General features: G+C 48.2%; 57 protein-coding genes, 1 pseudogene and 1 riboswitch (1 of these 59 cut by a window edge). Of the genes and pseudogenes, 41 read left to right on the top strand and 17 right to left on the bottom strand.

The annotated features are described in order from the left end of the window. From AC5YBZ_RS00245 to AC5YBZ_RS00300, 12 genes are all read left to right on the top strand, one after another. Positions 1-564, top strand: partial view of a 4Fe-4S binding protein gene (locus AC5YBZ_RS00245; RefSeq protein ID WP_494543695.1) — the 3' portion only. Its footprint begins 1107 nt before the window's first position; 564 of the gene's 1671 nt are visible here — the last part of the coding sequence; its start codon lies off the left edge, out of view; it ends in the stop codon at positions 562-564. A 10-nt stretch (positions 565-574) separates the two neighbouring features. Further along, positions 575-1243, top strand: a complete 669-nt coding sequence (locus tag AC5YBZ_RS00250; protein WP_475515445.1) for a TorD/DmsD family molecular chaperone — start codon at positions 575-577, stop codon at positions 1241-1243. Between the two features lie 142 nt (positions 1244-1385). Beyond that, a complete protein-coding gene (locus AC5YBZ_RS00255; protein WP_475515446.1) occupies positions 1386-1586 on the top strand; it encodes a twin-arginine translocation signal domain-containing protein in 201 nt (66 codons plus the stop codon). 67 nt (positions 1587-1653) lie between these two features. Then, entirely contained in the window at positions 1654-4503 is a 2850-nt protein-coding gene (locus AC5YBZ_RS00260; RefSeq protein ID WP_475516890.1) for a formate dehydrogenase subunit alpha, read from the top strand. Positions 4504-4529: 26 nt separating this feature from the next. Next, positions 4530-5126: a formate dehydrogenase FDH3 subunit beta gene (gene fdh3B, locus AC5YBZ_RS00265; RefSeq protein ID WP_494543292.1), complete on the top strand. Its 597-nt coding sequence runs from the start codon at positions 4530-4532 to the stop codon at positions 5124-5126. Between the two features lie 50 nt (positions 5127-5176). Next, a complete protein-coding gene (locus tag AC5YBZ_RS00270) occupies positions 5177-6205 on the top strand; it encodes a formate dehydrogenase subunit gamma (protein WP_494543293.1) in 1029 nt (342 codons plus the stop codon). A 567-nt stretch (positions 6206-6772) separates the two neighbouring features. After that, complete coding sequence (locus tag AC5YBZ_RS00275; protein WP_110458741.1) at positions 6773-6970, top strand: twin-arginine translocation signal domain-containing protein; 198 nt, start codon at positions 6773-6775, stop codon at positions 6968-6970. 17 nt (positions 6971-6987) lie between these two features. Next, positions 6988-9843, top strand: coding sequence for a molybdopterin-dependent oxidoreductase (locus AC5YBZ_RS00280; RefSeq protein WP_494520395.1), 2856 nt, complete (start codon positions 6988-6990; stop codon positions 9841-9843). A gap of 20 nt (positions 9844-9863) precedes the next feature. Beyond that, on the top strand, positions 9864-10433 hold the full coding sequence (fdh3B, locus tag AC5YBZ_RS00285; protein ID WP_475515450.1) for a formate dehydrogenase FDH3 subunit beta: 570 nt from the start codon (positions 9864-9866) through the stop codon (positions 10431-10433). 71 nt (positions 10434-10504) lie between these two features. Beyond that, positions 10505-11494, top strand: coding sequence for a formate dehydrogenase subunit gamma (locus AC5YBZ_RS00290; RefSeq protein WP_494543294.1), 990 nt, complete (start codon positions 10505-10507; stop codon positions 11492-11494). A gap of 299 nt (positions 11495-11793) precedes the next feature. Further along, complete coding sequence (locus AC5YBZ_RS00295; RefSeq protein WP_494524207.1) at positions 11794-13176, top strand: class II fumarate hydratase; 1383 nt, start codon at positions 11794-11796, stop codon at positions 13174-13176. 327 nt (positions 13177-13503) lie between these two features. Continuing rightward, positions 13504-15087 (top strand): methyl-accepting chemotaxis protein, encoded by a 1584-nt coding sequence (locus tag AC5YBZ_RS00300; protein ID WP_475515453.1) that lies wholly within the window; start codon positions 13504-13506, stop codon positions 15085-15087. A gap of 90 nt (positions 15088-15177) precedes the next feature. Here the strand turns inward: AC5YBZ_RS00300 and AC5YBZ_RS00305 are convergent, their stop codons facing one another. Beyond that, positions 15178-16341: an iron-containing alcohol dehydrogenase gene (locus AC5YBZ_RS00305; RefSeq protein WP_494543295.1), complete on the bottom strand. Its 1164-nt coding sequence runs from the start codon at positions 16339-16341 to the stop codon at positions 15178-15180. 191 nt (positions 16342-16532) lie between these two features. On the opposite strand from AC5YBZ_RS00305, the gene AC5YBZ_RS00310 reads away from it, so the two are divergent. The 6 genes from AC5YBZ_RS00310 (at position 16533) to AC5YBZ_RS00335 (ending at position 22345) form a co-directional block, all read left to right on the top strand. Continuing rightward, the gene (locus AC5YBZ_RS00310) at positions 16533-17411 is read left to right on the top strand and encodes an AraC family transcriptional regulator (protein WP_475515455.1); all 879 of its coding nucleotides are present in this window, start codon (positions 16533-16535) and stop codon (positions 17409-17411) included. 268 nt (positions 17412-17679) lie between these two features. Then, a complete protein-coding gene (locus tag AC5YBZ_RS00315; RefSeq protein WP_494520392.1) occupies positions 17680-19017 on the top strand; it encodes a coproporphyrinogen III oxidase family protein in 1338 nt (445 codons plus the stop codon). A gap of 108 nt (positions 19018-19125) precedes the next feature. Further along, a complete protein-coding gene (locus AC5YBZ_RS00320) occupies positions 19126-19716 on the top strand; it encodes an HD domain-containing protein (RefSeq protein ID WP_475516891.1) in 591 nt (196 codons plus the stop codon). A gap of 209 nt (positions 19717-19925) precedes the next feature. Then, on the top strand, positions 19926-20783 hold the full coding sequence (locus tag AC5YBZ_RS00325; protein ID WP_475516892.1) for a PfkB family carbohydrate kinase: 858 nt from the start codon (positions 19926-19928) through the stop codon (positions 20781-20783). Positions 20784-21231: 448 nt separating this feature from the next. Then, positions 21232-21942, top strand: coding sequence for an MOSC domain-containing protein (locus AC5YBZ_RS00330; protein WP_475515457.1), 711 nt, complete (start codon positions 21232-21234; stop codon positions 21940-21942). An 82-nt stretch (positions 21943-22024) separates the two neighbouring features. Beyond that, a complete protein-coding gene (locus AC5YBZ_RS00335) occupies positions 22025-22345 on the top strand; it encodes a DUF4870 domain-containing protein (RefSeq protein WP_475516893.1) in 321 nt (106 codons plus the stop codon). Positions 22346-22440: 95 nt separating this feature from the next. Here the strand turns inward: AC5YBZ_RS00335 and AC5YBZ_RS00340 are convergent, their stop codons facing one another. Next, positions 22441-24357, bottom strand: a complete 1917-nt coding sequence (locus AC5YBZ_RS00340) for a methyl-accepting chemotaxis protein (RefSeq protein WP_475515458.1) — start codon at positions 24355-24357, stop codon at positions 22441-22443. A gap of 237 nt (positions 24358-24594) precedes the next feature. Then, on the bottom strand, positions 24595-26244 hold the full coding sequence (locus AC5YBZ_RS00345) for an electron transfer flavoprotein-ubiquinone oxidoreductase (protein WP_494520390.1): 1650 nt from the start codon (positions 26242-26244) through the stop codon (positions 24595-24597). Between the two features lie 229 nt (positions 26245-26473). Beyond that, positions 26474-26607: riboswitch (molybdenum cofactor riboswitch) on the top strand. Here AC5YBZ_RS00345 and moaA point away from each other — a divergent pair. The 17 genes from moaA to gltS all read left to right on the top strand — a co-directional run bounded on the left by moaA (position 26595) and on the right by gltS (position 37860). Beyond that, on the top strand, positions 26595-27575 hold the full coding sequence (gene moaA, locus AC5YBZ_RS00350) for a GTP 3',8-cyclase MoaA (protein WP_494520389.1): 981 nt from the start codon (positions 26595-26597) through the stop codon (positions 27573-27575). Its footprint overlaps the riboswitch before it by 13 nt. Before the next feature lie 110 nt (positions 27576-27685). Continuing rightward, a complete protein-coding gene (moaB, locus tag AC5YBZ_RS00355) occupies positions 27686-28216 on the top strand; it encodes a molybdenum cofactor biosynthesis protein B (protein WP_494520388.1) in 531 nt (176 codons plus the stop codon). Next, positions 28209-28685 carry a cyclic pyranopterin monophosphate synthase MoaC gene (gene moaC / locus AC5YBZ_RS00360; protein WP_110458727.1) on the top strand — a complete coding sequence of 159 codons (477 nt, stop codon included), beginning with the start codon at positions 28209-28211 and terminating at the stop codon, positions 28683-28685. The genes moaB and moaC overlap by 8 nt, the downstream gene beginning before the upstream one ends. A gap of 28 nt (positions 28686-28713) precedes the next feature. After that, positions 28714-28965 (top strand): molybdopterin synthase sulfur carrier subunit, encoded by a 252-nt coding sequence (gene moaD, locus AC5YBZ_RS00365; protein ID WP_494520387.1) that lies wholly within the window; start codon positions 28714-28716, stop codon positions 28963-28965. A gap of 1 nt (position 28966) precedes the next feature. Then, positions 28967-29434, top strand: a complete 468-nt coding sequence (gene moaE, locus AC5YBZ_RS00370; RefSeq protein ID WP_162599231.1) for a molybdopterin synthase catalytic subunit MoaE — start codon at positions 28967-28969, stop codon at positions 29432-29434. A gap of 90 nt (positions 29435-29524) precedes the next feature. Beyond that, entirely contained in the window at positions 29525-30277 is a 753-nt protein-coding gene (gene modA, locus AC5YBZ_RS00375; protein WP_494521555.1) for a molybdate ABC transporter substrate-binding protein, read from the top strand. Positions 30278-30280: 3 nt separating this feature from the next. After that, positions 30281-30961, top strand: a complete 681-nt coding sequence (modB, locus tag AC5YBZ_RS00380; protein WP_475515463.1) for a molybdate ABC transporter permease subunit — start codon at positions 30281-30283, stop codon at positions 30959-30961. Beyond that, entirely contained in the window at positions 30942-32060 is a 1119-nt protein-coding gene (locus tag AC5YBZ_RS00385) for an ABC transporter ATP-binding protein (protein WP_494520386.1), read from the top strand. The genes modB and AC5YBZ_RS00385 overlap by 20 nt, the downstream gene beginning before the upstream one ends. A 108-nt stretch (positions 32061-32168) precedes the next feature. Continuing rightward, a complete protein-coding gene (locus AC5YBZ_RS00390) occupies positions 32169-32378 on the top strand; it encodes a hypothetical protein (protein ID WP_494520385.1) in 210 nt (69 codons plus the stop codon). Positions 32379-32386: 8 nt separating this feature from the next. Continuing rightward, on the top strand, positions 32387-32515 hold the full coding sequence (locus AC5YBZ_RS00395) for a hypothetical protein (RefSeq protein WP_494524781.1): 129 nt from the start codon (positions 32387-32389) through the stop codon (positions 32513-32515). Between the two features lie 62 nt (positions 32516-32577). Continuing rightward, on the top strand, positions 32578-33114 hold the full coding sequence (locus tag AC5YBZ_RS00400; protein ID WP_494520384.1) for a PepSY domain-containing protein: 537 nt from the start codon (positions 32578-32580) through the stop codon (positions 33112-33114). Positions 33115-33118: 4 nt separating this feature from the next. Beyond that, positions 33119-33796 (top strand): response regulator transcription factor, encoded by a 678-nt coding sequence (locus tag AC5YBZ_RS00405; RefSeq protein ID WP_475515467.1) that lies wholly within the window; start codon positions 33119-33121, stop codon positions 33794-33796. A gap of 49 nt (positions 33797-33845) precedes the next feature. Next, a complete protein-coding gene (locus AC5YBZ_RS00410) occupies positions 33846-35105 on the top strand; it encodes a sensor histidine kinase (RefSeq protein WP_494520383.1) in 1260 nt (419 codons plus the stop codon). A gap of 15 nt (positions 35106-35120) precedes the next feature. After that, entirely contained in the window at positions 35121-35795 is a 675-nt protein-coding gene (locus AC5YBZ_RS00415; protein ID WP_494520382.1) for a TIGR01621 family pseudouridine synthase, read from the top strand. A gap of 21 nt (positions 35796-35816) precedes the next feature. Next, the gene (locus AC5YBZ_RS00420; RefSeq protein ID WP_494520381.1) at positions 35817-35981 is read left to right on the top strand and encodes a YqaE/Pmp3 family membrane protein; all 165 of its coding nucleotides are present in this window, start codon (positions 35817-35819) and stop codon (positions 35979-35981) included. A 226-nt stretch (positions 35982-36207) separates the two neighbouring features. Next, positions 36208-36363, top strand: coding sequence for a DUF2986 domain-containing protein (locus AC5YBZ_RS00425; RefSeq protein ID WP_110458832.1), 156 nt, complete (start codon positions 36208-36210; stop codon positions 36361-36363). A gap of 273 nt (positions 36364-36636) precedes the next feature. Then, entirely contained in the window at positions 36637-37860 is a 1224-nt protein-coding gene (gltS, locus tag AC5YBZ_RS00430; protein WP_494520380.1) for a sodium/glutamate symporter, read from the top strand. 122 nt (positions 37861-37982) lie between these two features. Here gltS and AC5YBZ_RS00435 read toward each other — a convergent pair whose 3' ends face one another. Further along, a complete protein-coding gene (locus AC5YBZ_RS00435; RefSeq protein WP_494543296.1) occupies positions 37983-40523 on the bottom strand; it encodes a M14 family zinc carboxypeptidase in 2541 nt (846 codons plus the stop codon). A 204-nt stretch (positions 40524-40727) separates the two neighbouring features. On the opposite strand from AC5YBZ_RS00435, the gene nfuA reads away from it, so the two are divergent. Then, the gene (nfuA, locus tag AC5YBZ_RS00440; RefSeq protein ID WP_475515473.1) at positions 40728-41306 is read left to right on the top strand and encodes a Fe-S biogenesis protein NfuA; all 579 of its coding nucleotides are present in this window, start codon (positions 40728-40730) and stop codon (positions 41304-41306) included. Between the two features lie 108 nt (positions 41307-41414). On the opposite strand, the gene AC5YBZ_RS00445 is transcribed toward nfuA, so the two are convergent. Further along, on the bottom strand, positions 41415-42758 hold the full coding sequence (locus AC5YBZ_RS00445; protein ID WP_494520378.1) for an MATE family efflux transporter: 1344 nt from the start codon (positions 42756-42758) through the stop codon (positions 41415-41417). Positions 42759-42780: 22 nt separating this feature from the next. On the opposite strand from AC5YBZ_RS00445, the gene AC5YBZ_RS00450 reads away from it, so the two are divergent. Continuing rightward, positions 42781-43827, top strand: a complete 1047-nt coding sequence (locus tag AC5YBZ_RS00450) for a polysaccharide deacetylase family protein (protein WP_494520377.1) — start codon at positions 42781-42783, stop codon at positions 43825-43827. 37 nt (positions 43828-43864) lie between these two features. Here AC5YBZ_RS00450 and AC5YBZ_RS00455 read toward each other — a convergent pair whose 3' ends face one another. The 5 genes from AC5YBZ_RS00455 to AC5YBZ_RS00475 all read right to left on the bottom strand — a co-directional run bounded on the left by AC5YBZ_RS00455 (position 43865) and on the right by AC5YBZ_RS00475 (position 47881). After that, positions 43865-44521 carry an SCO family protein gene (locus tag AC5YBZ_RS00455; protein WP_494543297.1) on the bottom strand — a complete coding sequence of 219 codons (657 nt, stop codon included), beginning with the start codon at positions 44519-44521 and terminating at the stop codon, positions 43865-43867. Continuing rightward, the gene (gene cyoE, locus AC5YBZ_RS00460) at positions 44512-45414 is read right to left on the bottom strand and encodes a heme o synthase (protein ID WP_494543298.1); all 903 of its coding nucleotides are present in this window, start codon (positions 45412-45414) and stop codon (positions 44512-44514) included. Before cyoE ends, AC5YBZ_RS00455 begins: the two co-directional genes overlap by 10 nt. An 11-nt stretch (positions 45415-45425) precedes the next feature. Then, positions 45426-46409, bottom strand: coding sequence for a COX15/CtaA family protein (locus AC5YBZ_RS00465; protein ID WP_494520374.1), 984 nt, complete (start codon positions 46407-46409; stop codon positions 45426-45428). Beyond that, complete coding sequence (locus tag AC5YBZ_RS00470; protein WP_494520373.1) at positions 46409-46954, bottom strand: redox-active disulfide-containing membrane protein; 546 nt, start codon at positions 46952-46954, stop codon at positions 46409-46411. The genes AC5YBZ_RS00465 and AC5YBZ_RS00470 overlap by 1 nt, the downstream gene beginning before the upstream one ends. A 180-nt stretch (positions 46955-47134) precedes the next feature. After that, positions 47135-47881, bottom strand: a complete 747-nt coding sequence (locus tag AC5YBZ_RS00475) for an SURF1 family protein (RefSeq protein WP_494520372.1) — start codon at positions 47879-47881, stop codon at positions 47135-47137. Here AC5YBZ_RS00475 and AC5YBZ_RS00480 point away from each other — a divergent pair. Continuing rightward, positions 47880-48098, top strand: a complete 219-nt coding sequence (locus tag AC5YBZ_RS00480) for a DUF2909 family protein (RefSeq protein WP_494520371.1) — start codon at positions 47880-47882, stop codon at positions 48096-48098. The two genes, AC5YBZ_RS00475 and AC5YBZ_RS00480, sit on opposite strands and share 2 nt — an antisense overlap. Here the strand turns inward: AC5YBZ_RS00480 and AC5YBZ_RS00485 are convergent, their stop codons facing one another. From AC5YBZ_RS00485 to yrfG, 7 genes and pseudogenes are all read right to left on the bottom strand, one after another. Continuing rightward, positions 48099-48974 carry a cytochrome c oxidase subunit 3 gene (locus AC5YBZ_RS00485; RefSeq protein ID WP_494524213.1) on the bottom strand — a complete coding sequence of 292 codons (876 nt, stop codon included), beginning with the start codon at positions 48972-48974 and terminating at the stop codon, positions 48099-48101. Then, positions 48971-49540 (bottom strand): cytochrome c oxidase assembly protein, encoded by a 570-nt coding sequence (locus tag AC5YBZ_RS00490; RefSeq protein ID WP_494524214.1) that lies wholly within the window; start codon positions 49538-49540, stop codon positions 48971-48973. Before AC5YBZ_RS00490 ends, AC5YBZ_RS00485 begins: the two co-directional genes overlap by 4 nt. A gap of 1 nt (position 49541) precedes the next feature. After that, positions 49542-51152: a cytochrome c oxidase subunit I gene (gene ctaD / locus AC5YBZ_RS00495; RefSeq protein WP_119978694.1), complete on the bottom strand. Its 1611-nt coding sequence runs from the start codon at positions 51150-51152 to the stop codon at positions 49542-49544. An 18-nt stretch (positions 51153-51170) separates the two neighbouring features. Further along, positions 51171-52283: pseudogene (coxB, locus tag AC5YBZ_RS00500) on the bottom strand (cytochrome c oxidase subunit II); the annotation flags it as partial. Between the two features lie 397 nt (positions 52284-52680). Beyond that, complete coding sequence (locus AC5YBZ_RS00505; protein ID WP_494520370.1) at positions 52681-53190, bottom strand: cell division inhibitor SulA; 510 nt, start codon at positions 53188-53190, stop codon at positions 52681-52683. Further along, entirely contained in the window at positions 53187-53804 is a 618-nt protein-coding gene (gene lexA / locus AC5YBZ_RS00510; protein ID WP_475515484.1) for a transcriptional repressor LexA, read from the bottom strand. The genes AC5YBZ_RS00505 and lexA overlap by 4 nt, the downstream gene beginning before the upstream one ends. A gap of 349 nt (positions 53805-54153) precedes the next feature. Continuing rightward, the gene (yrfG, locus tag AC5YBZ_RS00515; RefSeq protein WP_494524215.1) at positions 54154-54825 is read right to left on the bottom strand and encodes a GMP/IMP nucleotidase; all 672 of its coding nucleotides are present in this window, start codon (positions 54823-54825) and stop codon (positions 54154-54156) included. Positions 54826-54921: 96 nt separating this feature from the next. Between yrfG and nudE the strand changes: the two genes are divergently transcribed. Genes nudE through AC5YBZ_RS00530 form a run of 3 tightly spaced genes read left to right on the top strand, consistent with a single transcriptional unit; the run spans position 54922 to position 56778 of the window. Beyond that, positions 54922-55467, top strand: a complete 546-nt coding sequence (nudE, locus tag AC5YBZ_RS00520) for an ADP compounds hydrolase NudE (protein WP_494543299.1) — start codon at positions 54922-54924, stop codon at positions 55465-55467. Between the two features lie 50 nt (positions 55468-55517). Beyond that, on the top strand, positions 55518-56330 hold the full coding sequence (gene cysQ / locus AC5YBZ_RS00525; RefSeq protein WP_475515487.1) for a 3'(2'),5'-bisphosphate nucleotidase CysQ: 813 nt from the start codon (positions 55518-55520) through the stop codon (positions 56328-56330). Continuing rightward, on the top strand, positions 56323-56778 hold the full coding sequence (locus tag AC5YBZ_RS00530; RefSeq protein WP_494524216.1) for a GNAT family N-acetyltransferase: 456 nt from the start codon (positions 56323-56325) through the stop codon (positions 56776-56778). The genes cysQ and AC5YBZ_RS00530 overlap by 8 nt, the downstream gene beginning before the upstream one ends. Positions 56779-56883: the final 105 nt, after the last annotated feature.

Genomic DNA, 56883 nt, shown 5'->3' on the forward strand with positions numbered 1-56883 from the left:
GTGAGTGCAAGTTGGCCTGTGATTGTGCCTGGTGAATTTAGTCCAACCACTAAGCGCGCCACCCTGTATGCGGCAATCGATCATCTCAATAGCCAAGCGGCCTCAATCGAAAGCACCTTGAGTAAGGGCAATATCCCGTTCGGCAAAGTCAGTGTTAACACCGACAGCTGCACCTTGTGTCTATCGTGCGTGTCGACCTGTCCGACCCAAGCGTTAACCGATGGTGGCGATATGCCAGCATTGCATTTTGTTGAGCAAGACTGTGTGCAGTGTGGTTTATGTGAGTCGGCCTGTCCTGAGAATGCGATTAGCCTGACAGCACAGATGAATTTTGATGCGGCTGCACGTCAGCAGCGCCAAACCTTGAAAGAGGAAGCCCCGTTTGATTGCATTCGTTGCGGCACCCCTTTCGCGACCCAATCCATGGTGCAACGGATGATGGATGTAGTCGGAGGCCATAGCGCCTTCAGTGCCAACACAGAACGCTTGAAGATGTGTAGCGACTGCCGGGTAAAAGATATGTTTGAAGATATTCTTCAAGATCCTGAAAAGCAACTGCGATAAGAGTGTAGCTATGACCGAATTAGTAAGAGAAGTATCAGAAAACGATCAATTAAGAGCCGATATCTATCAGCTGTTAGCCGCACTATTACGTTGTCAGCCAAGCGCTGAATTGCTGCAGTTTCTTGCCAGCCTTGAGATAGATGCCAACGAAGATGATAGCGACATGACTAAGGCCTGGTTGGCATTAAAACTTGCCGCAGGTCAGTTTACTACCGACCAACTTGAAGAGGAGTATTTTAATATCTTCTTGGGTGTAGGCAGTGGTGAAATCTTGCCTTATGGCAGTTGGTTTATGACCGGCTCTTTGATGGATAAGCCGTTGGCCTTGCTGCGTCAAGACTTGGCTCAACTCGGGTTTGAGCGTACCGATGAGGTGAAAGAGCCTGAAGATCATGTGGCTGCTCTGTGTGAAGTGATGGGTACCCTAATTTTAGAGGCACCAGGCTATCGTCAATTAGCGTTTTACCAACGTCATATCGGTAGCTGGATCGACCGCTTCTGTGATCACTTGGCTCGCACCCCTAGTGCGGCGTTTTATGCCACAGTGGCTCAGTTGGCTAAATCTTTCTTTGCTATTGAAGCCAATGAATTTGAACAATTGAGTTTAAACATTCCGGTGAACTGCCCTGGCAGCGAAGCGGAAAAGATCCAACCCACCAGCAATGAACTCGTTTCATAGGGTGGCAACTTGTTATGCCTGTGTCATCTGCTGCAGGCATAGTGAAATCTGAGGGCTCGCCCTCAATTACCATCGGGTCGCTGCGCCAGTGAGTTTCACATATCGGCAACGCGACTCACTTTGAGTTAATAAAGGAGACACTATGAAGAAGCAAGCTTCCGATATGGGTCGTCGTCAACTGTTAAAAGCCTTAGCCATAGGGAGTGCTGCCGGTGCTGTTGCTACCGTCAGTGGTCAGGCTGCGGCAGCTACACCAGCACAGGCTAAAGAGTCTGCTCGTGGTGATGGCTATCAGGAGACGGATCATATTCGTAGTTATTACGCGTCGTTACGTACTAAGTAAATCACTACTTAGGTAGTGAATCAAAGCGTAATTACGCAGTAATTCAATAACATTAGGAGAGTGTGTGATGCGATTAACACGCAAAACAGACCAAGCTGACGCTACTAAAAAGCCAGCCCTAGGTCTAAATCGTCGCCAATTCCTCCAGACAGCAGGTCTTGCTACTGGTGGTATTGCAGCGGCTTCAATGCTTGGCGCAGGTATGATGCGTAAAGCTGAAGCAAAAGAAGTGCCTCATGATGCCCCAACGGAAGTCAAACGGACTATCTGTTCTCACTGTTCAGTGGGTTGTGGTATTTACGCCGAAGTACAAAATGGGGTGTGGACTGGGCAAGAGCCTGCATTCGATCATCCATTCAATGCTGGTGGTCACTGTGCTAAAGGTGCAGCGCTGCGTGAACATGGTCATGGTGAGAAACGCTTAAAATACCCAATGAAGCTTGAAGGCGGTAAGTGGAAGCGTATCTCATGGGATCAAGCCATTGAAGAAGTCGGCCAAAAGGCGCTGGATATCCGTAAAGAATCGGGTCCAGATTCAGTATTCTTCATGGGTAGTGCTAAGTTCTCTAACGAGCAAGCGTATTTATACCGTAAATTCGCCGCGATGTGGGGCACTAACAACGTCGACCATTCAGCACGTATTTGTCACTCTACCACTGTAGCCGGTGTTGCTAACACTTGGGGCTATGGTGCGCAAACCAACTCTTTCAACGATATTCGTAATGCAAAAGCGATGATGTTCATCGGGTCTAACCCATCAGAAGCACATCCTGTTTCAATGCAGCATATCCTGGAAGGTAAAGAGCGCGGCGCGAAAATTATCGTTGTCGACCCACGTTTCACCCGAACGGCAGCAAAAGCTGACGAGTTCGTGCATATCCGCCCTGGTACCGATATTCCCTATATCTATGGTCTGTTGTGGCATATTTTTGAAAACAAGTGGGAAGATCAAACCTTTATCGACCAGCGCGTTTACGGTATGGAGCGTATTCGCGAAGCGGCCGCTAAGTGGACCCCTGCAGAAGTGGAAAACGTTGTCGGCGTACCCGAAGCACAGATGTATCGCGTTGCTAAGTTGTTGGCAACCACTAAGCCTGGCACTATCGTTTGGTGTATGGGTGGTACTCAGCACCATATCGGTAATGCCAATACCCGTGCCTACTGTATCCTGCAGCTAGCCCTAGGTAACATGGGTGTGTCTGGTGGTGGTACTAACATCTTCCGTGGTCACGATAACGTACAGGGTGCAACGGACTTTGGTCTACTGTTTGATACCTTGCCAGGCTACTACGGCTTGAAGACTGGGTCATGGAAACACTGGTGTAACGTATGGGATTTGGATTATGAATGGGTGAAAGCTCGCTTCGACCAAAACCAGTACTTGGGTCAAGACCCAATGACATCAACCGGTATCCCATGTTCGCGTTGGCATGATGGTGTACTTGAAGATAAATCTAAGATTGCGCAGAAAGATAACATTCGTATGTCATTCTTCTGGGGTCAGTCTGTTAACACCGAAACCCGTGGTCGTGAAGTGCGTGAAGCATTGAACAAGATGGATACCGTGGTTGTTGTGGATCCATTCCCAACCATGGCTGGTGTTATGCACACGCGTAAAGATGGTGTGTATCTGCTGCCTGCATCGACTCAGTTTGAAACCTACGGCTCTGTATCAGCGTCTAACCGTTCACTCCAGTGGCGTACTCAGGTCATTGAACCACTATTTGAGTCTAAGCCTGATCATGTGATCATGTACAAGCTGGCGAAGAAGTGGGGCATAGAGCAAGAGTTGTGTAAGCATATCCAAGTCAATGGCGATGAGCCGCTGATCGAAGATATCGTCCGCGAATATAACAAAGGTATGTGGACCATCGGTTACACAGGTCAAAGCCCTGAGCGTTTGAAGATGCACCAAGAAAACTGGGGCACCTTCGATATTAAATCGCTTGAAGCGCCAGGTGGCCCTGCTAAGGGTGAAACCTATGGTCTACCTTGGCCATGTTGGGGGACGCCAGAGATGAAACACCCTGGTACGCAAATTCTGTATCGTACCGGCCGTGAAGTAAAAGACGGTGGCGGTAACTTCCGTGCCCGTTACGGGGTTGAACACGAAGGTAACAACATCTTGGCTGAAGGCTCTTTCTCTAAAGGCTCTGAAATCAAAGATGGTTACCCTGAATTTACCGACAAGATGCTTAAGCAACTTGGCTGGTGGGATGATCTCACCGCTGAAGAGAAAGCCGCTGCCGAAGGTAAAAACTGGAAGACTGATATTTCTGGTGGTATTCAGCGTGTGGCGATTAAGCATGGTTGTATCCCTTACGGTAACGCTAAAGCGCGTTGTATCGTGTGGAACTTCCCTGACGATATCCCAGTACATCGTGAGCCGCTTTACACCCCTCGTCGTGACTTGGTTGCTAAGTATCCTACTTATGATGACCGTATGGTTGCGCGACTACCTACTCTATATAAAACTATTCAGGATCAAGATTTTGCCAAAGATTTCCCATTGGCATTAACCTCGGGCCGCTTGGTTGAGTATGAAGGTGGTGGTGAAGAGACCCGTTCAAACCCATGGCTAGCTGAACTGCAACAAGAGATGTTCATCGAAATCAGCCCGGGTGATGCGGCAGATCGTGGCCTTCGTGATGGTGACGAAGTATGGGTTCACAGTCCAGAAGGCGCCAAAATTAAAGTTCAGGCTATGGTGACACCTCGGGTGATTAATGGTGAATGTTTTATGCCATATCACTTCGCAGGTATCTTTGAGGGCGAAAGTCTCGAGAAGAATTACCCAGAGGGCACAATCCCTTACATTATTGGCGAATCAGCCAATACGGTATTGACCTACGGCTATGACGTTGTGACCCAGATGCAAGAGACTAAGTCTAGCTTGTGTCAGATCACTAAAGCCTAACTGAACTTGATGAGGAGATAGCCATTATGGCAGTCATGAAATTTTTATGTGACACCAAACGCTGCATCGAGTGTAACGGTTGCGTCACAGCATGTAAGAACGAAAACGATTCCGCACTCGAGTGGGGAATTCAACGTCGCCGCGTCGTGACGATTAACGATGGTCAGCCAGGCGAAGCATCGATCTCAGTGGCATGTATGCACTGTACCGACGCCCCTTGTATGGCAGTTTGCCCAGCTGATTGTTTCTATCGTACCGAAGACGGCATTGTATTGCATAACAAAGATACCTGTATTGGTTGTGGTTACTGTTTCTATGCCTGTCCTTTCGGCGCGCCACAGTTCCCTAAGAAGGGGGCTTTTGGTAGCCGCGGTAAAATGGATAAGTGTACTTTCTGTGCCGGTGACCCAGAAGAGACCTTCTCTGAAGCCGAGCGTCAGAAGTACGGTGCTAACCGTATCGCTGAAGGTAAGTTGCCGATGTGTGCAGAGCTTTGTTCAACTAAAGCACTGCTCGCTGGTGATGCTGAAGTGGTATCGAACATTTACCGTGAGCGCATGGCTGCGCGAGGTAATCCTAATGTGATTTGGGGTTACAACCCTCAAACGGCTGAGTTCAACTAAGCAGAGCAAGGGTTAGTGCGTCAGTACTAACCCTTAAGAAAGGAGTGACAATGTTAAACAAACTGTTAAACAAATCACTGCGTAGTCTGTTTGCTCTGTTAGTGCTCATCACGGGATTGGGTATGGGGGCGACGATGCTCTCTATACCTGCTCACGCGAGTGATCAGCAATCGAGCCAGCAACAGGCTAACGCAAAGACCAGTGATGCTGACCTATGGCGAGCGGTAAAAGCCGGTGATTCGGGTTATACCACAGCTAAAGGTGTTGAAACTGGGGTGCTGATTAACGTTGCCGGTAATGAAGGTAAAGAGGTCCGAAATAAATACCTCACGCCAGTTATGGCCATAGCGGTCGTCGGTGTTTTTGGTGCGTTTTTACTGTTTTACTTGGTAAATGGTGCATCTAAATTAAGCCATGGTTTTTCCGGCAAAATGCTATTGCGCTGGACAAAAGCCGACTTGTGGCTGCACTGGGCGATGGCGATATCTTGCTTAGCACTGATCTTTACTGGTTTAAATATCATGCTAGGTAAGTATGCCTTGCAACCTTATGTCGGAGCCGATATTTGGGCTGCATTAATCTATGGTAGTAAGACTATCCATGATTATGCCGGTCCTTTGTTCATTATCGCTTGGGCGTTATGTGTCATTAAATGGATGCCAATGCAGACATTTAAGATGTATGACCTTAAATGGTTCCTCGTGGTGGGTGGTTACATCAACTTCGGTCCATTTAAAGGTAAGCACCCTGACAGTGGTTTTGCTAACGCGGGTGAAAAAATGTGGTTCTGGACACTGGCCTTCTTTGGTCTATTTATCAGTGTGTCCGGTATCATGTTGGTTCTACCTGGCTTAGATCTGCCACGTGAAGCGTCAATGGCAGCCCTACTTATTCACGGTATCAGCGCTATTATCTTGATTGCCTTTACCATAGTACATATATGGATGGCGACGGTATTGAGTGAAGGCGGTATGGAGTCGATGAAGTCGGGTTACTGTGATGAAAACTGGGCGATTCAACACCATAATCTTTGGTTCGATGAGATCAAAGAAAACGGCACCTTGCAGTATAAAAAGTAAGTTTATTACCTAAACTTCACTTATAAAAAGCACCTCGTTGGTAATCCAATGAGGTGCTTTTTTTTGGCTCGCTTTCAAGTCAAATTGGCCAAAGGTGTTGCCGAATATTGTCTGCGGATGAGTTCGTTATTGCTATCAAAACGTGGCAACCATGTCGGCCCCCATTTTCTAAAAGACCAGCCATTTATCGGTTAACGGTGAAGTGTGGCGTTGATGGCGTATACCAATATCTATTACGCTCAATTCGGTATGCAACATCTAATTTACATCTGTGTTTGGGTGTATCACGCCTTTATGACGAACCGCTGATCTGGATATTTGAATATACATGATTGGCTTAACACTTTGGCTATTTACTCTATTTTTGCGTAGTTCTTACCCCGTTTAGATCAATATTTTATGCATCAAATCCACCTATATTGCAGGGGCAATTAATCGGATGTTTTTAATAAATATAAAATTTACCAAATCAGCACCTAGGCGCAACATTTGTTTAACGTGTGTTTTATCGCTTGATTTGAATGAAGCATCCCAACTATTTGAATCGTCCTAATACTAGGAGCAAAAATGAAAAAGCAACAGCCCGATCTCAATCGTAGATCATTGCTGAAAGCACTCTCCATTGGTGGTACGGCCGGTGTGGCCATTGCCGCAAGCGGTGTCAGTGTTGCCCATGCAGCGGAAACTAAGCCAAGTGTAAAACACACCGACAGCTACCATGAAACTGCGCATATCCGCAGCTACTACAACAGCTTGCGTAGCTAATTAGGAGAACAAAAGCGATGAAGTTAACTCGCAAATCAAATGAGGCGCCTACCGTTGCTAAGTCAACACTAGGGATCAGTCGTCGTCAATTTATGAAGCACGCAGGTATCACCACCGGTGGTATCGCAGCAGCATCTCTTCTTGGTACTGGCATGATGCGTCGCGCCGAAGCCAAAGATATTCCTCATGATGCACCTATCGAAATCAAACGCACCGTATGTAGTGCCTGTGCGGTTGGTTGTGGTCTTTATGCTGAAGTACAAAATGGCGTTTGGACAGGACAAGAGCCTGCATTCGACCATCCATTTAACTCTGGCGGCCATTGTGCTAAAGGTGCTGCACTGCGTGAACATGGTCACGGTGAGAAGCGTCTTAAGTACCCAATGAAATTGGTTGATGGTAAGTGGAAAAAATTGTCGTGGGAGCAGGCTTTTAACGAAGTGGGCGACAAGATGCTGGACATCCGCAAAGAGTCGGGTCCAGATTCACTTTACTTTATGGGTAGCGCTAAGTTTTCTAACGAAGGCTGCTACATGTACCGTAAATTCGCGGCAATGTGGGGCACCAACAACGTCGACCACTCGGCGCGTATTTGTCACTCTACCACGGTAGCCGGTGTTGCAAACACTTGGGGCTATGGTGCGCAAACTAACTCGTTCAACGATATCCAGAACGCCAATGCGATCTTCTTTATTGGGTCTAACCCAGCTGAAGCACATCCGGTCGCGATGCAGCATATCCTTATCGCTAAAGAGAAGAATAACGCGAAAGTGATTGTTGTCGATCCACGTTTCTCTCGCACTGCAGCGCATTCAGATCTGCATTGTGCACTGCGACCAGGTACCGATATTCCATTCATCTACGGTATGCTTTGGCATATCTTCGAAAACGGTTGGGAAGATAAAACCTTTATCGAGCAGCGTGTGTTCGAAATGGAGACTATCCGTGAAGAGGTGAAGAAATTCCCACCTAAAGAAGTGACTAATATCACGGGTGTGAGTGAAGAAGATGTATACCAAGCGGCTAAATTAATGGCCGATAACCGTCCTGGTACCGTAGTTTGGTGTATGGGTGGTACTCAGCATCACGTGGGTAACGCGAACACGCGTGCTTACTGTATCTTGCAGCTCGCCTTAGGCAACATGGGCGTGTCTGGTGGTGGGACTAACATTTTCCGTGGCCACGATAACGTACAGGGTGCGACTGACTTAGGTCTACTGTTCGATACGCTACCTGGTTACTACGGTCTTAAGACTGGTTCTTGGAAGCATTGGTCAAATGTATGGGAACTGGATTACGAGTGGGTTAAAGGTCGTTTCGACCAAAATGAATACCTTGGTCGTATCCCAATGAATACGCCTGGTATTCCATGTTCTCGTTGGCACGATGGTGTATTAGAAACGCCTGAGAAGCTAGCACAGAAAGATCGTGTGCGTATGGCGTTCTTCTGGGGTCAATCGGTTAACACCGAAACTCGTCAAAGCGAAGTGCGTGACGCCCTAGATAAGATGGACACTGTAGTAGTAGTCGACCCATTCCCAACTATGGCGGGTGTGATGCACCGTCGTAAGAATGGTGTTTATCTATTACCAGCAGCGACTCAGTTTGAAACTGAAGGTTCAGTGTCTAACTCCGGTCGTAGCCAGCAGTGGCGCGAAAAGGTCATCGAGCCGTTATTCGAGTCTAAGACTGACCTTGAGATCATGTATCGTCTATCACAAAAGCTTGGTTTCGCAGATGAGTACACTAAGCGCATCGCCAAAGATGCTAATGACGTACTGGTGATTGAAGATGTTACTCGCGAAATTAACCGCGGTATGTGGACTATCGGTATGTCTGGTCAAAGCCCTGAGCGTTTGAAGCTACACACCCAAAACTGGGGTACGTTTAGCAATAAAACTCTTGAAGCGGTAGGTGGCCCAGCAAAAGGCGAAACTTACGGTCTACCTTGGCCATGTTGGGGTACGCCAGAGCAGAAACACCCAGGTACGCAAATCCTATACAACACACACAAACATGTGCTTGAGGGCGGCGGTAACTTCCGTGCGCGCTACGGTGTTGAATACAAAGGTAAGAACCTATTGGCCGAAGGCAGCTTCTCTAAGGGTGCTGAGATCCAAGACGGTTATCCAGAGTTCAGCGCAGATATGCTCAAGCAACTTGGCTGGTGGGACGACCTTACAGCAGAAGAGAAAGTCTCTGCCGAAGGTAAAAACTGGAAGACTGACCTTTCAGGTGGTATCCAGCGCGTGGCTATGAAGCATGGTTGTATTCCATTTGGTAACGCTAAAGCGCGTTGTATCGTATGGACCTTCCCTGATCAAGTACCTGTGCACCGTGAGCCTCTGTACACGCCACGTCGTGATCTTGTGTCTAAGTACCCAACTTATGACGATATGCAAGTGCATCGTCTACCTACGCTGTACAAGTCAATCCAAGAGAAAGACAGTTCAGTCAAGTACCCATTAGGATTGACCTCAGGTCGTCTGGTTGAGTACGAAGGTGGTGGTGAAGAGTCACGCTCTAACCCATGGCTAGCAGAGCTTCAACAAGAGATGTTTGTTGAAATTAACCCTGCCGATGCCGCTGACCGTGGTATCCGTAACGGTGACACTGTATGGCTAGAGGGTGCTGAAGGTGGCCGCATTAAGATTCAGGCGATGGTAACCCCACGGGTTAAACCTGGTGTGACTTGGATGCCTTACCACTTTGCGGGTGTGATGCATGGCGAAAGCCTCGAGAACAACTATCCAGAAGGTACAGTGCCTTATGTGATTGGTGAGTCAGCGAACACGGCATTAACTTACGGTTATGACCCTGTGACGCAGATGCAAGAGACTAAAGCTTCGCTTTGTCAGATCACTAAAGCCTAAGTACCGGGAGAATTGCCAATATGGCTACAATGAAATTTTTATGTGATACCAAGCGCTGCATCGAATGTAACGGCTGTGTCACTGCATGTAAAAACGAAAACGACTCTGCTCTAGAGTGGGGTATTCAGCGTCGTCGCGTTGTCACCATCAATGACGGTGTTCGAGGCGAAGCGTCTATCTCTGTGGCGTGTATGCATTGTACAGATGCACCTTGCCAAGCGGTTTGCCCTGCAAACTGTTTCTACAAGACAGAAGATGGCCTAACGCTACACAACAAAGATACCTGTATCGGTTGTGGCTATTGCCTATTTGCTTGCCCATTTGGCGCGCCTCAGTTCCCTAAACAGGGGGCATTTGGTAGCCGCGGTAAAATGGACAAATGTACTTTCTGTGCCGGTGGTCCTGAAGAGAATCATTCAGATGCAGAACGTCAGAAGTACGGTGCAAACCGTATTGCAGAAGGCAAGCTGCCTATGTGTGCTGAACTGTGTGCGACTAAGTCGCTACTGGCAGGTGATGCTGAGGTTATCTCAAACATCTTCCGCGAGCGTGTTGCATACCGTGGTTCAAAAAATGCAATTTGGGGTTAATCCTCAGCTTGCATAACGCCACTATAATCCACACCGTGCCCTAGGGCCGGTGTGGACGATAAGGATGTAATATGAACAATTGGTTCAAACAAATTAGCCTAGTGTTAGCCCTTGTTGTGGGGACAATGTTTAGTGCATTGTCGTTTGCCCATGATGATGCCGCGGCGCACGCTCAGGCAACAGAAGGGCAGATCTGGTCGCAGCTACAAGCAGGCGTCACCGGTGAAACCACTTCAGATGGTCAATTCCATAATCAACCCATTAACACCTATGATTTACGCGTACTCGAGCTACGCAGTGACTGGCTAGCACCAGCGCTAATGGCTGCGCTGTTTGGCATGATTGTCATCTTTATACTGTTTATTAAAGTGAATGGTATCTCTAAGTTGCATCATGGCTTCTCGGGTAAAATGGTGTATCGCTGGTCGAAGTTTGATGTATCGATCCACTGGCTTGGCGCCATTCCTTGCTTACTGTTGATCCTCACCGGATTAACCCTGTTGGCCGGACGTTTCTTCTTCCAACCTTATTTGGGTGAAGGCTTCTGGGCGGCACTGGTGTATGGTGCAAAGCAAGTGCACGACGTGATGGTCATCCCCTTTATGTTGGGCTGGGCGCTCATGGTCAGCTTATGGGCTAAAAACCAGCTACCTAAGATGTATGACGTTAAATGGTTCATGGTGGTGGGTGGTTACATCAACTTCGGTCCATTCAAAGGCAAACACCCTGATGCGGGCTTTGCTAACGCCGGTGAGAAGATGTGGTTCTGGGCGTTCGCGCTATTTGGCCTAATCATCTCAGCGTCTGGCATGTTGTTGCTGTTCCCGAACTTGTTCGAGCCTAGCCGTACCCTGAGCTTAATTGCTTTGGTATTGCACTCAGTTAGCGCCATCATCATCACCGCGTTCTCAATCGTGCATATCTTCATGGCAACCGTGATGTCTGAAGGTGGCATGGAGTGTATGGTGTCGGGTTACTGTGATGAAAACTGGGCGACTCAGCACCACAACTTGTGGTTCGATGAGATCAAAGCCGACGGTACGCTTAAGTATAAAAAATAGGCTGTAGTCTTAGGTGATAGTGCTTAGGCGCTAGCCACTACAACCGCTTTGATAAACACCTCGTTGGGTAACCAGTGAGGTGTTTTTTTATGCCTGAGTTAAGGGGGCTTATCATACATGGTGTGATGGCGATAAATGTGCTCAACGCTCTGCGCCAACCAAGACTGAGCTTGAATATAACTGGATACCGCAGATATTGTTAAATAATCAATATTCTCAATGAATTGATTGGCTAGTGGGCAGTGAAGTCGTCGGTTTTGATCTAAGCTCAACAGAGGTGGATTGAGAAGGGGGTGGCGATGAAATACAAAACGGTGCGAGACAGTATGGGGGAGATTAAAGTGCCATTTGATGCCTTGTACGGCGCGCAAACGGCGCGCGCCTTGGATAACTTCCCTATTAGTGGCGACCCCATGCCTGAGGCCTTTATACGCGCCTTATTACTGGCCAAGCGCGCGGCAGCAGAGGCCAATGGCCAGCTCGCATTACTTGATAGCGTGACGGTCAATGCCATTGTCAATGCGGTGCAACAACTGCAGAACGATCCACTGCTGATGCAACATTTCCCTATCGATAGGTTTCAAACCGGGTCGGGAACCAGCAGCAATATGAACGCTAACGAGGTTATCGCCTGCTTGGCCAGCCAGCGCCTAGGCCGTGAGGTGAGTGCCAACGATGAGATCAATTTAGGCCAAAGCAGTAACGATATTATTCCTAGCAGTATTCATATCAGTGCCATGTTGGCGCTTGAGCAGCAATTATTGCCCGCACTAAGCCATCTGCAACAGATTATCAGTCAAAAAGCTCTGACCTTAACCGAGCGGGTTAAAACTGGCCGTACCCATTTGATGGACGCTATGCCAGTGCGCTTTAGCCAAGAGCTTGATGGCTGGGCCAGTCAAATTGAGCAATGCCAGCTGATGCTCATCGCGCTGCAGCCGTCATTGTCGGCGCTTGCCCAAGGCGGTACGGCAGTCGGCACTGGGGTCAATACCCACCCCGACTTTGCAAGTTGTTTTTGCGATAAGCTCAGTAGTATCACTGGAGTTAGATTTCGTCCAGCCGATAATCTGTTTAGCCGTATGGGCAGCCATGACACTGCAGTGGCGCTATCGGGGCAACTGAAGACCTGCGCGGTGGCGATGATGAAGATAGCTAACGATTTGCGCTGGATGAACTCGGGGCCACTGGCCGGACTCGGCGAAATAGCGTTACAGCCCTTGCAGCCCGGCTCATCCATTATGCCGGGCAAAGTCAATCCGGTGATCCCCGAAGCGGCCTGTATGGTGGCTGCACAGGTGATAGGTAATGATGCGGCCATCACCCTTGGTGGCCAGTCGGGTAACTTTGAACTCAATGTGATGCAACCGCTAATAGCGGTTAACCTGTTGCATAGCATCGAATTACTCAGCAGCACGAGCCGTTTGCTGGCCGATAAGGCAATTATCAGTTTTAGCGTGAATCAGGCCAATATAGAGGAGCCGCTACGGCGTAACCCCATTCTGGTGACAGCGTTAACACCTGTGGTTGGTTACCTTAAAGCGGCTGAGATTGCGAAACAAGCTTACGAGCAGCAACGTGAAATCGTCGAGGTGGCTGCCGAGCAGACCGACTTAAGCCGTGAAGAGCTGCGGCGCTTACTCGACCCCAAACGGTTAACCTATGGCGGATTGGGTAAATAAAATTAGGTCTTTTTTAATCTTTACATCTTATTTTTTAAGCGTTTATACGATGAGGCTTTCTGGTCAGATGTCTGTAGCCCTTATGTTTGCTGACATGTTGTCGATATCTAATGGTGTAAGCCTAGTACGGATGGTCATGCTGTGTAATAACTAAATCTAATGGATTAAGAGTCTGTCATCGACAGTAAAAACAGCTCCTATACTTACTTCTTGGGTAGTGAATGAGGCAGTAATGAGAGAATGTCGCTCACAGACAGAGTCTACTAAGCGACGGTTTTCTTATTGGTTATCGCCTTCACTGCTCACCTATCACGTTAGAGGTTTATTATGATCCAGCACACCAAAACCAGTATTCTGACTGCGTTACCAACTGTACTCACAAGTATTCTGCTTGTTGTTATCGGCTTTCTTTCTTATAGCACTTTCGTTGGACTGGAAGAGGCTAATCAGCGTTTAGTGCATAATACTCAACTCGCAGAGGGCGTTACTGATGTGCGTGAAGCCTTTTTTCTATTACGTATCGCCACTGCTACGCATAATGCCAGCGAGGTCGTTAACAGCCAAAACAGCGCACGCCAGTTAATTGCTAAGTTGAAGAATTACGATGTGACCTTTTTAGACCAAGCCAGCAGCAAGATTGAAAGGCTCCAGCCTGCGGTCGAGCGGTATGTACGCTTATATAATGAAGAGCTCGCGCTGGCGGAGCGCACAGGTTCTGAGCCGGTTTTTACCAGTGAGCGCAGCGCATTAGGTCCTGAGATCAGTGATATTATTCGCAGTTTGGTATCGGCTATTACCGCGCGTAATCATGATTTGGCTGGGGTGGCGGCTGATGACATTAGGCAGGCAGAAATCACCATTATTAGCCTCATTATATTGACCATTGCCATAGCGTTAATCTTGGCCTTGGTGATGAGTCATAAATTGGTTGCCATTATCAATCAAATTAAATCTGTGGTTGAGCGACTAGCCCAAGGTGACTTAACCCATAAAACCAATATCAATGGTAATAATGAGCTGTGCTCTCTGGCTGGGGATCTCGACAGTGTGATTGATAACCTGCGCCTAATGCTCGCCGATATCTCTCAAGCATCAGATCATATGTCGCAGCAAATTGGGCAACTCAATGAGCAATCGACCAGCAATAGCCAAGCGCTGCAGACTCACACGATTGAAACCGATCAGGTCGTGACGGCGATGACAGAGATGAGCGCCACCGCACAAAATGTGGCAGGTGATGCCGCCTCGGCGGCGCAATTTACTCAGCAAGCCAATGCCCAAGCCGATAAATCGAAACAGGCTGTCGAGGAGGCCACAGGTAGAGTGATTGCCTTGGTCGGTGAGGTAGATAAAGCCGCGACGACCATTGGCGAAATGCATGAAAATACCCGTCAAATCGCCACTGTGCTCAATGTGATTGGAGAAATTGCCGAGCAGACAAACTTGTTGGCATTGAATGCTGCCATCGAGGCGGCGCGCGCTGGTGAGCAGGGGCGCGGTTTTGCTGTGGTGGCTGATGAAGTGCGGGCACTCGCGGCGCGCACTCAGGCCAGCACCTCTGAGATCAATACCATGTTAGATCGTTTGCGCAGTGGGGCAGAGCAGGCGGTGGCGGCGATGGATCAAACTAAACGTAGCTGCCAAGATGCCGCCGATAACACAGGGCTAGTAACCGATAATCTTGATGGGCTGGTGGCTCATGTATTTGATATTAATGGCCTTAGCAATCAGATTGCCACAGCCGCTGAGGAGCAAAGTGCGGTATCGGAAGAGATTAACCGTAACTTAACCACCATTCGTGAAATGGTCGATGAGCTTAATTTGAGCGCCAGTGCCACTCTGTCTAGTGCCACATCGCTGGCAGCGACGAGAGAGCAGTTAAGTGGTGTCGTGGCCAATTTTAAGTTGTAACTGCTAGCCGAGGTCCTTTAGGCTAATGGATAAGTAAAAAAAACCGCCTTTCAAGGCGGTTTTTTATTATCTCACGCGTTGGCAGAAAGATTACCAAGCCATCTGTAAAATTTCACGGCTGATATCTAAATCAAGATCGCCAGATTCTGATAGCGCCGTCATACCATGTGCCTTGAGAGCATCAATGACTAACTCAATTTGATCTTGGCTAATATCATGATCGCGTAAGCGCGTTTTCAGGCCGACCTGTTGGAAGAAGGCTTCTGTCTTAGCGATAGCCTGCTCGATACGGCTATCTTCATCACCTTCGGTGATGTCCCATACGCGCTCTGCGTATTGCAGTAACTTGGCGTGCTTTTGGGTTTTACGCACGCGCCACACTGATGGCAATACCGCGGCCAGTGTTTGCGCATGATCGATATTAAACAGCGCCGTTAATTCATGGCCAATCATGTGTGTGGTCCAGTCAAACGGCACACCGACCCCTATCATGCCATTAAGGGCTGAGGTGGCGCTCCACATCAGGTTGGCGCGTGCCTGATAGTTTTCTGGCTCAGCAACTGTGATTGGGCCAATTTCAATTAGGGTACGCATAATGCCTTCGGCCATGCGATCTTGCACGCGGGCATCTACTGGGTAGGTTGCATATTGCTCAATTACGTGCACAAAGGCATCAACCACACCATTAGCCACTTGAATTTTTGGTAGGCTAAAGGTCAGTGTTGGGTCCAGCATAGAGAAAGTTGGGTAGATGCTCGGGTGGTTAACCGGAAATTTACCACCTTGATAGCTTATCACGCCAAAAGCATTCATCTCTGAGCCTGTTGCTGGCAAGGTAGCGATGGTTGCCAGTGGCAATACATCTTTAGCATCGACAGGAACAGGGCTAAAGCCGTGGAATAGCAAGCTGCTGCTGTCACCTTCAAACTTGGTCGCGAGAGCGATAAACTTAGTGCCATCCATTACCGAGCCGCCACCGACAGCGAGCAGAAAATCGATAGATTCTTTACGCGCCAGCTCAGCGGCTTTAGCCAAGGTTTCATATTTTGGATTGGCTTCAATACCGCCAAATTCAAACACGGTGCGCGACCCTAGAGCGGCGATGACCTTGTCTAAGGTGCCGAAACGTTTCACGCTGCCACCACCGTAAGTGACTAATACACGGGCATCGGCTGGGATCAATTTATCCAGTTCGGCGATTCTATCTTTACCAAACACAATGTGGGTTGGGTTGTGATAATCAAAATTGAGCATGTTAAGTACCTTGTAGTCGAGCTGAAATGATAGCGTTAATGTTAGGCTTATTGGCGTAAACATAAATACCCATTGCTGGTCAATTTGTGCCTATTCCTATCACATCTGGTGGATATTGATCTTAATTGGCACAATTTGATGCTTTTTCCTGTCTTGGTGATAAAGTCGCTGTAAAATGATGATAGAGACTAATGATGACAAATATTGCAAGTTTGATGCTGGCGTTAGCGCCGCAGGAGGGTTTTAACGACACCGCCATTGCGGGGGTTAAGGTATTTCGCAGCTCCGCTTATGGCTCGCGTGGCCCCATGTGTTATTCCCAGGGCATCTTAATTGTAGGCCAAGGTAAGAAGCGGGTGTATTTGGACAATCAGGTCTTCGACTATGATCCACAAAACTCCTTGGTGATGACGGTGCCAGTGCCGTTAGAGTGTGAAACCTTTGCATCGGTTGCTGAGCCGGTATTGGTGTTAATTGTCGATATCGACTTGCCTTTATTGACCCAGTTAGTTCGCTTGATGGACGAGCATAATCAGGTGCCTAGCGATCTCAATGAGACGCGCCAACCCGGTTACTTTGTTGCCGCGAATAGCGACGATATGGCCTGTTGTATCGAGCGACTATTACAGGTGTTGCAGTCACCCTTAGAGGCGCAAGTATTAGGGCGACCTATGGTGCAAGAGCTGCTTTATCGGCTACTGGCGCTCGACAATGCGGCGCCTCTGTATGCCTTGGCGCTGAGCCACACTCGTTTGTCGCGTATCGATAAGGCGCTCACTTTTTTACATCGTCATTACGGTGATAGCGTCGAGGTGGAACAATTAGCCAATTTAGTGAATATGAGCCCTTCGGCGTTTCACCGCTGCTTTAAGGAGGTTACGGCTTCATCACCTATCCAGTATTTAAAAAAAATCCGCCTCAACAAAGCCCGTGAGTTATTGCAACTGCGTCAACTCAAGGTGAAAGAGGTCGCACTGGCCGTCGGGTATGAAAGTCCGGCGCAATTTAGCCGTGAATTTAAGCGTTATTTCAATCAAAGCCCAGGTGAGAGTGCTAAGGCGGCATTATAGACGTGCGGGGTGAGTAGCGGTTACGGATTGTGGAGCGTGTTGGATTACTGATGGTCAGCCACCTAATAAATCATTTGTTGCTAAAGTATGACATGCTTAACAATTATGCAGTTTATCTCGTGCTAGGTGTTGTAACTGGCGGCGAGTTCACGTTTTATATACAGCGAAGCTGATACTTTTATGGTCCACAAAAGGTTAGGTATCTTTTTTAAGTCATTATTTATTCAACGGCTTTGCTATTCAAGGTCTGTTTCAGTTAGGAATGTTTATGTCTTCAATTGTTCAAGCGGTGTCTGGTGATATGATTCAGCCGTATCAAGCGAATATTACTGTGCCCAACTGGATGCTCAGCTCAATGGAACGAGTGATGCAGTATTATGTTGATAAAAATTTGCGACTCGATACCCAATCAGCGTCTATGATGCCTGCGCCCGTCGAAGGCAAAAAATACATGCTGTATGCCCACATTCCTTTTTGCCATACCTTGTGCTCTTTCTGCACCTTCCACCGATTTATATTTAAAGAGGATAAGGCGCGCGCCTATTTTATTTCGCTGCGTAAAGAGATGGATATGGTGAAGTCGCTTGGTTATGACTTTGAATCTATGTATATCGGGGGGGGCACTACCACGGTATTAGAAGATGAGCTCGCGCGCACCATTGAACATGCTAAGACGCTATTTCCTAGCATTAAAGAGGTGTCGTGTGAGTCTGATCCACAGCATTTAGACAGCCCCGGCTTTAAACAGTTAAAAGGCCTAGTCGACCGCATGTCGATTGGGGTGCAAAGCTTTAATGATGATATTTTGGCGATGACAGATCGCTTAGAAAAGTTCGGTTCGGGCCAAGAAACCTTTGACAAGATCATGGCGGCCAAAGAACTCTTCCCTATTATCAACGTCGATTTAATCTTTGGTTTTCGTGGTCAAACCGATGAAGTGATCCAGCATGATTTAGATATGGCCGCGCGTCTCGATCCACGCCAAATTACCACGTATCCTTTGATGATCACCCATCAAACGCGTAAGAGTGTTAAGGGCAAGCTGGCGGCGCCGCATGGCGATATGGCTCGTCAATATCGTCAAATTCTCAATAGTCTCAATGGTCAATACAATCAGCTATCGGCATGGGCATTTGGTAAGGCCAATAATGAAGGGTTTGATGAGTATGTCATCGATTATGATGAGTATTTAGGAGTTGGCTCAGGATCATTTAGCTTTCTCAATGACACCTTATATGTGAACAATTTCTCTTTGCGTAAGTATCAAGAAAATATCGCCGCAGGCCGTATGGGTGTCGAGCAGCAGAAGAACTACAGTAAAAAAGATGTGATGCAGTATCGCTTCTTGCTGGGCATGTTCTCCGGTCGGTTATCGCGTAAGTATTTCCGCGAGACATTTGGGGTCAATTTGGATTGGGCGCTGTTTAAAGAGATGACCTCAATGAAGGCCATTGGTGCCATTAAGGATGATCCGACCGATCCTGACAACTTGATCGTCACCGATAATGGCAAGATGATGGGCTTGTTAATGATGAAAGAGTTCTATTCTGGCATGGATAACGTCCGTGCTCAGCTGCGTAAGCCGCTTAAGGCCTGCGACATGTAATGGGTTAACCCTCTTGAAATGATAACTAAAAAAGGTTGAACTAGGTTCAACCTTTTTTGTATTGAGGAGCCAGCGTTGCGCGAGTTTGAACAGCAATTTTCACAGTTTATGCAATTACAGCGCCCCAGTGATGCGGCGCACGACTTGCAACATGTGTTACGGGTAGTTAAATCGGCTAAGCAACTGTGCCGTGAAGAAGCCGCTTGCGCCGATGTGGTGGTGCCGGCAGCTTGGTTACATGATTGCGTATCGCTGGCGAAAGATGATCCTCTGCGCGCCCAATCCTCACGTTTGGCAGCCGACCAAGCTATCGAGTTTTTAGGCCAGATAAGCTATCCCTCAAGGCATTTTAGTGCGATCCACCATGCCATTGTCGCCCACAGTTTTAGTGCCAAAGTGACGCCACAAACCCGAGAGGCACAAATCGTACAAGATGCCGACAGGCTAGATGCACTAGGTGCGATAGGTATTACGCGATGTATTCAGGTTGGCAGCAGTTTGCAACGCAGCTTATACAGCCTTGACGATCCATTTTGTCAGCAGCGTCTCCCTGATGATACGCAATTTACCCTAGATCATTTCTATCAAAAGCTACTGGACTTAAGCGACACCATGTGCACCACTGCGGGTCGTATTGAAGCGCTAAAACGTAGTGAGTTCATGCGGGCTTTTTTACAGCAGCTTGCCAGCGAAATATAACCGCAGTTGTAGCACTTTTTCATCGTCACACGCTATCTATTACCAAGCCAGACTATGAAAAGTTGAGCTATTATAGCCGGCTTGGTATAAAGAGAGGTTGCCACACGGCGCATGGCTGATTGATTGAGTTTAGTGCGTCACCTGACACTCATTTTATGGCTAATAATAACCACATTATCAGCTCAATTGCCCATTATGCCGGAGTCCCCATGGCTAATATCTTGCTGGTTGCCAACTTAAATTGTGACCGTATCTTAAAGCTCAATAAGCCACTTAAAATGGGGGGACGATTCCACTATCAAGATGGTGGTGAGCGCCTCGGCGGTGGCGGAGCCAACACAGGTATTGGCCTCGTCTGGGCGGGTCATAATGTGGCGCTGGTGAGTCAAGTGGGCCGCGATAAAGTGGGCGATTGGCTATTAGCGCAGGTAAGTACCTTAGGGATCGACTGCCGTTTGATGCAGCGTCATGACGGTAATACCCCTGAAATGCTCCTAGTGATGACACCCGATGGTGAGCGCACCATTATTCGCCCGCAGCGGCCGTTGTTCGAGTTAGCCGCTCCACCTAAGTGGTCTAACTGGGATGCGCTTTATATTAATTCGTCGGCCGAAGGTGCGGTGAGTTGGGCTAAGACCGCATTAAATCATTGCTGGGTGATAGCGCAACTGGCTAAGGATAATCGTCCTCGGCCTTGTCATGTGTTAATTGCCTCTAAGGCCGACATGCAAGGACGAAGTGAGTTATCGCCTTGGCAATACGGTTTAACCATAGCAGGTGCCAGCTTACAAGCCTTTGTGGTGACCGATGGTGAGTCGGGGGCAATGGTATACCAAGCCGATGGTGAGCAGCACGTGGCGGCGCAGCCTGCCGAGGTGGTGGATACGACAGGGGCGGGCGATGCTTATGCTGCTGGATTAATCCATGGCTTAGTGCAGGGGGATCCTGTTGTGGTGGCTATGGAGGAAGCCGCGCGCTGGGCGGCATTTGCGGTGTCGACTCACAGCTCTATTCCGGGCCCGCAGCTACAGCACTACTTAGAGGCATCGATGGGTGATAAGCTTTGAGGTTGGCACACGGTGTTAGCTTGTAGGCCGTCCCTTTTGACTTTGAATCAATCCGCCGATATTTATTTAACACTGTCATCTTAGTGTCATCATTGCCGCTTATAGTGGCTTCATGGTCACAGCGTAGCGCTGACCAAAAGTCTGACTTCTATTGAGTAGCGTGTTTCTGTTCTCTTGCCCTTATCCTGGGGCATTTTTTTTGCCTGTTATTTATCCCTATTGACGAACTTTTTTGTGGCAATAGCATGATTTAAAAGTTGTAACATTTTGATCTTATTACGATGTTAATCAGTTTGTGACGCAAAAAATCTCTGTGGTCGCTGCTAGCAATCAAGCCATTTTGTGTTAACTTATCTTGAGTTTAGGGGGATATTGATAACATAAAACCCATATATGAATCGTACTATGATTGCAGAGCTGGGTGATTCACTTCTTGTGGTGGTAACTGATGATTGAAAAAATATCTGGCTTATATGCTGGCGATCAGGTGTGCCTAGTCGCAGCGGTTAATAGCATGATCGATGCAAAGCAGCCTTGCCAGCAGTTGGTTGTGGGCACCTTGGGAGTCGAGGGTGATAGCCAGGCTGACCCTAAGCATCATGGCGGTTTAGATCGCGTGCTACATCATTTTCCGCGCGAACATTATGGCCAATACCGGCGCTGGGATATGATGACTGGTTTTAAAGATGCGCCGGCGATGGGCGAAAATATCAGTACGGTCGGTCTCGATGAAACTCAGGTCAATATTGGTGATATTTTTGCTATTGGTGAGATACGAGTGCAGGTGACGCAGGGACGTTCACCTTGTTTTAAACTTAATCATCAATTTGGTCATCCTGAATTTGCCTTAGCGATGCAAACCAGCGGTTTGTGCGGTTGGTTTTATCGCATTTTAACCCCAGGAACTTTGTATTTAAGTGATGGGATCCGCTTGATTGAACGTTGCAGCGATATCAGTGTACGCGAGTCTATGGCGATCTATTTTGCGAATCAATTTGATGCCGCAGCTTACGAACGTCTTGCCCATTGCACCGGCTTAGCACTGGCATGGGTGGTCAGTTTGCAACACCGTTTAGCCAGCCAAAAGATTGAGCCTTGGCAGATGCGTCTGCTCGGTCCTGAGGCGATACATTCTGGTTTACGTGCTGAATATAAATAAGATGAATACCCATAATAAATGATGTATTACCAAGGAGAGAGTCGTGACTGAATACGAGGCATTGTCCAGAGATGATAAAAATATGGCGGTAGCAGTACATCTTGCCAGCTTCTCCGGTTATCTCATCCCGCTGGGGTCGATATTAGGCCCCTTGATTGTATGGCTGATGAAGCGCGACGAGATTGCGTTTGTCGACCACTGTGGCCGTAACTGTTTAAATTTTAAGATCAGTATGATTATCTATGCGGTGATCTGCTTTATTCTGATGTTTATCGGCATTGGTTTTATTTTGTTTGGCGTACTGGCGATTTTCGATATTGTGGTCACCATTATTGCGGCGATGAAGGCCAGTGAGGGGATCTGTTATCGTTATCCCTTAGCGATCCCTTTTTTTAAGCCATAGGCGCCTTGTTAGCGGTTAAGCCCTTGTAGACCTCTAAATATAAGTTGCAATAAAAAGCCCGCGAATGCGGGCTTGTTATTTTTTTACTCAGGGTTTTACACTTTAAAGCCCGCGACTAAAGTGTCTAAGCGTAAGGCCAGTTGATTAAGCGATTGGCTGGCTTGCGCGACGGCATTGGACGTTTCCGTCGTGCGCTGGGTGATCTCACTGATCTCGGTGACATTGCGATTAATGTCTTCCACCACGGTCGATTGCTCTTCAGTTGCAGCAGCCACTTGGATATTCATGTCGCTGATGGCACCAATCTGTTGGCTTATCTCGACTAATGAATGGCGCGCCTTATCAACGGCCTGCACCCCTTGTTCGCTGCGACTTTTGCTTTGCTGCATCGCAGCGACAGCTCGGGCTGCTTCGGCTTGCAAGTTATCAATCATTTTTTGTACTTCATCGGTTGATACCGCGGTGCGAGAGGCGAGATTACGTACCTCTTCGGCGACCACGGCAAAGCCTCGGCCAGCTTCACCGGCACGCGCCGCTTCGATAGCAGCGTTTAATGCCAGTAAATTGGTTTGGTCAGACACGGCGCGGATCACATCTAAAATACTGCCGATAGAAGTGGTGTGGTTGGCGAGAGATTCAATAACATTGCCCACTTGTTCAACATCCTGCGACAGGGCGTTGATGGTATCGCGTGCATCACCTGCAACATCTTGGCCCGATTTAGACTCTCGATCGGCCTCTTTTGCACTGTCGGCTGCTTGCGCTGCGTTGCCAGCAATTTCGTGAACCGTAGCGCCCATTTGATTAATCGCGGTCACCACCATCATGGTTTGATCTTTCTGTAGCAGGCTGTCATCTAAAGTTTGCTGGGCTTGTTCGGCCACCTCTTTAGCCGCGTGGCTTAACTGTACACTGGTGTCGGTAACTTCGATAATAGATCGTTGAATTTTTTCGATAAAACTATTAAACCCTTGCGCCAGTTGGGCCAGTTCATCATTGCCATCAACGGGCAGACGTTGGCGTAAATCGCCTTCGCCTTGGCCAATATCTTGGAGCATGTTAGCGACTTTGGCGATAGGTTGGCTGACAGAGCTTGCGACGATCACGGCCAAACCAATAAAGGCGGCGGCGATCAGTACGGTCCACATTAAAATTTGGTAGGCGGACTCTTCTAATAAGGCAAACACTTCACTTTCGGGCACTTGAGCGATTACATACCAATCCATCGAGGTTAAATAACTGCTGGCAACTAATACTGACTCGCCGTCTATTTCGGTTCTGATCAGCTTAAATTCGCTTTTAGATAATAGAGATTGAGTATCACTTTGCGGATAGAGAGAGGCGACATTGGCCTTGCCAATTTGGCTGGTATCTTGGTGCAGCTGTACCTGACCTTTAGCGTCAACAAGGTAGACAAATCCGCTCTGTTCTATGGTGAATGAGCCGAGTAGGCGCACCATATCGTCTAGGGATTTCCCCAGCCCCACTAAACCTCTGTCATTGGGTTGCTGGTAGTTGATAAACAGTTTGACCTCGCCATTGGCCTCGGTAAATACGTTGAGCATGCGCTCTTGACGACTGTCTCTATAGTCGAAGAACCAGCCATCTTGCTCTGGGCTTAGGACGCGTAAAAAACCGTCTTGGGTATAATAGGCGCCGGTTTCGCGGTCAGCATAAGAGGTCTGAGCCAGGTGGTACTGCTGCTGCATACTCTTGAGCTGCTCGATGACAATCGCTTCGCTTTCAGCAGGACGTCCGGCGACCAGCCACTGTTTCAACATTTTGCTACTGGCGAGTTGCTCGGCGGCCTCCAGCAGAATAGCGATATCCATTTCAATTTTATTGCGGATCGCAAACAGGGTGTTGGGCAGTTCAGAGGTCAGCATGCGTTGCTCGACCACATCTTTGGCACTGCGTTGACTGAGCACACCGACGAGGGCGGTTGATAACAACACGGCCAAGGCGACGGTGAGTAAGATTTTTTGTTTAATGGTTAGCATATTAAGCGTCATAGCGGTCACTCACATCTACAATTGTTAAATAGCGGTAGCTAATTTGATGAGTCAATCTAAGGCCGAGCAAGAATGATCAAACATGCTCAAACATTCGATAGTGTATTGGTAGGATGATGTTAAATGTGCGCTTTAGGTAACGCTTGTAGGTATGGTGAGCGATTATGGTTACTTATTATCACAAGCGCAAGCAAAAACACGCTCATGTGAGCGTGTTTTTATTTACAACTAAGTTGGTTACATATTAGGGTAATTGGGGCCTCCGCCGCCTTCTGGCGTTACCCAGGTGATGTTTTGGCTGGGGTCTTTAATGTCGCAGGTTTTACAATGGATGCAGTTTTGAGCATTGATCATAAATTTCTTTTCGCCCGCTTCTTCAACGATTTCATATACCCCGGCGGGGCAGTAACGCTGGGCGGGTTCATCAAATTTTACTAGGTTAACCTGCAGTGGAATACTCTCGTCTGTTAAACGCAGGTGACAGCGTTGATCTTCTTCATGATAGGTGTTTGACAAGTACACCGAAGAGAGCTTGTCGAAGCTGAGCTTACCGTCAGGCTTAGGGTAATCAATTTTATTGTAGGCACCCACTTCGGCCATTTGAGCGTGATCAGGATGCTCGTCGCGCAGCGTGATAGGGAACTTGCCGCCAAACCAGTTTTGGTCAATATAGTTAAATGCGCCACCAAGGTAAGCGCCAAATTTGTGCATTGCAGGGCCAAAGTTACGTGAGGTATAGAGCTCCTCTTGCAGCCAGCTTTGTTCAAATTTTTCTTGGTAACAGTCGAGATCTTTGCCACCGTCTACCCCGGCATGTAATGCATGACAGATGGTCTCAGCAGCAATCATGCCACTCTTCATGGCAGTGTGGGTGCCTTTGATCTTGGCAAAGTTAAGGGTGCCGGCATCACAGCCGATGATCAGTCCGCCAGGAAAGCTCATTTTGGGCAGTGAATTTAGTCCGCCCTTGGTAATGGCGCGTGCGCCATAGCTGATACGTTCACCATTTTGCAAATATTGACTGATCACTGGATGGGTCTTATAACGCTGGAACTCATCAAAAGGACTGAGATGCGGATTTTGATAGTTAAGGTCGATAATTAACCCCACCGCCACTTGATTATCTTCTAAGTGGTATAGGAAACCGCCACCCGATGCACCATCATTGAGCGGCCAACCGCCAGTATGGACCACTTTACCTTGCTGGTGCTGCTCGGCAGGGACTTTCCAGATCTCTTTAAACCCTAGGCCATAGTGCTGTGGCGTCTTGCCATTGTCTAGGTGGTATTTTTCGATCAGTTGTTTACCTAAATGGCCACGGCAACCTTCACTAAAGACGGTGTATTTGGCATGCAGTTCCATACCCGGTTCATAGCTGTCTTTAGGTTGGCCATCAGCGCCAATGCCCATGTCGCCAATGATGATGCCTTTGACGCTGTTGTCGTCATTAAACAGCAGTTCGCTGGCGGGGAAGCCGGGAAAAATCTCAACGCCAAGTGCTTCGGCGCGCTCAGCCAACCACCGGGCAAGGTTGCCGACGCTGATGATGTAGTTCCCCTCATTGTGCATTGTCTTGGGGATTAAGGCATTAGGCATGGCACGCGAAGCGGACTCAGATCCCAACATAAAGAGTTCATCGTGAGTGACTGCAGTATGAAGAGGCGCACCTGTAGTTTTCCAATCACTAAAGAGCTCACCCAGTACCTTAGGTTCAAACACGGCGCCAGATAAAATATGGGCACCGACTTCAGAGCCTTTTTCTACCACGCAGACAGATAACTCTTGGCCACTGTCTTGGGATATCTGCATTAGTCGACACGCTGTGGCTAGACCTGCAGGCCCAGCCCCAACGATAACAACGTCAAACTCCATCGATTCGCGTTCCATCACTTCACCTCTTTTATTACTTATCCCCCGATTGAAACGGGTGTTTTATTCTTTGCCAACACCTTACCTTAAATTTGCTAGATGGCACAGAGTTTAAGCAGTCAAGATAGACTAATTGATAGCAATTATCTGCGTGAGCGCTGTCACAGAATGTTAACGGTGACAGGGGGGCGGAGTAAAAATGTGGCGTGAAAGGTGTTAACTAGGCAGCAAATCGGCCTATAATTAGCAAACGACGGTTCTCCGAGCTTTCTGTCCTACGTCTATGATATGGACAGTAAGCCGTGGCAATAGTGCCACCGGGGTGAGAAGAGAAATTGACTCACCTCCCCTTACTTGGAAAGGTGATCATGTCTCAACTACAAGACAATTTCGGTCGAAGATTTCACTATTTACGGATGTCAGTCACTGATGTTTGTAATTTCAAATGCACTTACTGCCTCCCCGATGGCTACCGTCCCGATGGTAAGCCTAAGTTTTTAGATCTTAATGAGATTGAAAATCTAGTCGGCGCCTTTGGCGAAGTGGGTACACAAAAAATTCGTATTACGGGTGGCGAGCCCAGCCTGCGTAAAGACTTTAGCGACATTATTCGTATTGTGGCCGATAACGACAATATCTCCACTATTGCCACGACCACCAACGGTTACCGCTTAGAAAAGCACGCAAAGGAATGGTTTGATGCGGGCTTAAGACGCATCAATGTCTCTGTTGATAGCTTAGATCCGCGCATGTTTTATCAGATCACCGGCGAAAACAAGTTCGATGAGGTGATGCGTGGCGTCGATGCGGCATTATCGGCCGGCTTCGAGCGGGTGAAAATTAATGCTGTGCTGCTGAAAGGCCTGAACGACAAAGACTTACCGCGCTTTTTGCACTGGATTAAAAATACGCCTATCGATCTGCGTTTTATCGAATTGATGGAAACTGGCTTAGGGCGTGACTATTTTCAGGCGCATCACCTTGCTGGTGCGGACATTAAAGCTCAGCTAATACAAGACGGCTGGCATTTAGACCGTTCGGCAATTGATGATGGGCCAGCGCAAAACTTCAGCCATAACGACTTTAAAGGCCGTATTGGTTTGATCATGCCTTATGAGAAAAACTTCTGTGCTAACTGTAATCGTCTGCGGGTATCGGCTAAAGGTAAATTGCACTTATGTCTCTTTACCGAACACGGCGTCGATCTTCGAGACTTGCTACAGCAACGTGAGCAGCGCAGCGAGCTTATCGAGCGGTTGCATGGTCAACTGCAGACCAAAAAGCAAACCCATTTTCTTCATGACGGCATCACTGGCGTTACCCAGCATTTAGCATCTATTGGCGGTTAATCGGCTTCTATGACCTAACGCAATACCACGGCGTTAGTGCATAGGTATACTCGGCTGCCAGCCAGATGCTATGGCTGGTTATCGAATCCATTATTGAGTGAAGAGGCGTTATGGGTCATTGTACTACTTCGAAATTTATACCATTAAATATTGCGATCTTAACCCTATCAGATACTCGCGATCTGAGCCGCGATACATCGGGCCAGTTTTTAGCCGATGCGGTTGTCGATGCTGGTCATCGCTTGTTGGATCGTCAGTTGTGTAAAGACGATAAATACCAGATCCGCGCGCAGCTGTCACAATGGATCGCGGCCGGTGACATACAAGTTATCATCACCACAGGTGGGACAGGCTTTACCGAACGTGACAATACTCCTGAAGCCGTGCGCCCACTGTTTGACCGTGATATTGATGGCTTTGGTGAGTTATTTCGCCACATCACTTATAACGAGCTTGGCACCTCGACGGTGCAATCTCGTGCATTAGGCGGTTTTGCCAATAAGACGGCGATTTTTTGTTTGCCAGGCTCAACTGGAGCCTGCCGTACTGGCTGGAACCAGATTATTAAACAACAACTTGACGCCACACATAGGCCTTGTAACTTTGTAATGCATCTCAAAAAGGTAGCGACAGATGAGTAACCAATTCACCCATATTAATGCCGACGGTAATGCCCATATGGTCGATGTGACCGAAAAAGCGGTTACCGAGCGCGAAGCTCGCGCCGAAGCCTTTATCGAAATGGCGCCTGCGACCCTTGAGATGATCATGAGCGGCAGCCACCATAAAGGTGACGTATTTGCTACGGCGCGTATTGCCGGTATTCAAGCGGCGAAGAAAACCTCCGATTTAATTCCACTGTGCCACCCATTGATGCTGACTAAGGTTGAGGTTGAGCTTGAGGCGCAGCCCGAGTTTAATCGAGTGCGTATTACCAGCTTATGTAAGTTATCGGGTAAGACAGGGGTTGAGATGGAAGCCCTTACTGCGGCCTCCGTGGCGGCGTTGACGATTTACGATATGTGTAAAGCGGTGCAAAAAGATATGCTGATTTCGCAGACACGTCTCCTAGAGAAGCGTGGCGGCAAATCGGGTCACTTCAAGGTATAACGGCTACAAGCGTTTAAGGTGTCGATAAATGATAAATGTACTTTTTTTTGCTCAAGTTCGTGAGCTATTGGGTGAAGGTTCGATAAAGGTAGAGGCATCCGATGTGACGCGTACCGCTGAAGGATTGCGGGCGCAGCTGGCGGCCAAAGATGACAAGTGGGCTAAAGTGCTGGCCTCAGATAAGTTGCTGGTAGCCGTTAATCAAACCATTAGCAGCTGGGATTCCCCAGTGGAAGATGGCGATGAAGTGGCCTTCTTTCCTCCAGTGACGGGAGGCTAATATGACAGCGATGTTCGATCGGGTATTGGTGCAGACTGACGATTTTAGCGTGCCACAAGAGTATGCCCGTATTGCCGATGATAATAGCGACGGCGCTGTGGTGACGTTTGTGGGTAAAGTGCGTGATTTTAATGATGGCAGTGCTGTTACCGATCTCACCTTAGAGCATTACCCCGGTATGACAGAGGCCGTGCTGCAACAAATCACTGCACAGGCGCGTGAGCGCTGGCCGCTCAACAAGGTGACCATCATTCACCGCGTGGGGACCATGGCGCTTGGCGAGCAGATAGTGTTTATTGGCGTCACCAGTGCGCACCGTAAGGCCGCGTTCGCCGCCTGTGAGTTTTTAATTGATTTCCTTAAAACTAAGGCGCCATTTTGGAAGCTAGAGGCGGGCGATCAGGGTAAAAATTGGGTCGAAGCCAAAGATGCCGATGAACAAGCGGCGCAGATGTGGCAACAAAAATAGCCGCGATTTAGGCGTATTCTAAGATGGCGTTTTGCTAGCATTGGGGAGAGTAGTGTGAAGAGCTTTATTCGCGCTGTGGCGATATTCATTATGTGTGTCGGCGCATCGCCAAGCTGGGCAAGTGACGTCCCCGCCATCGCTGCGGCGGCCAACATTAAGTTTGCGCTCGATAAAATTGCCGCTAATTTTACCCAAGATACGGGACAGCGAGTGCGTATCTCCTATGGCTCTTCGGGTAATTTAGTGGCGCAGATCCGCCATGGCGCGCCGTTTGAACTGTTTTTATCAGCCGATGATAAATATATTTATCAGTTGCATAAGCTTGGTGTCACCACTAGCGATGGCGTGTTGTATGCCATTGGGCGTCTAGCCTTAGCGGCTCCAAAAACCTCTGCATTAGCGTTAGATCCCCAGCTAGAGGGGTTAAAAAGCATGCTGCAACAAGGCCTGCTACAACGGTTTGCCATCGCCAATCCCGATCATGCGCCCTATGGTGAGCGAGCTCGCGAATACTTTGAGCATCTTGGTATGTGGCAGCAAGTACAATCCCACCTTATATTTGGCGAAAATGTCTCCCAAGCCGCCCAATTTGCCTTGAGTGGCTCCACCGATGGCGGCATTGTGGCGTTATCTTTGGCGATGGCACCCCAATTTCAAGCCGTTGGCCACTATGTGGCGTTGCCCAGTGAATGGCATACGCCGCTCAATCAACGCATGGTATTGACCGAGAAAGCGGGCGATACCGCCAAACTCTTTTATGGTTACTTGCAGCAGGCAAGGTCGCGCTCGGTGTTTACCGACTTTGGTTTTAGTTTGCCTGAACTCACAGCACCGGGAGAGTAACAGATGGATTGGCAGGCGTTAGGCTTATCGATCAAATTGAGCACTGTAACCGTGCTCATACTGATCCCTTTCGCTATCTGGGTAGGGCGCTTGTTGGCCTATCATCAATTTCGCGGCAAATCTTGGGTCGAAGCCTTGATCATGGTGCCTTTGGTGTTACCGCCTACCGTTATCGGCTATTACTTGCTGGTGGGACTTGGCAGTCAGTCTTGGTTAGGCCAGTTGCTACAAAATGTGCTTGGCCAGCAGTTAGTATTCCACTTTTCTGGGTTGGTGGTCGCCTCGGTGTTAGTCAATATTCCGTTTGCTATTCAGCCCATTCAACGTGCCTTTGAGGCAGTACCCGAAGAGGTGCGTGACGCTGCAGCGTGTTGTGGTATGAGTCCGTTTAAAGCGTTAACCAAAATTGAGCTGCCCCTCGTATGGCCTGGTGTGCTGACCGCCTTAGTACTCTGTTTTTCGCATGTATTGGGTGAATTTGGGGTGGTATTGATGATGGGCGGCAACATTGCCGGTGAAACTAAGACCATCGCCATCTCGATTTATGACAGCGTACAAGCCTTCGATTTTGCCAGTGCAGGGCAGATGTCGTTGGTATTACTGCTGTTTGCGGTTACGGCACTAGCGCTGACCACCAGTCTGTCACGCCGCTTAGGAGGCTTAAGTGTCTCAAGACGTCGCTGATCTGTATTGCAGGGTTAATCAAACCCAAGAGATAGTGCTCGATGCCGAGTTTACCTGCCGTGCTGGAGAAGTGTTGGCGGTAGTGGGGCCATCGGGAGGCGGTAAGTCGACGCTACTGCGGATGATCGCCGGATTAGCCAAGCCTCAAGCGGGTGAGATCCGCTACGGTGAGCGTCAGTGGTTTAATAGCCAGCAGGGCGATTACCTTACTCCGCAGCAGCGTCATTTAGGCTATGTGCCGCAACACTTTGGTTTGTTTCCCAATATGACGGCGCTCGAAAATGTGGTGGCGGCGCTCGATCATATCCCCAAGGACGAGCGCGTTACTCGAGCCAAAGATTGGTTAGAGCGAGTCAATTTACATGGCCTGCCTGACCGACTCCCCGCTAATTTGTCGGGTGGCCAGCGTCAACGGGTCGCTTTAGCACGCGCCTTAGCGCGTCAGCCTTCGGTATTGCTGCTTGATGAGCCTTTTTCTGCGGTCGATCGCGAAACCCGCGAGCGCCTGTATCTTGAGTTAGCGAGGCTTAAAGAGCAGTTAGCGATTCCGGTGATTATGGTCACTCATGATCTCAATGAAGCCCTGTTGCTCGCCGATAGCATGATTTTAATCAGCCAAGGCGTGTTGTTACAACAAGGCGCTCCCAGAGACGTACTCACCCGGCCACGTAATGAAGCGGTGGCAAAGCAGATGGGACTGCGCAATGTGTTTGATGCCGAGGTGGTGGCGCAAGAAGAAGCGCGGCAGATCACTTGGTTGAAGTTTGGTGATCACCTCATCGCCAGCAGTTATTTTGACAGCCTAGATATTGGCTCCACGGTGCGTTGGGTGATCCCCAATCAAGGTATTCGGTTTAACTCCATCACCAAAGGACGCCTGTGTCGCAGCTTTAATAAGTTGATTATCACTGTGGAGTCGACCTTGGCGATGGGCGAAACCATGCGCATTGTTGCCAGTATCAAGGGCGTAAAGCATAGCCTTAACGCAGAGGTGCCGTTACATTTGGCGCAAAAGCTTGCCCTAGCCCCTGGGGTTGAGACTGAGGTGGCACTGAAATCAGAGCTTATCCATATCCTAGAAATCTGTGCTGCAGGCTAACTCGCCCTAGTCGATTGTATGATCAATCATTAATCTTTGTTCCATCTCTTTTCCATCATAGGGGCTCTACAATTCGCTTATTGAGATAAGTGCGGTATAGGAGCAAATATGACTAGAAAATTAACGGGTTCATTAATATTAGCTTGTGTATTGACCTTGCCTAGCGTGGTGGCCTATAGCTATGCCAGCCCATCTGCGGTGCAGACGGCAGCAGAAGCGGCTAAGGCTAGACCTGATACTCCCGTTGCGCTCACAGGACACCTGATAAAGAGCCTAGGGGAGGAAAATACCTGTTTAAAGACCAGAGTGGTGAGGTAGAAGTCGAAATCGACAATGCCTTATGGCGTGATATTGAGGTGTTAACCAACACCACTGTTACCCTAAAAGGTGAGGTGGATGATGAATGGCAAGGGGTTGAGATTGCAATTGATGAAATCGATCTCCTAGCAGATTAACGCTAGCCCGCAGCTTGTTGCTGGGGTTAAGATACCGATATTAAACATTTTATGGAGGAGTTATGGCTCGTTGGTTAATCAGCTTAGTGCTGTTATCTAGTGTCAGTGTTGCTGGGTTTGCCAGCGCGAACTCGACAGTTCTGGAGTTACTATCAGATAGCCAGAGTCTGACCCCGCAGCAGATCATTGCGCAAGCGGAGAAAAGCTACCGTGGGATTATCTCAGAATTTGATATCGATGTGGTTAATGGTGAGCTGATCTATGAAGTGAGTATGATCAACACCCAAGCCGATACCGTGACAGAATTTGAATTTTGGGCTAAAGATGGCAAGCTTATTAGGCAGAAAGTGGCAACCTTAGAGGCCGACGATCGTGACGAACTGAAAGCTGTGCGCCTGATGCAGGATATGGATCTGGAGTTTTCACAGTTGCTTAAAACAGCCATGGGCGATAGCACGGCACATATTGTCGAAGCACAACTCGATCATGACTTAGGGATCAGTTACTTAGAGCTTAAATTAATTGATCAATATGGCAAACGTCGCTTGGCGTTTGATATTGAAAATCAGCGGCCTTTGCCCCTACTTAAGTGGGATTAACTTAATGAAAATATTGCTCGTAGAAGATGACGCTACCACCATCGATTATGTGGTGAAAGGCTTTACCGAACAAGGGCACAATATTGAAACCGCAAGCGATGGCCATCAAGGTCTGCTGCTTGCGACGAGTATGCAATACGATCTGATTATTTTAGACCGCATGCTACCCCAGCTTGACGGACTCAAGGTATTAGCCGCGCTACGAGCAACGGGTAATCAAACCCCTGTGCTGATCTTATCGGCCCTTAGCCACGTGGATGAGCGAGTTAAGGGCCTTAGAGCTGGTGGCGACGATTACATGACCAAGCCGTTTGCTTTTTCGGAGCTATTAGTGCGTGCAGAAAAACTGATGCAACGAGGCAACTCGGCGCCTGCGCACACCGAATTAGCCGTCGGCAATTTGGTGATGGAGCTGCTAACGCGTAAAGTGACCTTGGCAGGCCATGAGATCCCGCTGCAACCCAAAGAGTTTCAATTGCTTAAGTACTTGATGGAACATCCTAATCAGGTGATCAGTCGTACCTTGCTGTTTGAAGCGGTATGGGACTATCACTTTGATCCGCGCACTAATGTGATTGATGTGCATATAGCTAAGCTGCGTCGCAAGTTTGAAGAGCTTGGCTTTGGTGAACTAATCGAAACCGTTCGAGGGGCTGGTTATCGCCTACGTCAAGGGCATTAAGCCCTACCAGAGTAGTGCCTGGCGGATCACTATCATCTTTTCGGGCTTAGTGACCCTGATCATTGGCACCTTGCTATTTGGTATGTATCGCCAGCTGATTAACGAGCAAGAGCTGCAAACCAATCAACATTTAGCGGCAGAAAAACAGCGCTATCAACAGATGGCGCTGACGCTCGATAGACGCAGTTTTGCGACTCAAATTCGTACCGCCGACCCCAAAACTGCCCTAGTGGTGTGGCGCAGCTCGCTCGATCTAGTCGGGGCCTTGAGCCTCATGCCCGATGACATGCCTATCTTGCCTGAAACCCGAGAGTTTCCTATTTTGGCGGGAGGGGCAGACAAGCTGCATATTCTAACGGGTGGCTTAGTTATCACCCGTTATGGCCCTGTGTTAATTGCCACGCGAACCGACCAGTTAGCGACCTTAATCGAGCGATTTGTGAACGCGGCGATCACCGCTCTGATGTTGACCATTGTATTAACTTTAGCCTTAGGTTACCTGTTTTCTAAGGCGATCCTACGCCGCTTAGTGCAGTACAATCGTTTAAGCCGCCGTATCGAAAAAGGGGAATACTCGACACGGTTACCCGTGAGTTGGCGTCAAGATGAATTCGACATGCTGGCGGTAAAATTTAATGGCGTATTAGATACTCTAGAGAACAACCTTAACGCGGTGCGAGGGGCTACCGACAATATCGCTCACGATTTGCGCACTCCGCTGTCACATCTGCGCATGGGGATAGAACAGCTGCCCAATAAGTCGGTAGATGAACTCGGTGAAGCCTGCGCAATCTTAACCGAGGAACTCGACGATTGTTTAGCCACCTTCGATGCCATGTTGTCATTAACCCGTATCGAAGAGGGGCAACAAATTCTCGAACTGCAGCCCCTAAGCCTACAAGCCCTGTGTGGCGACTTGTATGAGATGGCAGATGCAATGGCGGAGCTTAACGAGCAAACATTGTCGCTGCAAACCGCTGACGATTATACGGTGATGGGCGATAAATACTTGTTGTTCCAAGCTTTATTTAATCTGGTCGATAACGCGATTAAGTATGCAGGCCAAGGCGCCAGTGTGCAGATAGTGCAGCGTGGAAACCAAGTACAAATTATCGATAATGGCCCGGGTATTCCGCCTGAGGCGACCGAAAAGGTGTTTGATCGCTTAGTACGGCTCGATCCCAGCCGTCACCATAAAGGCACCGGGTTAGGATTATCGCTAGTGAAAGCCATTTTACAGCGTCATAATGCGCGCATTACTCTCAGTGACAATCAACCTGGGTTGATTGTCACCATTGAATTTTCCTAACCTACATAGGTCCACATGTATCAGATCATCGCCGATGAAGCCGATTTTTTAGTGATCGATAAGTCACCCAAGGTGCATTTTCACAGCCAAGATGGTAGCGCGGGCGTGATGGCGCAGATTGAGCAAGATTTAGCAATTAAGCTCTACTCTGTACATCGGCTCGATACCATGACCTCTGGGCTATTGTTGTTTGCTAAAAGCAGCCAAGCCGCGGCCCGTTTTACGGCGATGTTTACCACGCACCAAGTTCAGAAATATTACCTCGCGCTGGCGAAGGGAAAACCCAAGAAGAAGCAGGGCAGCATCATAGGTGATATGGCAAAGTCGCGCCGTAGCATGTATAAATTACTACGTAGCATTGAAAATCCAGCGGTGACGCAGTTTTTTTCGCAGTCAGTTGCCGAAGGGCTGCGGCTCTATTTGCTTAAGCCTTTAAGTGGTAAGACCCACCAATTACGCGTGGCGTTAGCCAGTCTCGGTGTGCCTATTTTAGGGGACGAACTTTATGGTGGTGCGCCCGCGGATAGGGGGTATTTACACGCCTATGGATTACATTTCGAGTGGTCAGGACAAATGTACTCTTACTTAGTGACGCCGACATCGGGTGAGTGGTTTGGTCATGAGGCCATTGAGCGTCAATTACACACATGGGCTGAGCCTGAGTTGTTGGCTTGGCCAAAGCAAAAGTGATGACATAAGGAAGCGGCTAAAATGGATACAAATAAATTATTACTGGTGATTATTGCCATCTTATTGCCCCCGGTTGCGGTATTTTTAAAAAGCGGTGTCGGTAAAGATCTGCTGATCAATATCATTTTATGTTTGCTGTTTTTTGTCCCCGGATTGCTGCATGCACTCTGGGTTGTGACTAAATGATAAGCAGATGATTAAAACAAAAGCATAGTTAAGGCTGTGCTTTTTTGTGGGCGAATTTTAGTAATGCCTTTTTCTTTACTGTATGATTTAAAATGATTTAATATTTGAGTTTACTTAATAGTTTGAGATATATCACACAACTACGCTAGTAGATGCTTGCTTTAAAAATGTACTGACGTGGCGCTGCAGGCTCACAAATAGCCATTTTTGGGGTATACTCGCCGCCATGAATAGAAAGAAAAAAATCAATCAAACCCTAAAAGCTAAGGCGAAGAAAGCGAACGCTAAGCTTCATCACACAGGTAAGCCTAAATATATTTCGAAGGCTGAACGTGAGCGTTTAGCGGTTGAGATTGAACATTCATCCGAAAATGCGTCTTAGCACTAAGCGCATAAATTTACCCAATTTCATTTTCCAGTCACTGAGATAATTACCCATTGTTAACTTGTTCGGATGCGTTGCAGAATGACTCTGTTGGCGTCTCTGGATAGCGCGTGGCGTTTAAACGATTATGCTTAATCAATCGTTACCGCACTAAATGGGATTGTTTTAACCGCCAGACTCATTTTGTTATGAGCCCGGCGCATAGGGTGAGGCCGCGATAGACGCTGTAGTATCGGTCGTTGCGGACGGTTTTGCCGAAATAGGAGTGTTATGAATACTGTTTATTCTGTTGGAGAGTTAGAGTCGTTTCTGGTGGCCATTTTAGTGCTGTTTATCGGTCACTCGGTCAATCGTCATGTGCCTGTATTTAAAAAATATAATATCCCAGAGCCCATAGTTGGCGGTTTAATTATCGCTGCGATTATCGCCATACTGCATTTTAATCAGATCTCGTTAGAGTTTACGCTGTCGATGCAAAACACCTTGATGATGATGTTTTTTGCCACAGTGGGTTTAGCGGCAAGTTACAAATTATTGATGAAAGGCGGTACTAAGGTCTTTCTCTTTTTAGGTATCGCCTCTCTTTATATTGTGATTCAAAATGCGGTGGGAGTTGGCATGGCTTCCGCATTAGGGCTAGAACCTCTAATGGGCTTAATTGCAGGGTCAATTACCCTGTCGGGGGGCCATGGTACAGGCGCCGCTTGGGCGCAAACCTTCTCTAACAATTATGGTATCAATACCCTTGAGTTTGCGATGGCTGCAGCCACGTTTGGGCTCGTGATGGGCGGTATTATTGGTGGCCCCGTTGCGCAGCGACTCATCAATAAACATGGCCTAGTTTCCTCTTATGGCGTGGGGGGCAACCATCATAAAGATCACCCAGATTTGGTGACTTATGATCAATTAGAAGAAGACCGAGTTACCGCTAAGAGCATTCTTGAGGTGTTGTTTATTTTGCTGCTCTGTGTGGGCGGTGCTAAGTGGTTTAGCTCGTTGGTGAGTATGTTCGAACTCAGCTGGTTACGGATGCCAGACTTTGTTTATGCGCTGTTTTTTGGCGTGATGATCACCAATATCACCGAGCTATCGCGTGGCTATAAAATTAATAGCGAAAGCGTGGATGTAATTGGTACCGTGTCTTTATCGCTGTTTTTGTCTATGGCATTGATGAACTTAAAGCTGTGGGAAATTTTTGACCTCGCGGTGCCGCTATTGATTATTTTACTCATTCAAACGGTAGTGTTGGCGCTATTTGCCTACTTTGTTACCTTTAAACTGATGGGCAGTAATTATGATGCCGCAGTGATGGCAGGTGGCCACTGTGGTTTTGGTATGGGGGCGACGCCAACCGCAGTGATGAATATGGGGGCATTAGTCTCGAGAACCGGGCCTTCGCCACAAGCCTTTATGGTGGTGCCCATTGTGGGTGCTTTCTTTATCGATATCGTCAATGTGGTTATTTTAAAAGGCTACTTGAGCTTTATCATGTAAGCACTTAGTGGTGTAAGCATTAGCATGGCGCGCCATGTTGCTTGCTTTGCTTAAACGACCTAACGACACACGGCACTTACTTAAGTAAGTGCCGTGTGTCGTTAAGCAGTAAGTGGGTGGCTTCAGTGCAGCGCCGGAATGAAATAGAGGCTGTTACTGTAGACCTTTTGCGCGTCGAGCCAGCTATTTCTAAACAGTAGGTTATCGGTTAGCGCCACTATCGCTCCCTTACCATGGCGTTCAACTCGAATGGCTGGTGTTTGGCTCAAGCTGCGTTGATATTCCTTTGCCAGATAGCCATCCAGTAGCGGTTCATCAGCGTAATTCGCGGCGGTGGTAAAGGCGCTTGAACCGGCGAGTAATCCCAGTGGCTTATTCTTGAGTATCGGCAGAGTGCTGCCTTGTAGGCCGAAATTAATCGGGTGAGAGGTATCAAGAGCCAGTGCCAGTATGGCTCCGCCAATCGCTTGGCGTGCCTGTAGTGTCGCTTGCTCTTCAAAGCGCATGCCATCAGTGGCAAATAGCTGTTCAAATGCGCGTGGATTTCTCACATCACTCTTTAATAAGTTGCCTTTGCTTAGCCAGCTTAAGGCCCCCTTTTGCGCCACGATCACCCCGCCATTATTAACAAACTGCCCCAGTTTACGGGCGAGCTTTTCATCGACATTTTGATAGCTGCCATCGGCAAGAAACAGATGGGTGTATCGGTTAAGGGGCAGACTCGGCAAGCGAGACACATCCACTTGAGTGAGCGGCGCCGCCAAATGTTGATCCATAAAATACCCTAGCTCACCCACTCCTGACGCCGAGGTACCATAACCTGTGATCACCACAGCTTTGATTGGCGCAATAGGGTGAAAATCAGGACTGCCTAAATCGATACCTGATAACGCGCGGCTACTGGTAACCGTGGCCATGGTGAGCCGATGGTGAGTGGCGAGCGAAATAAGCAGTTCTTTTAATGGTGCGCTCGCCATGGTTTGACGACCTAGGGCGATTTGCAATGTGCCGGCGGTAAAATCGCTCTCACCAGTTGCGGTCATGATACTGAATGGTTTGGCGGCAAATTTTACTTTAACCCCATGACTAAGGAGCTGCTGTAGTACGGTCGCCGCATGATGTTGTCGCCAATCAATGAGCACGGCTACGCTGTCAGCAGCAATGCTTAGTGGCGCGTCAAGCGGGCGCTGGCTGCTGAGTGTATCCACATCTAGGCTGACATCGCGGGCCAGTTGTAAATGATAGGCGTAGGTGAAGTTCCAACTGGAGACATCATAAAAGGTGGCATCGTCGAATTCGGTGCGTTGATCAAATAGTGCCAGTAGTAGACTTTTTTGCGGCTGATTAATCGGGATAAATAGGCTATCGCGCGGCGCGTAATCATGGCGTCCTTGGCGCAGACCTTCTCGCAGGTAAAAAAATAGGATCTGATGCTGCTGTAACACCTGGGCTAAGTCATCGCGCCGGCCCGGATCGTGACTCGTGCTGATCAATAAGCCGCTTTCGCGCCCCGAAGGCTGATGCTTATCCTTACGTTGATAAAAGCGTGTTTGAAACTGTTGTAACTCTTGTTTAAGCGCTAACGCGCCTTTAAGGCTGGAAAACGACGTCGCCACTTGGTTTGCAATCGCCTGTTCAAAAACCAGCATGCCATTGTCAGATTCCTGTTGCTGTCCACGTACACTGGCCTGCTCAAACAGCATCCCGACAGAGCCGTTGATATCAGGGTAGGTTGAGCCTTTACCATAGTAAAAGTCATCAAACATTTGTTGGCTAAAATAGGGTTGCTGCCGTGTATCGAGCGCCTTGGCATGGTAAGCGGCTAGTTTAAGGGTCAGTTGTTGATTTTCTTCTGGGGTCAGCGGATGAGTGCGTTTAGGCACTCCAGGTTGAAAGAAGTAACTTTGGTTGTGGCCCATTTCATGAAAGTCGCCAACATAGTGGGGTTGCCAGCGATGAAACAGGGCGATGCGTGCGCGCGTCTCCGGATGGCGCAAGAACAGCCAGTCACGATTAAGGTCGGCAAAATAATGATTTGAACGCCCAGCGGGCCAATTTTGTTGATGTTCATTATGGTTGCCATCACTGTTTTTTACTTTGCCAGTGTAGTTATTGGCCCAAGTAGAAAAGCGGTCTAAACCATCAGGGTTTTGGGTTGGGGTAATGAGTACCACAGCGTTATCGAGCAAGTCGATAACCCAAGGCTCTTGGCTACTACTGAGCTGATGGCTCACAGTTAATGCGGCATGCGCACCACTGGCTTCGTCACCATGAATGCTATAGGCCAACCAGATGATCAAGGGCCCCGTTTGTGGCTGGCCGCTTTTAACTTGTGCGCGCTGAGCCATGATCTGTTTAAGATTGGCTTGGTTTGCTGCCGAGGTGATCACCGCCGTGAGTTGTGAGCGGGCTTCATGGCTGTTGCCAGTCGACTCGAGGCTAACCCGAGGGCTTTGGCGTGCTAACTGCTTGAGGTAGAAGTTTATTTGGTCGTGCCGTAGATGCCAGCTGCCTAGTGGATAACCTAAAAACTGGCTCGGTGATTCGATGGCCGAGGTTGTTGCTGTAGCAGATGTGGCGGTAGTCACATTTTGATTAATCGATACTGCTTGAGCAATCAGTGGCGTAAAAAACAGCAGCAGTAGGCAGAGTCGCAGCATCATTAGAGTCTTTATTATTGTATATAAAGGTTAAATTAACAGCTCGCTGAAATCGTTACCATAGCCAGTAGTCACTTTATACGACACTTTTTAGACAAAAAATTACTGACTAATCGCCATAGGGGCTACAAAGCTGATAGGAGTCGGAGTATCATAGCGGTAATTCTTACTAAAACACTCGGGTTTAACCTGACGGAGCATGTCTTAATGATCACCATTTCCGATGCAGCTCAGGCACATTTTGTAAAGCTACTCGCTGATCAGCCTGAAGGAACTCATATTCGCGTATTTGTTATCAGCCCTGGTACTCCATCGGCAGAGTGCGGCGTGTCTTATTGCCCACCCGATGCCGTTGAAGCCGATGATATCGAGCTAGAGTTTAATGGTTTTCATGCCATGGTTGATGAAAAGAGCGCTCCTTTTCTGGAAGATGCTTCAATTGATTTCGTCACCGATCAACTCGGTTCGCAACTGACGCTCAAAGCGCCTAATGCTAAGATGCGTAAAGTCGATAATGATGCGCCATTGAAAGAGCGTATCGAGTACGTGATTCAATCTGAAATCAATCCACAGCTGGCTAGCCATGGTGGTAACATCATGCTGGTTGAAATCGATGCCGCAGGCGTTGCTGTACTCCAATTTGGTGGTGGATGTAACGGTTGTTCTATGGTTGATGTGACTCTGAAGGATGGTATCGAGAAGCAACTACTTGATATGTTCCCAGGCGAATTGACTGGCGTACGTGATGTGACAGAGCATGAGCATGGCGACCATTCATACCAGTAATCTTATTGGATGAATTCTGCTTGTTGCAGGATGACGTTTATTACGGGATGACTTAGGTCATCCCGTTTTATTTTGTCGCCAATGGTGCATCACCATCCTATGGGGGCGCTAGGCCTGCATTAATCTGGTTTTTAAACGATAGTGATAATGCCATGCAAGGGTGACACTTCTGGCAAGCATAAACACACTCATCGCGGCCCATAAGGCATGATTACCACTGTCTTGCAGTAGCCACCATGTGGGAAAAAACACGCCAAAGGTCGACAATATCATGCTATTACGCATGGTGGCACCTTCGGCTGCGCCAATATAAACACCATCAAACAGGTAAGATCCAAACGCCAAAAACGGCATAAATATCACCCAAATTAGGTACTCTTGTGCCACTTGCTGCACCGCATCAATACTGGTGAGCAGGGTAATGAATTGTCCGCCTAATGTGGCAAAGCATAATACAAATATCAGGGCAGCGATGGCTGACCATAGGGTGGCTAATGTCACCGCCCCTGACATTCGCTGTGGATTGTGTTCGCCAAAGGCCCGCCCCACTTCAGCCTCGGCGTAGTAGGCTATACCATCTAAGGCATAGGAAATTAACAATAATAGGTTGAGTAATACCGCATTGGCCGCGACGGTATTGTCGCCTAAGCTGGCGCCTTCGAAGGTCATAAAGGCAAAAGTGAGTTGTAAGCAGAGGCTACGAATAAAGATATCGCGATTGAGTCCCAAGAGTTTGTGGTAGCTGCGAAGTGATAATTGGCGACATAAAGTGAGTAGGTGAAAGCCACCCTGTCTGGCTATCACTCGGGACACCATGGTCGCCGCTACCGCAAAGCCCGTGATATCGGCAAATACCGATGCCCATGCCGCACCCTGTACGCCCCAATCGAATGCGATAACAAATAACAGATCCAATAAAATATTGGTACAATTGGCTGCGATCAGTTGCCACATGGCGGCTTTGGGTTGTTGCCTTCCGAGGAGCCACCCCAGCATGGCTAAGTTCATCAGCGCAAAGGGAGTCGACCAGATCCGTATATGAAAGTAAGCCTGGCTGTAATAGCGTACCTCGGCGCTCGCATCAGATAGTGATAGTGCCAAGGTCATAATAGGCGACTGAAATAAGATAGCCGCAGCCCCCAGTAACAGGGCTAAACTGGCCGATTGCAACAACAGTCGATATTGCGCTTGCGTGTCGCCAGCCCCAAAGGCCTGTGCCACCAAACCTGTGGTAGACATGCGCAGAAACCCCAGTACCCATAAGAGCAAAGTAATAAGGGTTGAGCCGACAGCAACACCCCCTAAATAATAAGCGTTACTCAGATGTCCCACCACGGCCGTATCGACTAAGCCTAATAAGGGCACGGTAATGTTTGACAGAATCATGGGCAAAGCAAGTGCAAGCAAATGCCTGTTTTTCTGTTTATCTAACAGTAAATTAACTAGGGACATAGATTCTCAGAGGTTACTTAGTATGTTAAAACGCGTTTTCGTTACGCTGATATGCTGCTTGAGCTTTTCGGCTCAGGCGGTGGTGATTTTACAGTATCATCATGTGTCAGAAGATACACCTAGGGTCACCAGTGTGACGCCATTAGAGTTTCGTCAACAGATGGCCTACCTGAGTGATAATGGCTTTACCGTAATTCCTCTGTCAGAGGTGGTCGATGGACTCAAAGCCGATAAAGCCTTTGCCGATAAAACGGTGGCGATCACTTTCGATGATGGCTATCAAAACATTGCCGATAATGCCCATCCAATTTTAAAAGAATATGGTTTTCCTTACACCATCTTTATCGCTGTCGAGCCAATAGAGCAGCAATATCGTGATGTGATGAATTGGACGACCTTGAAGCGGTTAGTCGCTGATGGCGTCGAGTTGGCGAACCACAGTTGGGGGCATGAGCATTTGATCCGTCGTCTCGACGGTGAAACCGAATCCGATTGGTTAACGCGTATTGAAACTAATCTGTTGGCAACCGAAGCGCAAATAGTGGCGAAAACGGGTCAGAGTTGGAAGATGTTGGCTTACCCTTATGGCGAATATAACGCGGCGATAGAAGCATTGCTGAGCAAGCTAGGCTTTGTCGGGTTTGGGCAACAGTCGGGGGCTGCAGGCCATTATTCCAGCTTAACGGCGTTACCTCGCTTTCCGGTGGCGGGCACCTATGCGGATCTGTCTAGCTTAAAAGTGAAGTTGCACAGTTTAAACATGCCGATATTGGCATTGTCTCCGTCGAATACCGAGCTAGCGCTAGGTGATTGGCGTCCAGAGATGAAGGTTAAGCTAGACATGAGTGATATCTACCCTCATCAGTTGATGTGCTTTATACAAGGACAGGGAGCCGCTAAGCCATTGTGGGTGAGTGAAGATGAGTTTGTTGTGCGCGCAGGACTCGACCTGCCGCCAGGTCGGTCACGCTACAACTGCACTGCACCCAGTAAGCAAAGTGGGCGTTACTATTGGTTTTCCCAAGCTTGGGTGCGACCTAAAAGCGACGGTACTTGGCTCAAAGAGTAGCGGGTGTTAGCTTAGCCAATGATACGGCGTTTGCTGTTTACAGCGCGTCATTGGCGGTGAGTTGCTGCAGGTCGGCGACCAAGTTTTGGGTCGAGATCTGCGGCAGGCTGCTGAGTTGTGTCAGCTTAGGTTTAACCGTCGCGTAGCGTTCACCTTGCGGTGAGATGAGAGTCATCGAGGCGCTATGATCTACCAGATAATTCTCCCCCTCACCAACCATGGCGTACACAAATCCAAGCTCGCGGGTCAGCGGCAGTAGCTGCGCGTGTGGCGCGGTGACCGCTATAAAGTCAGAATTAAAAAAATTCACATAATCTAATAACTTATCTGGCGTATCACGGCTCGGATCTACAGATAAAAAGATCACTTGTAAATCCAGCTCCGGCGGTAAACTCTGCACTGCAGCGGCCAGCTTTGCCATCGTAGTAGGGCAGACATCGGGGCATGAGGTATAGCCGACAAACACCAGACTCCATTTATGTAATAATTGTTGGTTGGTAAATGCTTGCCCATGTTGGTCAACTAAGTTGAACGGTGATAAAAAATGCCGTTTAGTGGGATATACATAGCTGGTGGTTAAGCTTAATGGCGGCGTCGCTGTTTGGTTAAGTGTATAAGCGGTTATCGCCCCTAATGTTGCACACACCAGTAGTATGCCCAGCAGCACAATTTTTTTCACAGGCGTTAACTCCATAAATAGTGGTCGACTAACAAAATTAAAAATAAGGCCATAAGATGGTAAATGGAAAATCGAAACACTTGCATTGCTAATTCCGGCCTATCGCGATATTTGAGCTGCCACGCCTTGTAGATAAAGCCACAGCTAAGCAGTGTCGAACCGATTAAGTAGAGCGGACCGCACATACCAACCAGCACAGGATAAAGGCAGGCAAGGGCCAATAATACGGTATAGAGCAAGATGCAGGTTTTAGTAAACTCAACGCCGTGAGTCACCGGCAGCATAGGCACATCCACCTTGGCATATTCGGTTTTACGGTGAATCGCTAATGCCCAAAAGTGGGGCGGGGTCCAGGCAAAAATGATGATCACCAATAACAGGGCATTAGCATGAAACTCGCCAGTGATGGCGGTCCAACCTAATAGTGGCGGCATGGCTCCTGCGAGTCCGCCTACGACAATATTTTGTGGTGTCGCGCGCTTTAGGTAGGCGGTGTAGATCACCGCATAGCCAACGAGACTGGCAAATGTTAACCAAGCGGTGAGTGGATTGACTAAGGCATACAAAAGGATAAAGCCCAGCAATGCCATAGTGGTAGCAAATATCATCGCTTTAACGATGGAGATACGGCCTTTAGGCAGTGGGCGATTGTAGGTGCGCGCCATGAGACCATCTATACGGCGATCAATAAGATGATTATAGGCCGCAGCCGCCCCAGCCATCATGCCGATACCCACAAGGCCAGCAACCAAAGGTTGCAGAGGGACAGCCCCTGGCACGGCTAAGCACATACCCACCAATACCGTAAGTAACATTAACGCCACCACTTTAGGCTTGGTCATCTCTAAATAGGCGCGCCATTGAATATGGCTGGCTGCTGGATTGCTGAGCGTTATCGGTTTTGTCATCGCTGCCTCGCTTATGCTTTACGCCACAGGGTGTAATTAATAAAGATCATGGTCAGCAGCAATAAAGCTGCCCCCGCGTTATGAGCCACGGCAATGCCAAGCGGCAGATGCAGCACGACATTGGCGATCCCCAGCCCCACTTGTATTACTAGTAAGGTGGTAAGCACCCAAGCGCTGCGCTTAATCATGGCCGATCTTGCCTGTATCAATAGCCGATAGGCGAGCCAGAGAAGCAGTGTGGCGGTGATAATCGCGCCCATCCGGTGCGTGACATGTATGGTCATGCGTGATGCGTAATCGAGCACCCCAAATTCGTAGCTGCCTTCTGTTTGGTAGAACAAGTTGAACGCTTGCAGGGGTTGCAGATTATTGAGCCAGTCGCCCTCGCAGATGGGTAACGCAGTACAGGCGAGGGCGGCGTAATTAGATGAGGTCCAGCCGCCAAGCATAATTTGCAGCACTAACACGACAAGGCAGAGTAGTGCGAAGGGCGCGAGTTTTCTCACTTGAGGATCTCCCCCTACAATGCGCAACGGTGTGGTGCGTAAATACAAGAGCCATAACAGCGACAGTAAGCTAAAGCCGCCAATGAGGTGTGACATCACCACTATAGGCATCAGCTGCATGGTGACCGTCCACATGCCCAGTGCCGCCTGAAATAGGAGTAGGAGTGCGATAACGCTAGGCAGTTTTTTAGGGGCATCTTGAATTTTAAAACTGATATATAAAATATACAGTACCAGTAGCCCAAGGGTACCGGCAATATAGCGGTGTATCATCTCTAGCCAGGCTTTTTGGGTATCGACTGTATGCTCGGGGAAGGCTTGCTGCACTTGGCTTAATTCATGGCTTTGTGTAGGCACTTTTAGCATGCCGTAGCAGCCGGGCCAGTCTGGGCAACCAAGCCCAGCATCAGACAAGCGGGTATAGGCGCCCATTAAGATGACACATAAGGTAAATACTAATGTGAGTTTTAGCAGTGGCGTCATCTGCATTAGCCTATCCTCGATAATTTAAGCATCTTGCGTAAATCTGCCACCATGGCCTTACCCAGTAATACTTGCTGATCTTTAGTGTCCACCTGCTGATAACGCATCACCATAGCCCCAAGGGGGTCGACAATGATCAGCTGTTGCTGCGCCAGTAGTGCGCTAACGTCATGACTGGCCTTGGCGGTAGCAAAGTCAAACCCCTCAAGAGCGGGGCGATCGCTATTTTCTTGCAGCAAAATAATGGGGGTGACTCTTAATTGGTCACGTCCTAGGGCAATATGACTTTGGTGTAAAATATACAGGCGGTTGAGGCAAGGGCTATCACAGTGTGCGGGTAACAAGTAGATCATCTGCCATGATTTGGGATGAGGGTTACTCATGTCGAGCTGGCTATATGTGGTATCAGGCATCAGCAGTTCGCCCTTGTTGGTCGCTCCACCGTGATACAGGTTCATGCTGAGCACCAACTTAGCCGCCACCACAGGTAGCACAAATACCAGTAGCAGTATCAATAATGGTTTAGTGCTTTTATGCTTGGGGGAGTTCATCTTAGCTCCTCTTGTTGATCACTTTGTGGCTGACATGGACTCAGCGCAGAAAAAGGCCAACTTCCCGAGACGGCTAGGAAGTGATTACAGGGTGCGGTATCGATAATCGCTGTATTTATGTTCTAACCTACAAGGTCTTGTGATGTTAAGCAACTGCTGAATATTGCCTTGTTTCGTTATTTATTTTGACGCTAAACTACTGTTTTTTAAATTCATTCTCCATACGTATCCCATGAGTAAGGCGAAGGCGGCCGCCATTGCAAACCACTGTAATGCATAGCCGTGATGCTTGTGAGCACTCAAGGGGATGGGCTGCCAAGGGTGTGCTAACTCTATCGGTAGCCTAGAGGTGGGTTGCAAGACCGCTGGGGCCAAGTGATGCTGTAACTGCTGTTGCAGTGCCGTAATATAGAGGTTTTGAATACGCATAGGATCACCGGGCTCAGCAAATAGCTGCTCGCTCAGTGGGTTGAGAGATTTTTGATATAGCCTGCCACTTAAGGAGAGTGAGCTCGTTATTGGCTGCACTTGAGGTAAGATGCGCCGATCGACTCCACCAGGAACAAAGCCTAATTCAACCAGTAATGCCGTTTGATACGAGGCAACCTGCATCACTTGCAGCACCAAATAACCGACTTTGCCGTTATAGACTTGGTTGTCGAGCAGAATAATGGGGGTATCGGTTGGGCTGACGTCGACCTTTAAACGGTAACCCGTTAGGGTCGTATCTGGTGCCATAGCCAGCAGTTGGGCATATGACAGTGGCGCAGAGGCTTGGCGAGCGGTTAATTGCTGCTGCCATGCGACTTTTTCATCGGCACGACTGAGCTGCCAAAACCCGAGCTTGACCAAGATGCTAAACACCAGCACAGTAACACAAACAACCAAGGCGGTTGTCCATGACAACCCACGTTTAGGAGCCTGCATGAGTGCAATATTGCTATTTAAAGTCGTGCTAGTGTTACTGCTTTTTTTCATCATTTTTAATCTTGGGCGTGCGTTGTTTATCTTAGTGAAAGGGGATAGTAAGGTACCCATGAGCCAATATTTAGGCCGCCGGGTATTGTTTTCGCTATTGGTGATCCTACTGCTGTTACTGGCACTAGGCTTGGGGCTAATTGCTCCCAACCCTAGGCCTTATTAGCTACAGCACATACACAAAAATAAATAAGCATAGCCAGACCACATCGACAAAATGCCAATACCAACTGCCCGCCTGAAAAGCAAAGTGCTTATCTGGGGTGAAGTGACCTTTTAACACTCTAAAAAACAACACCAATAAGAAGATGGTGCCTAAGGTCACGTGCATGCCGTGGAAACCGGTGAGCAAGAAAAAGGTGTTGCCATAAACGCCAGAGGAGAGGGTCAGCCCCATCTCCTGATAAGCATGAGCATATTCTTCAACCTGTAACAGTAAGAAGGCCAACCCGAGTAAGATGGTCAGCCCCAACCACAGGGTGAGGGCGGTGCGTTTCCCCTTTTCGAGACTAACATGGGCAAAGTGTAAGGTGACCGATGATGTGAGTAATATGATGGTGTTGTACAGTGGTAAGCCCGTCCACCCCATTGCTTGGGTTTTGGTGCCATCTGGCGTGGTGACCAAGGGCCACATCGCTTCAAAGGTAGGCCACAACACTTCGTGTGTCATGGCGTTATTGGAGGCTCCGCCTAGCCATGGCACGGCTATCATACGGGCATAGAGTAACGCGCCAAAAAAAGCGGCAAAAAACATCACCTCCGAAAAAATAAACCAGCTCATCCCTTGGCGAAACGATCTGTCCATCTGTTTCGAATAGAGTCCCGCCATCGATTCGTCAATCACGGTTCTGAACCAGCCAAAAATCATATACACAATCACTGCAATTCCGGCAGTCAGAATATAACCGCCGCTCGATTGCTCGCTATTGAGCTGCTGTATATAAGTGCCTGCCCCAAAGGCGATTAAAAATAGCCCGATGGCGCCTATTATGGGCCAGGCACTTTGCGCTGGCACATAATAGTGTTCGTGTTTAGTGGTCATTTTGCCGCTCCTTGCTCAACAGCGCCGACATAACCCTTGTCGGTAATGTTGTAGAGAGTATAGGAAAGTGTCAGCGTCGATATCGTGTCTGGTAGATCGGGATCGACATAGAAAATTAGCGGTAATGCAGCACTACCTTGCGCCGCTAACAGCTGCTGATTAAAGCAGAAACACTCGGTTTTATTAAAGTAGGCTGCCCCCTGCCCAGGTGAAACCGAGGGAATGGCTTGGCCTACGGTGGTCGCGAGCGCTAGGCTCTTAGCGTTAAAGTTGGTGCGTACAAGCTCACCAGGGTGAACCTGCATACGTTTGACTTCGGGCGTAAATTCCCATGGCATATCCTGTTGTATGTTAGCCATAAATTCGACGGTTATCACTCGCGACGTATCTATGGTCATTGGCTTGTAAGTCGACGCTGTCGATTGTGTTTTACCGTTAATCCCCAATTGTTCACACAGCACGTCGTATAACGGCACCAAGGCAAATCCAAAGCCAAACATGCCTATGGCACCAGTCATTAGCCAGATGATCAGCTTACGATTTGATGTTGCCGGGGGCTGAGACATCTTATTTCACCTCGGGAGGAGTCGAGAATGAGTGATAAGGAGCCGGGCTTGGCAGCGTCCACTCTAACCCCTCAGCACCATCCCAAGGTTTAGCTGGTGCTTTTTCACCGCCCTTGATGCACTTAATCACTAAGGCGAGAAAGATAAACTGCGATAGCCCGAAAGCGAAGCCGCCAATAGAGACAATTTGGTTAACATCAGCAAATTGAATTGCATAATCAGGAATTCGACGCGGCATTCCCGCGAGTCCTAAAAAGTGCATAGGGAAAAACAACACGTTAACTGAGATAACCGAACACCAAAAATGCAGTTTACCCAGCTTCTCGTCATACATATGTCCAGTCCATTTAGGTAGCCAATAATAGGCGGCGGCCATAATGGAGAAGATGGCCCCTGTGACCAATACATAATGGAAGTGAGCCACCACGAAATAGGTATCGTGATACTGGAAATCCACCGGAGTAATGGCTAGCATCAACCCCGAAAATCCGCCTATGGTGAACAGTATGATAAAGGCGATGGCAAACAACATAGGTGTTTCAAAACTGAGTGATCCGCGCCACATGGTGGCGACCCAATTAAAGACCTTAACCCCAGTTGGCACCGCGATGAGCATAGTACAATACATAAAAAACAGCTCAGCAAATACTGGCATGCCGGTGGTAAACATATGGTGTGCCCAAACCAAGAAGGATAAAATCGCAATACTGGCAGTGGCATAAACCATAGAGGAGTAACCAAAGAGACGTTTGCGACTAAAGGCGGGCACAATAGCCGATATGATACCAAATGAAGGTAAGATCATAATGTAGACTTCAGGGTGGCCGAAGAACCAGAAAATATGTTGGAACATCACAGGATCGCCGCCACCTGCTGCATCAAAGAAGCTGGTGCCAAAATATTTATCCGTCAGTACCATAGTGACCACCCCAGCAAGCACAGGCATGACGGCGATCAACAAGAAAGCGGTGATTAACCAGGTCCACACAAATAGCGGTAATTTCATCCAGCTCATGCCGGGGGCGCGCATATTCACAATCGTCACCACCACGTTGATGGCTCCCATGATGGAGCTGATCCCCATAATATGGATCGAAAATACAAACAGTGCCGTGCTATCGGGGCTATAAGTGGTGGATAGCGGAGCATAGAATGTCCAACCAAAGTTGGGCCCACCACCTTCCATAAAGAGTGAGCTTAATAATATGGTAAAGGCGAAGGGTAAAATCCAAAAGCTCCAGTTATTCATCCGTGGTAGCGCCATATCGGGCGCGCCAATCATCATGGGTATTAGCCAGTTTGCAAGCCCTGTAAAGGCGGGCATGACGGCACCAAACACCATGATCAAGCCGTGCACTGTGGTCATTTGATTAAAAAAGTTGGGCTCGACTAATTGTAATCCAGGCTGAAACAGTTCGGCTCGGATCACCATGGCCATGGCACCGCCAGTAAGAAACATAATAAAGCTGAACCATAGGTATAAGGTGCCGATATCTTTATGATTAGTGGTAAATAGCCAACGTTTTATGCCGGTTGGGTGAGCTTCGTGGTGTTCGTTAGACTCTTCAATATGAGCGGCATCCATATTGGCTTCGCGCGTTGTTGTATTCATCATGCCTCCCTATTGACCATGTTGACTAACGTCAGCGGCTTGGACGATATCACCGACATCATTGCCCCAAGCGTTACGCTCATATGTCACCACAGCCGCTATCTCCTGTGGTGTTAGCTGTCCAGCGAAGGCTTGCATTGCGGTGCCCGCCTTACCATTAACCACAATATCGATATGTGCTGTGACTGGGCCGGTGGCAATGGCGCTGGCTTTTAATCCGGGGAACACTCCTGGAAGTCCCATGCCATTTGGCTGGTGGCAGGCGGCGCAGCGTGCCATGTATATCTGCTCACCTTGGGTCATCAGTTCATCCATAGATAAGGTTTGCGATAACGAGGCTTCGGTTGCGGCGGCGGCGATTGTGGCTTGGTTTTTTTGCTCATCGATCCAGAGAGCAAAATCGGCCTCAGACAACACTTCAACCACTATGGGCATAAAGCCATGGTCCTTACCGCATAGTTCAGCACATTGGCCGCGGTACGTGCCGGGTTTATCCACGCGGGTCCAAGCTTCATTGATGAAACCGGGGTTAGCATCTTTTTTTACCGCAAAGGCTGGCACCCACCAAGAATGGATCACATCATCTGACGTCATCAAGAAACGCACTTTTTTATTAACGGGAAGCACTAGAGGTTTGTCGACTTCTAATAGATAGTTTTCGCCCTTCGTTTCACTGCCTTCAATTTGTGCTCTTGGGGTAGCGAGTAAACTGTAGTATTCGATATCGTGATCAAAATAACTGTAATGCCATTTCCACTGAGAACCTGTAACCTTGATGGTGATATCCGCATCGCTAGGGTCTTCCATGGCGATAAGAGTTTTAGTGGCAGGGATCGCCATCAGGATCAAGATGACAAAAGGGACGATAGTCCAAGCGATTTCGACTTTAGTGCTTTCATGAAAATTGGCAGCCACCGCACCTTTGGAGCGACGATGGTTAATGATGGAATAGATCATCACCCCAAACACTATGATGCCGATAGCGCAACAGATATAAAGAATGGTCATGTGAAGGCTAAAAACCTTGCCACTGATCTCAGTTACCCCTGGTGTCATATTAAGGGGCATATCGGCTGCGAATATGGGTGGGGCTAGTAATAACCCGAGCAAGCTATACCACAGATGCTTCACTAGACTTCTCCTCTGTCAATTGCGAAGGCAACTACAAAGAAAAGTTACACAGTATGTCTCGGCTCTATGCAAACTTTTCAGTTCCCAAAAAAGCAACGATGACTTCACAGTGCGCTGGTGGTATTGCTGTTGTTATTGCTGGTGGTTACCACGCTTGCACTTACGGCTGACTATATCAGGCTAATTTCCGCTTTATTGGACGCAGTGAGAGATCTACACTCGTTGGCCAATGAAACAGACCACTAAATTGTTCGGATATAACAAATAATCGTTGATATCTATTACTAACTTAATCGCTGTTTAAATATTGATCAAGATCACTTTTTTTTAATTTTTTTAAAACAGCAACAAAAAAGCCCCTCGCGGGGCTTAAGTATGGAAAGTTTGAACTGTAATGCTAGTGCAGTGAACTAAATAATGATGCTTGTTGATAGCCCAGATCTTGCTCTGTCAGGGCTGTTACAGGTAAGTGACTATTATCATCTTCAATCACAACACCTAGAGCCTGGGTACTTTTGGCGACCAATTGTAAGCGGCGGCAATCGCGAGCATCGAGTGCTTGGGTCCAACTGATCACCGCACTGGATGTACCACTAGTAAGCGCTTTTTCCATCGCCCACAGTGCTTCAACTTCATCTTTGGTGTGCACTAATAAGATTCTATCCATGCGTACCCCCGCATCGGCGAGCATCTGCTTATAGCCAATATTCGGTGGGCTAATCAGTACGACCCACTGGCCTTGTTGGCTTAATCTTGCTAATTGCGGTGTTAGCGCTTGCAACTCATGCTTACCTTGGGTACGACTCGATAATGTCGCAATGGTACTGTGCTGAGTTGGTTTGTGTTGCTTATTCATATCGACCCAAAGGCCGGGATGTCGCGGGGCATTACCCATTAGATTATTCATTGCCAATCTCCGTTGCGGATAACACCTACGGCCAGCCCTTCGATGCTAAGGCTTTGGGTAGATAGGTCGACGACTATCGGTGAATATTCTTCATTTTCGGCGTGAAGATATACAGTATTACCTTTCTTTTCAAAGCGCTTTACTGTGACATCATCTTCGACGCGAGCTACGACAACCTGCCCATTACTGGCTTGCTCCACCTTATGCACCGCAAGTAGATCGCCTTCGAGAATACCAATATTTTTCATGCTATCGCCGCGGACTCTTAAGAGAAAATCAGCGCTTGGGCGAAACATCGCTGGGTCAACTTTGTAGTGTTGCTCAACATGTTCTTGGGCCAAAATGGGTTCACCGGCAGCGACTTGTCCAATCAGTGGTAAACCAAGATCTTCGCTATCATCTTCTTGAGTTAGCTTAATACCTCGCGAGGTCCCAGGCATTATTTCGATGCAGCCTTTTTTGGCTAAGGCTTTTAAGTGCTCTTCGGCCGCATTGGCGCTTTTAAAGCCTAGGCGACGAGCAATTTCAGCTCGGGTAGGCGGCATGCCTGTATCGGCAATATTGCGTTTAATTAATTCTAATATTTCAGCTTGTCTAGGGGTTAATGGTCTCATTACAGATCCTGTCTTTCCATACAGTAACTGTTAGTATATACAGTATTTAAAGTAGCGCAAGGATTAAGCATATTTTTGTCGGCAATGTGGTGGGATTTGCTTAAAACTGAAAATAAGGTCGCAGATTTATTTTTATTGCAATCTGACTTTTTTAATTTAAATCAATGTTATGAATTTAATTTTACGGAAAGGATTCATTGAGTGTCGCTGAGTGGCGCGATTGCTCTCTTATCTGTTGAGACGATTTCAGTGCCAAGTTCGGGCGGTGAAACAAATAAGCAGGCTATAGGGTTTGGTTGCACCATGCACCTGCATTTATCCTTATCTTATGTCATTGAGCGAGGAGCTATTATGGCTTACTGGCGATAAGATCATCTAACAGGTGGTGGTAATCATGGATTGCGGGAAAGTCGGTAAATATTTTATGGGGCTTTTTACTATCAGGATTGCTTATGCCAAGCAAATACCCAACTCCAGCTTGTTTGGCGGCATGTAAGATAGCTTCGCTGTCATCGATAAATAAACACCGACTGGGTTGCAATTGATATTGGTTAAATAAGCTAGACCAAAATTGAGGGTGCTCTTTAGCAAAACCTGTTTCATGGCTGGAGATCATATGGTCTAACCCTTGCGCGAGCTCTGTGTGTTCTAGTTTGAGAGCTAGGCTTTGAGGATGGGCATTGGTCACTAATATTCTGGTTTTATGCTTTTGAGTCAATGCGCGTAGAAATGGCATGCTGTCTTGGCGTAACTGTATCCTGTCGGCCAATGTGCGTTGCAGCTGCACAATATCCAGTTGCAGTTGTTGCTGCCAGTAGTCGAGGCAATACCAATCCAAGGTGCCAACCACTTGGTCGTAGGCTTGTTCTACCAAGACATTAGCTTCATTTAGAGAGATGTTTCTGCTGTGACTTAAGGTTTGCGGCACTAGCTTGAGCCAAAAATGGCTATCAAAGTGTAAATCTAGCAGTGTGCCATCCATATCAAGCAGTACAGTATCGATTTTATCCCAAGGAAACATAAGGTCAGTAAAAAAATTCTATCGTGAGAGTTGTGGATTAGGCCCATCATAGTAAGATTGAACTGTGATGCAAACGTCATTTTATCAGGGACATTCATGTCGGACCAAAAGCCACAGATATTACATACACAAGTTGTTGCCCAGAGTCGGTTATTTCAAATTGAACAAGTGCACCTGAAATTTTCTAATCAGGTCGAGCGCCAGTATGAACGTATGAAAGGTAATAATCGTGGTGCCGTAATGGTGGTCCCTGTGTTGGGTGAGCAACTGCTGCTGGGCAGAGAGTACGCCGCAGGAACCCACAGCTATGAACTGGGCTTTCCCAAAGGGCTGGTTGATCCGGGAGAGACGCCTGAGCAAGCCGCTAATCGGGAGCTGCAGGAGGAGATAGGCTTTGGGGCTAAAAAATTAACCCATTTGATGGAGTTAAGTCTGGCGCCCAGCTATTTTGTCAGCAAGATGCAGATCTATATTGCAGAAGATCTGTATGAGAGTCGCCTTGAAGGCGATGAGCCCGAGCCAATAGAGGTTGTTTCTTGGCCGCTTGAACAGTGGTCAGGGCTATTGGCATTGGAAGACTTCTCAGAGTCTAGAAGTGTGAGTGCCTTGTTTTTAGCCCAGAAGCATTTAAAACTAAAATAGTTATTTCAATTCGGATATATGCATTACCTGTCTAGGTTGTTGGAGTTGTGATGAAGCCAGAAGAGTGTGTGGAACAGGTGATCGCCATCGCCGTTGAAGCGGGAATGGCCATCAAAGATATTTACCTTGAAGGTAGCTTTGATAAAGAAATTAAGGCGGATAATACCCCTGTGACGTCTGCCGATCTCGCTGCGCACCAAATTATCACCGCTGCGCTGACTCAGCTGACTCCTGATATTCCTGTGTTATCTGAAGAAGATGCCGACATCCCGTTATCCGATCGCGTCGATTGGCCCAGGTATTGGCTGGTCGATCCGTTAGATGGCACCGGAGAGTTTATTGCTGGCAGCGGCGACTTTTCGGTGATCATCGCGTTAGTTGAGCATAATCGCCCCATTATGGGGATTGTTTATGTGCCCATGACCGAGGTGATTTATTATGCCATCGCGGGACTGGGGGCTTATAAGCGCTCAAGTAAAGGCGAGCAGCGTATTGCCAGTCGTCAATTGACACTCGATGATTCGCGCTCATTGCGCTTGGCGGTCAGTCGTCGCCAAGATCCGCAGTCGGTATTAAAGCTACTGAACCAGCCTAAACATTGTGAGCTAGTGGTGCTCGGCGGGGCAGCGCTTAAAAGTTGCTTGGTCGCCGAAGGGCGCGCCGATTGTTATGTACGCATTGGCCCTACTGGCGAGTGGGATACCGGCGCGGCACAAATTATTGTCGAAGAGGCGGGCGGGCAGATCATGGATCTTGAACTGCAGCCGCTCAGTTATAACGAACGTGAATCGCTCGAAAACCCTAATTTTATCGTGGTCGGTTCGACCCATTTACCTTGGGATGAGTTGTTAGTCAGTGAATAAGCCCGTTGATATTACCCTGCGTGCGGCGCAAAAGGGCGAACTGGCCGGCGTTTATCGGCTTGAACAGCGTGTGTTTGGCGAACATTGTTATCCGGATTTCTTTTTTCGTCAGAGTTTCGATTGTTGGCCAAGTGGTTTGCGTGTTGCAATAGATCACAATAATCGTCTTCTTGGCTATATCCTAATGGTGCCAAGTGAGCTGCGGCATATAGGTTGGATATTATCTGTCGCCGTGGAGACACTCGCCCAAGGCCGAGGTATCGGCAAACGTTTTATAATCGATGCACTTAATCACTTGGCGCCGTCGGTCACTCAGGTAATGCTCACTGTGGACCCAGCTAATCCAGCGCGTCATTTATACCTAGCATTGGGGTTTGTCGAGTTGCAAACAGAAGCTGACTATTTTGGCCCAGATGCATCACGGGTGGTGATGTGTCTGATGCGCTAAGCCTTGTCTATTGTGCACGGCCACAGCTTGGCAATGGCTTATATAATCCTCTACTGCCGTCTAAATGGTTAGGCTAACCTAAGGTCGCGGCAAGCTGGAGCAAAT

It is taken from the genome of Shewanella sp. 553 (assembly GCF_059338375.1).

Excerpts from the sequence above, each read along its gene's own strand:
- AC5YBZ_RS00270 (WP_494543293.1), top strand. The coding sequence starts at position 5,177 with ATGTTAAACAAACTGTTAAACAAATCACTGCGTAGTCTGTTTGCTCTG.
- AC5YBZ_RS00480 (WP_494520371.1), top strand. The coding sequence starts at position 47,880 with ATGAGTGCAATATTGCTATTTAAAGTCGTGCTAGTGTTACTGCTTTTT.
- AC5YBZ_RS00425 (WP_110458832.1), top strand. The coding sequence starts at position 36,208 with ATGAATAGAAAGAAAAAAATCAATCAAACCCTAAAAGCTAAGGCGAAG.
- AC5YBZ_RS00295 (WP_494524207.1), top strand. The coding sequence starts at position 11,794 with ATGAAATACAAAACGGTGCGAGACAGTATGGGGGAGATTAAAGTGCCA.
- yrfG (WP_494524215.1), bottom strand. The coding sequence starts at position 54,825 with ATGTTTCCTTGGGATAAAATCGATACTGTACTGCTTGATATGGATGGC.
- cyoE (WP_494543298.1), bottom strand. The coding sequence starts at position 45,414 with ATGACAAAACCGATAACGCTCAGCAATCCAGCAGCCAGCCATATTCAA.
- AC5YBZ_RS00475 (WP_494520372.1), bottom strand. The coding sequence starts at position 47,881 with ATGCAGGCTCCTAAACGTGGGTTGTCATGGACAACCGCCTTGGTTGTT.
- gltS (WP_494520380.1), top strand. The coding sequence starts at position 36,637 with ATGAATACTGTTTATTCTGTTGGAGAGTTAGAGTCGTTTCTGGTGGCC.
- AC5YBZ_RS00250 (WP_475515445.1), top strand. The coding sequence starts at position 575 with ATGACCGAATTAGTAAGAGAAGTATCAGAAAACGATCAATTAAGAGCC.
- AC5YBZ_RS00310 (WP_475515455.1), top strand. The coding sequence starts at position 16,533 with ATGATGACAAATATTGCAAGTTTGATGCTGGCGTTAGCGCCGCAGGAG.
- AC5YBZ_RS00315 (WP_494520392.1), top strand. The coding sequence starts at position 17,680 with ATGTCTTCAATTGTTCAAGCGGTGTCTGGTGATATGATTCAGCCGTAT.
- AC5YBZ_RS00260 (WP_475516890.1), top strand. The coding sequence starts at position 1,654 with ATGCGATTAACACGCAAAACAGACCAAGCTGACGCTACTAAAAAGCCA.
- moaA (WP_494520389.1), top strand. The coding sequence starts at position 26,595 with ATGTCTCAACTACAAGACAATTTCGGTCGAAGATTTCACTATTTACGG.
- AC5YBZ_RS00490 (WP_494524214.1), bottom strand. The coding sequence starts at position 49,540 with ATGTCTCAGCCCCCGGCAACATCAAATCGTAAGCTGATCATCTGGCTA.
- AC5YBZ_RS00400 (WP_494520384.1), top strand. The coding sequence starts at position 32,578 with ATGGCTCGTTGGTTAATCAGCTTAGTGCTGTTATCTAGTGTCAGTGTT.
- AC5YBZ_RS00280 (WP_494520395.1), top strand. The coding sequence starts at position 6,988 with ATGAAGTTAACTCGCAAATCAAATGAGGCGCCTACCGTTGCTAAGTCA.
- fdh3B (WP_475515450.1), top strand. The coding sequence starts at position 9,864 with ATGGCTACAATGAAATTTTTATGTGATACCAAGCGCTGCATCGAATGT.
- fdh3B (WP_494543292.1), top strand. The coding sequence starts at position 4,530 with ATGGCAGTCATGAAATTTTTATGTGACACCAAACGCTGCATCGAGTGT.
- AC5YBZ_RS00390 (WP_494520385.1), top strand. The coding sequence starts at position 32,169 with ATGACTAGAAAATTAACGGGTTCATTAATATTAGCTTGTGTATTGACC.
- AC5YBZ_RS00345 (WP_494520390.1), bottom strand. The coding sequence starts at position 26,244 with ATGGAACGCGAATCGATGGAGTTTGACGTTGTTATCGTTGGGGCTGGG.
- AC5YBZ_RS00450 (WP_494520377.1), top strand. The coding sequence starts at position 42,781 with ATGTTAAAACGCGTTTTCGTTACGCTGATATGCTGCTTGAGCTTTTCG.
- AC5YBZ_RS00275 (WP_110458741.1), top strand. The coding sequence starts at position 6,773 with ATGAAAAAGCAACAGCCCGATCTCAATCGTAGATCATTGCTGAAAGCA.
- AC5YBZ_RS00255 (WP_475515446.1), top strand. The coding sequence starts at position 1,386 with ATGAAGAAGCAAGCTTCCGATATGGGTCGTCGTCAACTGTTAAAAGCC.
- cysQ (WP_475515487.1), top strand. The coding sequence starts at position 55,518 with ATGAAGCCAGAAGAGTGTGTGGAACAGGTGATCGCCATCGCCGTTGAA.
- moaC (WP_110458727.1), top strand. The coding sequence starts at position 28,209 with ATGAGTAACCAATTCACCCATATTAATGCCGACGGTAATGCCCATATG.
- AC5YBZ_RS00415 (WP_494520382.1), top strand. The coding sequence starts at position 35,121 with ATGTATCAGATCATCGCCGATGAAGCCGATTTTTTAGTGATCGATAAG.
- AC5YBZ_RS00320 (WP_475516891.1), top strand. The coding sequence starts at position 19,126 with ATGCAATTACAGCGCCCCAGTGATGCGGCGCACGACTTGCAACATGTG.
- moaD (WP_494520387.1), top strand. The coding sequence starts at position 28,714 with ATGATAAATGTACTTTTTTTTGCTCAAGTTCGTGAGCTATTGGGTGAA.
- modA (WP_494521555.1), top strand. The coding sequence starts at position 29,525 with ATGTGTGTCGGCGCATCGCCAAGCTGGGCAAGTGACGTCCCCGCCATC.
- nfuA (WP_475515473.1), top strand. The coding sequence starts at position 40,728 with ATGATCACCATTTCCGATGCAGCTCAGGCACATTTTGTAAAGCTACTC.
- AC5YBZ_RS00470 (WP_494520373.1), bottom strand. The coding sequence starts at position 46,954 with ATGAACTCCCCCAAGCATAAAAGCACTAAACCATTATTGATACTGCTA.
- AC5YBZ_RS00300 (WP_475515453.1), top strand. The coding sequence starts at position 13,504 with ATGATCCAGCACACCAAAACCAGTATTCTGACTGCGTTACCAACTGTA.
- moaB (WP_494520388.1), top strand. The coding sequence starts at position 27,686 with ATGGGTCATTGTACTACTTCGAAATTTATACCATTAAATATTGCGATC.
- AC5YBZ_RS00455 (WP_494543297.1), bottom strand. The coding sequence starts at position 44,521 with ATGGAGTTAACGCCTGTGAAAAAAATTGTGCTGCTGGGCATACTACTG.
- AC5YBZ_RS00305 (WP_494543295.1), bottom strand. The coding sequence starts at position 16,341 with ATGCTCAATTTTGATTATCACAACCCAACCCACATTGTGTTTGGTAAA.
- AC5YBZ_RS00330 (WP_475515457.1), top strand. The coding sequence starts at position 21,232 with ATGATTGAAAAAATATCTGGCTTATATGCTGGCGATCAGGTGTGCCTA.
- lexA (WP_475515484.1), bottom strand. The coding sequence starts at position 53,804 with ATGAGACCATTAACCCCTAGACAAGCTGAAATATTAGAATTAATTAAA.
- AC5YBZ_RS00445 (WP_494520378.1), bottom strand. The coding sequence starts at position 42,758 with ATGTCCCTAGTTAATTTACTGTTAGATAAACAGAAAAACAGGCATTTG.
- AC5YBZ_RS00435 (WP_494543296.1), bottom strand. The coding sequence starts at position 40,523 with ATGATGCTGCGACTCTGCCTACTGCTGCTGTTTTTTACGCCACTGATT.
- AC5YBZ_RS00485 (WP_494524213.1), bottom strand. The coding sequence starts at position 48,974 with ATGACCACTAAACACGAACACTATTATGTGCCAGCGCAAAGTGCCTGG.
- AC5YBZ_RS00290 (WP_494543294.1), top strand. The coding sequence starts at position 10,505 with ATGAACAATTGGTTCAAACAAATTAGCCTAGTGTTAGCCCTTGTTGTG.
- nudE (WP_494543299.1), top strand. The coding sequence starts at position 54,922 with ATGTCGGACCAAAAGCCACAGATATTACATACACAAGTTGTTGCCCAG.
- AC5YBZ_RS00505 (WP_494520370.1), bottom strand. The coding sequence starts at position 53,190 with ATGAATAATCTAATGGGTAATGCCCCGCGACATCCCGGCCTTTGGGTC.
- ctaD (WP_119978694.1), bottom strand. The coding sequence starts at position 51,152 with ATGAATACAACAACGCGCGAAGCCAATATGGATGCCGCTCATATTGAA.
- AC5YBZ_RS00335 (WP_475516893.1), top strand. The coding sequence starts at position 22,025 with ATGGCGGTAGCAGTACATCTTGCCAGCTTCTCCGGTTATCTCATCCCG.
- AC5YBZ_RS00465 (WP_494520374.1), bottom strand. The coding sequence starts at position 46,409 with ATGCAGATGACGCCACTGCTAAAACTCACATTAGTATTTACCTTATGT.
- AC5YBZ_RS00420 (WP_494520381.1), top strand. The coding sequence starts at position 35,817 with ATGGATACAAATAAATTATTACTGGTGATTATTGCCATCTTATTGCCC.
- moaE (WP_162599231.1), top strand. The coding sequence starts at position 28,967 with ATGACAGCGATGTTCGATCGGGTATTGGTGCAGACTGACGATTTTAGC.
- modB (WP_475515463.1), top strand. The coding sequence starts at position 30,281 with ATGGATTGGCAGGCGTTAGGCTTATCGATCAAATTGAGCACTGTAACC.
- AC5YBZ_RS00405 (WP_475515467.1), top strand. The coding sequence starts at position 33,119 with ATGAAAATATTGCTCGTAGAAGATGACGCTACCACCATCGATTATGTG.
- AC5YBZ_RS00325 (WP_475516892.1), top strand. The coding sequence starts at position 19,926 with ATGGCTAATATCTTGCTGGTTGCCAACTTAAATTGTGACCGTATCTTA.
- AC5YBZ_RS00340 (WP_475515458.1), bottom strand. The coding sequence starts at position 24,357 with ATGACGCTTAATATGCTAACCATTAAACAAAAAATCTTACTCACCGTC.